The sequence below is a fragment of the Billgrantia bachuensis genome, assembly GCF_011742165.1.
Classification (GTDB): Bacteria; Pseudomonadota; Gammaproteobacteria; order Pseudomonadales; family Halomonadaceae; genus Halomonas; species Halomonas bachuensis.
Genome location: NZ_JAAQTO010000049.1, coordinates 1 through 55,648 on the forward strand (window position 1 = coordinate 1; position 55,648 = coordinate 55,648).

The following is a 55,648-nucleotide window of genomic DNA, read 5'->3' on the forward strand; positions in this document are numbered from 1 at the left end:
CAGGTCCCCGTGCAGTGCGCCATGGGGCAGCTCGGAGGCAGCGCCGAAGACGCCCTGGTAGATTTCCACTTCGTCCTTCATCAGGGCTTGATCCTCGGGCGAGAGGTAGCCCAGTACTCTGTGGTGCATGGCCACGAGCCAGTTGAGATCGCGTGGGTTGGGGCGATGGCCGGGAAAATGCTGGGATACCGCGTGCATGCGCCCCAGCGCGTCACCCAAAGCCTGACACTGCGTCAGGCTGGGCGCCATGGGGTGGCGTCCGGGCAGCCGGGGAAACAGCAGCGAGGGCTTGCCGGCCAGGCTGTGCAGGGCGATGCCCTCGCGATCGTGCACCGGTCCCGGCACCGGCAGGCGATGCTCGTCGAGATAGTCGAGCAGTTCGACGAAGAACGGCAGCTCCTCGTGCTCGCCCTGCTCGAACAGCGTCAGCACCAGCTCGCGGCGGTCGGTAGTGACGAAGAAGGTGGTGTTCTCGGTGCCCCCGGCGACTCCCTCCAGGGAGACCAGGTTGCCGACGTCGAAACGCCTGAGAAACTCCGCGACCTGTGCGTCGCTCAACGGGGTGAATACGGCCATGTGTCTCTCGCCCAGGTTGCCAAGCCGCCTATTGTAGCGTCTTGGCACTTCGATGCACGTCTGCTGGACACGTTCCGGCGTTCACCAGCGATCAATCCCGGTGCGATGGCTAGAAGCGAATCAGTACCCACTGGGGCACGGCGACGCGGTCGCCCTCCTCGCGCTCGAAGTTACCGTCGCCGTCGTGGTCGACCAGGAAATAGCTGGCGCCTTGGCGCGGGCGGACCTCGATGGCATACAGCTGGCCGTTGACGCGGTACTCGTGAATGGTGCGATCTTCCTCCTGGCGGATGGTGATGTCGGGCTCGACATCGGCGGAGGATTGGGCCAAGGCGGGCGCGGCCGCCGCCAGGCCGAGGCCGAGGGAAAGCAGTGCTACTGCCAGGAAACGAGGAGAAACGTTCATGATGCCTCCCAAGTGCGCATGCGACGATCGCTGCCGCTGACTCCAGTGTATGACGTTGGACAGCGTGATCCCAACGATGGCGGCAAAAGCGGCGTGCAATGCGTATCATGGCTGATCAGAATCACATTTTCCTGCACAGACCCAACGGATGCCGATACATGGCCGACACGCCCATCGTTCTCGTCGACGGTTCCTCCTATCTCTACCGCGCCTTCCACGCCTTGCCGCCGCTGACTACCTCCACGGGCCAGCCCACCGGCGCCATCAAGGGCGTGCTCAACATGCTCAAGCGGCTGATCAAGGACTATCCCGACAGCCCCATGGCGGTGGTGTTCGACGCCAAGGGCAAGACCTTCCGCGACGAGCTTTTCGAGGAGTACAAGGCGCAGCGCCCGCCGATGCCCGACGACCTGCGTAGCCAGGTGGAACCGCTCTACGCCTGCGTACGCGCGCTGGGATTGCCGCTGCTGTGCGTCGAGGGCGTCGAGGCCGACGACGTCATCGGCACGCTGGCCCGGCTCGCCACCGAGGCCGGGCGCGATGCGGTGATTTCCACCGGTGACAAGGACATGGCGCAACTGGTCAATGGCCACATCACCCTGGTCAATACCATGAAGGACGAGACTCTGGACGTTGCCGGCGTCAAGGACAAGTTCGGCCTGCCGCCGGAGCTGATCATCGACTTCCTGGCGCTGATGGGCGACAAGGTGGACAACATTCCCGGGGTACCGGGAGTGGGCGAGAAGACCGCGCTGGGCCTGCTGCAGGGTGTGGGCGGAGGGCTGGATGCCATCTATGCCGATCTGGACAAGGTCAGGACGCTCGACTTCCGCGGCGCCAAGACCTTGTCCAAGAAGCTCGACGAGCACCGCGAGATGGCCTACCTCTCGTACCAGTTGGCCACCATCAAGACCGACTGCGAACTGCCGGTGGGGCTCGACGACCTCGACATCGCTCATCCCGACCGCGAGGCGCTCAAGCGGCTCTATACCGAACTCGAATTCAAGGCCTGGCTCTCCGAGCTGCTGGCCGGCAAGGACGAGGGGGTCGACGACGTCGAGCGTGGCGCAGGGGTGGCGGGGGCGGCAGCGGCGGGCAATCTCGACCCCGACGCACCGCCGGCCAGCGTGGCGGCGTGCCAGAACCACCTGATCCTGACCCAGGCCGAACTCGACGAGTGGCTGGCCCGACTCGATGCCTGCGAGGCCTTCTGCTTCGACCTCGAGACCAACAGCCTCAACTACATGGACGCCGAAATCGTCGGCGTGGGGCTGGCGCTGAATCCCGGCGAGGCGGCTTATGTGCCGCTCGCCCATGATTATATCGACGTGCCCGACCAGCTCGACCGGGCCGGCGTGCTGGCGTCACTGAAGCCGCTGCTGGAAGATCCCTGTCGCGGCAAGATCGGCCAGAATCTGAAATATGACATCTCGGTGCTGGCCAACTACGACATTCAGGTGCGCGGGCCGCTGACCGATACCATGCTCGAATCCTACGTGCTCAACTCCACCGCCACCCGTCACGACATGGACTCGCTGGCGCTGAAGTACCTCGGCCAGAAGACGGTGAGCTTCGAGGAGATCGCCGGCAAGGGCGCCAAGCAGCTCACCTTCAACCAGATCGACTTCGAGCAGGCCGTGCCCTACGCCTGCGAGGACGTCGACATCACCCTGCGGCTGCACTGCGAACTGCGTCCGCGCATCGAGGCGGAAGGTCGCCTGGCCGAAGTGCTCGACACCATCGAGCGCCCGCTGATCCCGGTGCTGTCGCGCATCGAACGCACCGGAGTGGCGATCGACGCCGCGCGGCTGCACGCCCAGAGCCAGGAGCTCGAGGGGCGCATCCAGGAACTCGAGACGCGCGCCTTCGAGCTGGCCGGGCGCGAGTTCAATCTCGGTTCGCCCAAGCAGCTCGGTGAAATCCTGTTCGACGAGCAGAAGATTCCGGTGATCAAGAAGACGCCCAAGGGCGCGCCCTCCACCGCCGAGGCAGTGCTCGAGGAGCTGGCGCTGGACTACCCACTGCCCAAGGTGATCATGGAGCATCGCGGCCTGGCCAAGCTCAAGTCGACCTATACCGACAAGCTGCCGCGGCTGGTCAACAAGCGCACCGGGAGACTGCACACCAGCTACCACCAGGCGGTCGCCGCCACCGGGCGCCTGTCGTCGTCCGACCCCAACCTGCAGAACATTCCCATCCGTACCGAGGAGGGGCGCAGGATACGCCAGGCGTTCATTGCCCGGCCCGGCTATCGCATCGTCGCCGCCGACTACTCGCAGATCGAGCTGCGCATCATGGCCCACCTCTCCGGGGACCAGGGGCTGCTCTCGGCCTTCGCCGAGGGGCGCGACATCCACACCGCCACCGCCGCCGAAGTCTTCGGCGTGGCGCTGGAGAAGGTCTCGGGCGAGCAGCGGCGCAGTGCCAAGGCGATCAACTTCGGGCTGATCTACGGCATGAGCGCCTGGGGTCTGGGCAAACAGCTGCGCATCGAGCGCAGCCAGGCGCAGACCTACATCGACCGCTACTTCGACCGCTACCCGGGAGTCGCCCGCTACATGGACCGCATCCGCGCCCAGGCCGCCGAGGACGGCTTCGTCGAGACCGTCTTCGGCCGCCGGCTCTACCTGCCCGAGATTCGCGCCCAGAACCACGCCCGGCGCCAGGCCGCCGAGCGCACCGCGATCAACGCGCCGATGCAGGGCACCGCGGCGGACATCATCAAGCGCGCCATGATCGAGGTCGATGGCTGGCTGCAGGGCAGCGGCTTCGACGCCTGCATGGTGATGCAGGTCCACGACGAGCTGGTGTTCGAGGTCGGCGAGAGCCAGGTGGACGAATTCATCGGCGAGGTGAAGTCGCGCATGCAGGCCGCCGCCGAGCTCAGCGTGCCGCTGATCGTCGAGGCCGAGAGTGGCGTCAACTGGGACGAGGCGCACTAGCGGGCGCTAGAAGGGGATCATCAGGATGACGCCCGACACCAGCGCGAACAGCAGCACGCCCTGGCGCAGGCGCCTGGCGTCTATGCGGTGGTGTGTCACGCGACTGGCGACGCTACCGAGGACCAGCGGCGGCAGCAGGTAGAGCGCCCAGAGCAACTGGTCGAGGTGAAACTTGCCCGCTGCGGCCAGAATGATCAGCGAGATGATCTCGCCGACCAGGAAGCAGCAGGCAATGGTCGAGCGCAGTTCCGGCCCGGGGCGATGCTGGTAGAGCAGCGCCAGGGGCGGGCCGCCGACACCGGTGGCGGTCTCGGTGATGCCGGTGATGACGCCGACGGTAGCGCAAGCGCTACGCTGCGGTCGGAACACCGGGGCGAACAGGGCGGCGAGCACGGCGATGACCGTCGAGGCGCCGACCACCTGGTTGAGACCGTCGGCGCTCAGGATGACCAGGATCCACAGGCCTAGGAAGGTGCCGGGCAGGCGACCCAGGCTGATCCAGCCGACACCCTTCCAGTCGATTGCCTCGCGCTCGCGCAGGCCGACATAAAGATTGAGCGGCAACATCAGGATCAGCAGGGCGATAGGCAGCAGGTCCGGGCGCAGAAAGCCCAGCACAGGAGCGACGATCAGCGCGAAGCCGATACCGATCGCGCCCTGTACGAAGGCGGCGATACCGGTGGCGGCGGCAATGATGACGAAGACGGCGATCTCGTTCATGACGCGCGAGCCGCTCCCGCGGTCATCCCGACGCCGATTTCCTGATTTCCATTGACCATTGCCCGGTGCGCCGCCGACGGCGGGTGCACTCGGTAGATCGGTGCGCGTTCCACTGCGGCGCCGGCCGCCTCGCGCACCTCGCGCAGCAGCGCGCGAGCATCCCAGTCCACCGGCCAGCCCTGCCACAGGCGCAGCCGGCCGTTGGTGAACACGGCGTCTATCTGGTCGCGATTGGCGTAGCGCACCAATTCCCACGGACGATCCCAGGAGGGTGTCATCTCCGGCACGTCGAGGTCGACGAGCAGGAAGTCGGCGGCCAGGCCCGGGGCGACCTCGCCGGTCAGCCCCTTGAGTCCCGCCGCATCGGCGCTGGCACGGGTGGCGTGATCGAGCCACAGCCAGCCGCCACCACAGGACGAATCCCCGGTCGCCAGACCGACGGTCAGGCGCTGGCTGGTCTCGGCGGCATCCATCAGGCGGAAAGCGTCGCTGCGCGTGCCGTCGGTGCCCAGGCCGAAGCGGATGCCCAGCGCGGCCATCTGCAGTGCCGGCGCAACGGCGTTGCCCTTCCACGAGCTGGCAACCGGATTGAAGGCCACTGCGGTACCGGTATCGCGCAGCAGGTTGAGCTCCGCTGGCGTGACCAGGGTGGCGTGGGCGACCAGCGTTTGCGGCCCCAGCGCACCCACCATGTGCAGATGCTCCAGTGGGCGTTGACGCCGCGCGATCAGCGAGCGCTCCACCGCCTGGAGGTGCTCGTTGACGTGGGTCTGGAAGATGGCGCTACCCTCGGCGCAGAGTGCGGCCGCGTCGCGCAGCATGTCATCGCTGGCCACCTCGGGAATCGATACTGCCAGCGAAGGCGCAACCAGCGCATGCCCGGCCCAGCGGGCCAAATGTCTCTCGGCCTCGCGACGGATCACAGCACCGTCCTTGATCGTGTCCTTGCCGCCCAGGTCGTTGCAGATGAAGCCCAGCACGCAGCGCAGGCCGGTCTCCTCGGCGGCCTGGGCGATGCTGCCGATCTCCGCCGAGGCGCGGGTGCCGGCGTCCACCGCGGTGGTGAAACCGCCGCGCAGCGCCTCCAGCGCGGCGAGCTTGGCCGAGAGGTGCAGCAACCTTTCGTCGAGGCTGGCCTCGAGCGGGACCCAGATGCGCTTGAAGATCTCGGAGGGCTCGCCGAACACCAGCGACTTTCCCAGCGACTGGGTCAGATGATGGTGGGTGTCGATAAAGCCGGGCATGAGCAGCTTGCCCGGCAGCTCGATCGGCGTCAGTTCGGGGTGGCGGGCAAGCACTGCTGCCCGCTCGCCGATCTCGGCGAACTTGCCGTCCGCGACGAGAACCGCCTGGCCCTTGGCGCAGCCGCTCCCGAGCAGTACCTCCTCGGGGAGCAGCAGAAGGGCGTCGGCATCGAAAGTCTCGGGGACAAGCTTCCCCTGGCCCACGGTGTCGCGGGCCTGTGACTGGCTGTACATGAGGTTTCCTTGCTTACTTGCTTTTGAGGGGATCGCTGGACAGTTCGGCCCCTTGGGTCGCCGGCGCGTCAGCACGGGAATGGCCAAGGTGGTGAAACAGGATGTTGACCAGCACCGCAGTCAGCGTGCCCATGGCCAGGCCGTTGCCGAGGATGATCTGAAGATGCTGCGGAAAGGCGCTGTAGAAGCCGGGCACGACGATGGGAATCAGGCCCATGGCCAGCGCCGCGGCCAGTGTGAACATGTTGCCGTGCTCGTTGAAATCAACCTTGCGCAGGATGTTGATGCCCATCACGCCGATGATCGCGAACACGATCACCGCGGTACCGGCGACCACTGCGGTGGGCAGGGTGGCGGCCAGCCGGCCGAGCGGGGCGAGCAGTGCCAGGACCACCAGAATGATACCGGCCGCTACGGTCACGTAGCGCGAACGCACGCCGGTGGCTCGGACGATGCCGATGTTCTCGCCGCTGGTGATGATCAGCGAGGTACCGAAACAGCCGCCGATCAGGGAACCCAGTGCATCGGCGCGAATGTTGCGCGGCACCAGGGCGCGCGGATCGCCCTTCTTCTCGACGATCTCGGCGGTGGCCATGGTCTGGCCGGTGGCTTCGGTCATCGACACCACGCTGAAGATGATCAGCGGCAGCGAGGCGAAGATGTCGAACTTGGGCATGCCGAAGGGGAACAGCGACGGAAAGGCAACTACCGGGCCGGAGAACACGCTGTCGAAGCTCATCACGCCGAGCAGCGTGGCCACCACTGCGCCGGCGATCAGTCCCAGCATCACGGCGATGCGCTGCAGCACGCCGGTGAACACGCGGGCGAAGAGCACAATGCAGCCCATGGTCAGCAGCGCCAGGGCGATGCTGGTCAAATTGGCGAAATCCGGCGAATCCGGCTTGCCGGTGATCAGCCCGCCGAAGATTCGCACCAGGTTGACCGCGACCAACAGCAGCATGGTGCCGATCACGATAGGCGGAAAGAATCTCAGCACCTTGGTGAAGAACGGCAAGGCGAGAAAGTAGAACAGCCCGGTGAGGATGACCGCACCGGTGGCCGTTTGAATGTCGGTGGCCTGGGCGATGGCCAGGAAGATCACGATCGGCGCACCGCCCGGCACCTGAACGAAAGGCAGGCGCGCGCCGATACCGAAGGGGCCGAAGGACTGCAGCAGCGTGCCCAGGCCGCAGGCCAGGAAGGTTGCGCTCATCAACGCCACCATGACGTCGCTGCCGAAGCCCATCGCCTGGCCTACCAGGAACACGGCGGTGATCGGCGCAGCGGCCATCACCAGTACGTGTTGGAAGCCGTAGAGCATCATCGAGTGCAAGGGCAGTTTTTCGTCGACGGGCTCGACCGCGGACGTATTAGGCTCGGTGGGATCGTGTGTCGTTCTCATGGCTAGCTTCCTCTGTAATTGTTGTCGCTGCTCTACGCAAGCTAGCGCCGCTCGACTGTCCCGGTCCATAATAAAGTTTCGCTCATTCTGTTGCCGAAAAGGCAACGATTTGTCTCGCTCTGGATGACAAGCCATGCAGTTACTGCTGACCTCCCTGCGCTATTTCGAGGAAGTCGCCCGCCAGGGGTCGCTGCGCAAGGCGGCGGAACGGCTGCACGTCGCCGCTTCGGCGATCAATCGACAGATTCTCAAGCTCGAGGACGAACTCGGCGTACCGCTGTTCGAGCGTTTGCCGCGTGGGCTACGGCTGTCGCCTGCCGGAGAGCTGATGCTCTACCAGATTCGTCAGTGGCAGCGCGACGAGCGCCAGATGCTGGAGACCTTGGGCGACATTCGAGGTACCGGCTGTGCCGAGGTTCGCATCGCCACTATCGAGTCGCTGACCGATCAGGTGTTACCGACCGTGTTGGGCGGCTTCAGAGAGCGATTTCCCAGGGTGCGTTTCGTGCTGACCACTGGCCTGACCGAGACGATCCTGGAGCAGGTCGCCACCGGCGAGGCCGATATCGGCATCTGCATGAACCCGCCGGTGACACGGCGGATTCGCTTCGAACAGGCGGTCGAGCTGGGCTTCGGTGCGGTGGTGGCGCCATCGCATCCGCTGGCCGAGAAGGAGACGGTACGCTTGCGTGACTGTCGTCACTACCCGGCGATTCTGCCCAGCGCCGAGATGTTCCACGGCTCGACCCTGGAGCGAACGCTAGCCAATTCGGATATCGACCTCGCACCACTGGCCGGCTGCAATCGAATCCTGACGATCAAGTCGCTGGCGCGGGCAGGGTTGGGAGTCGCCTTCCTCAACAAGCTCGATATCGCCCGCGAACTGGAGCATGGCGAGCTGGTGTTCAAGCCGCTGCAGGATCGAAACATCGCCAAGGCCCGGCTGGTGCTGTGCAGCGCTGCAGAGCGCTCGCTGCCGTTGGCGGTGGCGGTACTGGCACAGGAGTTGAGCGAGGCGCTGCTGGGAATCGAGCCCAAGGATGATGGCGCTGTTTCAAGCGCGAAGGGGAAGGTGTAAACGCAAACGCCCGCGGCCATGGCCGCGGGCGTTTGCTCATGCCGGGTTAGGCTTAGCGCCAGCCGACGCGATCGAAGATGCGGATCGCTTCCGGATTGTTCTCGCCCAGGATGCTGACGTTGAGGCCATCCTTTTTGAACTCGCCCCAGGACTCCAGGGTCTCGCTCATCTTCACGCCCTCGACCACGGGGAACTCGTAGTTGCCGGCGGCGAAGATCTCCTGGGCCTCGTCGGAAGCCAGGAACTCGAGGAAGCGAACCGCGTTCTCGCGGTTGGGGGCGCCTTCGACCACGCCGGCGCCACCGACATTGACGTGAGTGCCGCGCTCGTCCTGGTTGGGGAACAGGATACCGACCTTCTCGGCCACTTCGCGGTCGGCGGCTTCTTCGGATTCGAGCAGGCGCACGTAGTAGTAGTGGTTGCCCACGGCCAGGTCGCACTCACCGGCTGCCACTGCCTTGATCTGATCGGTGTCGCCGCCTTCGGGATCGCGCGCCATGTTGTTGACGATGCCCTGGGCCCACTCTTCGGCTCCTTCCTCACCGTGGTGCTCGATCATCGAGGCCAGCAGCGACTGGTTGTAGATGTTGCTTGAGGAGCGGATACACACCTCGCCTTCCCAGCGCGGATCGGTCAGATCCTCGTAGGAGATGATCTCGCTGGGATCGACGTTCTCGGGGTTGTAGAAGATTGCACGCACGCGCTGGCTGAAGCCGAACCACTTGCCCTCGGGGTGGCGCATGGCTTCCGGCAGACGCTCGGCGAGCACGTCGGACTCGACGCTTTGGAAGATGCCATCCTGCTCGGCACGCCACAGGCGACCGGCATCCACGGTGATCAGTACGTCGGCGGGGCTGGCCACGCCTTCGCGCTGGATGCGCTCGATCAGCTGGTCGGAGTCGCCCTCGAGGAGGTTGACCTCGATGCCGGTCTCCTCGGTAAAGGCCTGGTAGAGCTTTTCGTCGGAGTCGTAGTGGCGGGCCGAGTAGAGGTTGATTTCCTCGGCGACGGCGGTGGAAGCCAGCGCGGAGCTTGCCAGTACGGCGGCAAGCGGAGCGACGAGACGATGACGGTGGGTCATGATGGTTGCACCTCGAGAGCCTGACGTAACAGGTTTTTGTTGAAGTAATGATAATACGTTGCATTACGCTGAGCGCTATTGAAGCGCTTTGTGAACAAGCCGTCAAGCCTCTCGCCCGACGCCTTGGCGTGCGGGTTACGGCGAAGCTGACCGGGAGCAGGACAATGCGAAAAAACTGCCAAATGCGAGTTAATTCCAAACGTATTTGCTGGACATTTCGGGTAGGATGGAGGTAGCCATTTCCCCTTCGGATCATGTCGCCCGTTCTATGACTAGCCAATCCCAGCCAATGGAAGTCGGACACGCTCCCTACCGTCAGACCACGGCATTGACCATGGAGGGGGTACATCACACCTTCGACAGTCTGGCTGCTGTGCGAGGTGTCGAGCTGGATGTGGCGCCTGGCGAGGTCGTCTGCCTGCTGGGGCCGTCGGGCTGCGGCAAGACAACCCTGCTGCGTATCGCGGCGGGGCTCGAGGTGCTGCAGCAGGGGCGAGTGACTCTCAACGGCGGCGAGATCGCCGTACCCAAGGGGCGCCACGTGCCGCCGGAGAAGCGCAACGTCGGCCTGGCGTTTCAGGATTCGGCGCTGTTTCCGCATCTCACGGTGATCGAGAACGTCACCTTCGGGTTGAAGGGCGAGCCACCGCGGCAGCGCCGCGAGCGGGCCCTGACCCTGCTCGAACAGCTCGGCATGGCCGCCTATGCCGAATCCTACCCGCACATGCTTTCCGGTGGGCAGCAGCAACGCGTTGCGCTGGCCCGCGCCCTGGCCCCGGCCCCGCAGCTGATGCTGCTCGACGAGCCCTTTTCCAGCCTTGACGCGCGCCTGCGCGACCGCATCCGCGACGATACCCTGCATGTGCTCAAGAAGGTCGGCGCCGCCACTCTGCTGGTGACCCACGATCCCGAAGAAGCCATGTTCATGGCCGACCGTATCGCCCTGATGCGCGACGGGCGCATCGTGCAGATGGGCACGCCCAGGGAACTCTACTGTGCGCCCTGCGATCCCTTCGTCGTGGCGTTCTTCGGCGAGGTGAACGAGCTGAGCGGTATAGTGCGGAGCGGCCGTGTGCAGACGCCGGTAGGGCCGGTGGAGGCCGGCTGGCTACCCGAAGGGAGCCAGGCACTGGTAATGATCCGTCCCGAGGCGCTGCGCATCACCGAGCATTTCGAGCCGACGCCGGAGCACCGCTACAGCCATGTGGTCATGGCCAAGCTGCTGGGGCGCAGCAGCCTGCTGCACATCTGTGCCCACGGCGAGGATGGCAGCGAAGCCCACCTGCATGCCAGGATGCCCGGCGTCTTCCTGCCCGCCGAAGGGCAGCGAGTGGATATCCACCTCGACCTCTCCCAGGTCTTCGTCTTCCCTCAATGACTGCCTGAGCCGGGGCGCGAGCGGCGCATGGCCATGCTCAGCAGGATCACCGGAACGATGCCGACGGCGACGATGGCCAGTGATGCCGTCGAGGCCTCGGCGAGGCGTTCGTCCGAGGCCAAGCTGTAGGCCCTGACCGCCAGGGTATCAAAATTGAAGGGGCGCAGGATGATGGTCGCAGGCAGTTCCTTCATCACATCGACGAAGACCAAGATGCCCGCAGCGATCAGGCTGCCGCGCATGATCGGCGTGTGCACGCGCTTGAGCGTGCCGGCCGGCGTCTGGCCCAGGGTGCGCGAGGCGGCGTCCATGCTCGGCGTCACCTTGCCCAGGCTAGCCTCCACGGTATTGAACGACACCGCCAGGAAACGCACCACATAGGCGTACACCAGGATGAACGCCGAGCCGCTGAAGATCAGCCCGACGATCTTGCCGTAGTGGGCGTGAAGCCAGGTGTTGATGGTATTGTCGAGCCAGGCGAAGGGAATCAGGATACCTACCGCGATCACCGAGCCGGGAATCGCATAGCCCATCGCAGCGATCCGCGTGGCGATGCGCGTCAGCGGACTATCGTGAAGACGTACTCCATAGCTCAGGATGACCGCCAGGCCCACCGCAATCGCCGCGGCGATGACGGCCAGCATCAGGCTGTTCCAGGCGAAGTCGAGAAAGCGGGTGCCGAACAGGGCGTCGCCCTTGGCAACGGCCATCTGCAACAGCAGTCCACTGGGAATCAGAAAGCCGATCAGCACCGGCAGGGCGCAGGCCGTGAAGGCTGCAGCCGCCCGCCAGCCGTGCAGTCGATACTCGGGCAACTGCTGGTAGCGATTGGTGGTATGAAAATACTGACGCTTGCCGCGCGACCAGCGCTCCAGCAGTACCAGTGCGATGACGAACAGCAGCAGGCAGGCGGCGAGCTGGGCAGCAGCGACCTGCTCTCCCAGGCCGAACCAGGTGCGGTAGATGCCGGTAGTGAAGGTGTCGACGCCGAAGAACTGTACCGCGCCGAACTCGTTGAGGGTCTCCATCAATACCAGCGAGACGCCGCCGACGATGGCCGGGCGTGCCAGTGGTACGGCCACGCTGGCGAACAGGTTCCACGGACCGCGGCCCAGCGTGCGGCCAACGTCGAGCACGCATACCGACTGCTCCAGGAACGCTGCTCGGGCCAGCAGATAGACGTAGGGATACAGCACCAGGGTAATCAGCGTGGCGGCACCGCCCAGCGAGCGGATATCGGGAAAGAAGTAGTCACCGCGCCCCCAGTCGAAGAGTTCGCGCAGCCAGCTCTGCAAGGGGCCGGCGTATTGCAGGAAGTCAGTATAGGCGTAGGCGATCACATAGGTGGGCACGGCCAGCGGCAGCAGCAGCGCCCACTCGAAGAGTCGCCGCCCCGGGAAGCGGCACATCACTACCAGCCAGGCGGAACCGGTGCCGATCACCATGCTGCCGAGCCCCACCGTGACGGCGAGATAGAAGGTATTCCCCAGGTAACGACCCAGCACCGTGCTGGCCAAGTGCTGCCAGACACCCTGTGTCGGCATCACGATATGCGCCAGGACCACGATGACCGGCAGGGCGACGACGAGCGCTACGACCAGCATCAGCAGGGTCCAGGGGCTCAGGCGGCGAGACAGGGAGGAAAGGCCGGTGGTGGCGGATCGGAACAAGCGGGAACTCCTTCACTGGCCGGCGCAGGCAGCGTGGTAATGCGAGGCGGTAACGGCGGAAAATGATACCAGTTGCCGCGTTCGGCTGCAGCTTGCGCCAACTGACCGGCATCAAGGAAAAGCGCCCGCATCTTGCGATACGGGCGCCAAAGCCGGAGTGGACGGTAAGCTAGTAACCGAGCATGAGCGAGGGCAGGCCCGTCACCAGCACGGGGAAGAAGGCCATCAGCAGGCAGGCCAGCGCGATCAGCGCACAGAAGGGAATCACCGCCTTGTAGAGGTCGATGATCTCGACCCCTTTCGGTGCTACCCCCTTGAGGTAGAACAGCGCATAGCCGAACGGCGGTGTGAGGAAGGAGGTCTGCAGTACCACGGCCACCATCACCACGAACCACAGCATGTCGACCCCCATGTCGGCGACGATCGGCAGCATGATCGGGAAGCTGAGCAGCACGATACCGGTCCAGTCGAGGAACATGCCCAGGATGAAGACAAGGAACAGCATCAGGATCAAGGCGCCGATTGTACCGCCGGGCATGGCCATGACCAGCTCGCTGATCACCGTCATGCCGCCGCCGCGGGAGAACACCCCGGTGAAGGCGGTCGCCCCGACCAGCACCAGCATTACCATGGTGGTGGTCTTGCTGGCATCGATCAGGGTGCGAAAGCAGGTGGAGAGCTTGCGGTCGCCGAAGATCATGAACAGCACGAAGGCGATGCCCACCCCGATGGCCGAGGCCTCGGTGGCGGTGGCAATGCCGGTGAACAGCGCGCCCAGTACGCCGAGGATCAGGGCCATCGGCGGCAGTACGTACTTGGCCAGCATCAGCAGTAGCTCACCGGTGCTGGTTTCGGCGCGTTCCTCGGCGGGCACCGGCGGGCCATAGGCGGGCTTGAGATAACAGATCACCAGCACATAGAGGGCATACATGGCACCCAGCAGCAGCCCCGGCACCAGCGCACCGGCGAACAGAGCGCCCACCGAGACCGGTGAATAGCTGGCCATCAGGATCAGCATGATGCTCGGCGGGATCAGGATGCCGAGGCAGCCACTGGCCATGATCACGCCGGTGCTGAGTTCCTTGTTGTAGCCGTACTTGAGCATCGGCACCAGCGCGATCATGCCCATCACCGCGATGGAGGCGCCAACGATACCGGTGGTGGCGGCAAGCAGTACCGAGACGATGACCACGGTGAGCGCCAGGCCGCCGCGCAGATTGGCCAGCAGCAGGCGCATCGCCTCGAACATCTTCTCGGTGACGCCCGAGTCGTTGAGGAAGCGCGCCATCAGCACGAACAGCGGAATGGCCACCAGGACGTAATTGTCCATGGCGTTGCCGTAGATATTGTTGATGATGGTGCCGAGCACGCGAGGGCCGGGGCCCAGGTAGGCGCCGATGACGGCCACGCCGCCCAGCACGAAGGCCAGCGGATGGCCCATGAACAGCCCGACGAGCAAGCCGCCGAACATCACCAGAGTCAGCATTTCCGGGCTCATGCGGCTTCCTCTCGCAACTGCTGGATGGCGCGGATCACGATGGCGATGGCCTGCAGCAGGATCAGCACTGCGGCCACCACGATCACACCCTTCACCGGATAGACGGGAATCGAGACGATGCCATAGGTGGTTTCACCGCGACTGAATGAACGCATGAAGAAACTCCAGCCCAGGCTCAGCAGCATCCAGATGAAGGGTACGAAGAAGATCAAATAGCCAAGCAGCTCGAGTGCTGCCTGCTTCCTGCGCGAGAGCAGGCGCTTGAGCACATCGACCTCGACGTGGGCATGATGGCGCAGGGCGTAGGCGGCCATCAGCATGAAGTGGGCGCCGAACAGCATCTTGGTGATGTCGAAGGCCCAATCACTAGGTCGCCCGGTGAACAGGCGCAGGGCGATGTCGTAGAGCACCACCAGGGTAACGATGGCGATCAGCGGCGCGATAATCCGCCCGAACCCCTCGTTCAGCGTATCGATCGCCTTGGCAATCGCATTCATGGAACAAGTCTCCGAAGTCGAAACGAATACCGCCCCGGCGCAAACGGCCGGGGCGGGTAGGGCAGCCTCACATGCAGGCTTCGATCTCTTCCAGAGACGGCAGGTTGTCGAAGCTTCGGCTCATGTTGTAGGGCACCGAGACATCCCGCCAGTTGGCGTAGTGCTGCAGGTAGCTGACCATGGAGTGGTAGACCTTGGCATGCATGGGGTCTTCACAGGCACCTTCCACGATCACTTCGTTGGCGACTTCCTGGATGCGGGCCATATCCTCGTCACCATAGGTGGAGATCTCCACCCCGGCTTCCTGGAACTTGACGGTGCCCTCGGTCGACTCACGCTCGGACCAGGCGAGCGACCAGGCCAGGGTGGCATCGGCGGCGATCTTCAGCTTCTCCTGAGTCTCCTCGGAGAGGGCGTCCCAGGCGTCCTTGTTGATCATCACGCCGAATACGCTGGCGGACTGGTGCCAGCCGGGCGTTGCCCAGTATTCGACCACCTCGGCGAAGCCGGCGTTGTAGTCCACCCCGGGAGTCGAGAACTCGGCGCCGTCCACCACGCCGCGCTCCACCGCCTGGTAGATCTCACCGCCGGAGAGGGTGACCTGGGAGCCGCCCAGGCGCTCGAGTACCCGGCCCTGGTCGCGACCGGAGAGACGCAGGCGCTTGCCGTCCAGATCGGCCAAGCTCTCGATGGGGGTGCGCCCCATGAAACCCGACTCGTTGTTGGTAATGCCGTAGGGCAGGTAGACCATGTTGTACTGGCCGTAGACTTCCTGGTAGAGCTCGAAGCCGCCCCACTGCTGGATCCAGTTGAGATAGTCCAAGCCGTTGAACAGGCTCGGTGTGGCGGCCAGGGGGGAAAACGCCGAACTGCGCCCCGCCCAGTAGCCGGGCCAGTCGCCTGCGGCCTCGATGCTGCCGGTCTCGGTGGCGTCGAACACTTCGGTGCCGGGCATCAACGTGCCGCCGGCGCGAAACTCGATCTGCAGCTCGTCGCCAGCGAGCTTGTTGACCAGCTCCGCCCAGTGGCGGTCGATCTCGATCAGGTCCAGATTGTCCGGCCAGGTCGTGGTCATGGTCCACTGTTCCTGAGCCTGGGCGGTGGAGGCGAAGGCTGCCAGGGCGATACCGGCAGCCAGTCCGGAAAGTGCGAATTTCGACTTCATCTTCATCTCGTGCTCCCTTGTGGGTCTTGTTGTAGTGCCGCAATAGAAGAGCCAAGTGCCGAGGAGGTATACCCGAAAGTACCCTCGGCCGCTGGGATCACCAAGCGACCGTTCGGCAAACATCGTCAAGCTAGCATGCTGGCACGGCCGGAATCGATAGCTTGCTTTGGCTAGGGTAGCGGCTCGGGCCCGAGCGCGCCGGTCATCAGGCACGTTTAATTAAGAAATGCGACAAGTAAATGTGCCTGTATTGAAAGGCAAATCGACAACAAAACGGCAAGAAGGGAGGAGTGCGAGGCCAAGGGGGGGCGATAGACCAAAGTCTGACCAGATGGGCATGAAAGCCGGAAAGCGCCCGGCCGGCCGGGCGCCTCGCAGTGCCGTGGCTTCAGCGCCCGCTGTAGAATGAATTTTCAGTCGGCGCAGCAATGTCGCAGAGGGAGGGTGCGTGAGTGTATCGGCAGAGCAACGAATACTGAATTGGTCTGACCAAATGGGGCTGAGCGGCTGGCGTGGTCTGATATGGCTGGCCGGGGTTGCCGAGGTATCCCGGCACCAGGCTATCGCCTTGTGGCACGCGCATGACTGGCGGATGCCTTGCTGGGTGTCGCCGACGTCGCCTGGGGCAGCATACGATGAGGCTTGGCTGCCGCCCGCCAAGGCCGGGATGCGCCTGGGGGGCGAGCACGATCTGATCGTGTTCGATGCCGCCTCCCCAAGGGCCGACTTCGATGCGGATGCCTTCGGTGCACTCAGCGGCACCCTGCGTGCCGGTGGCCTGCTGGTACTGCTGACGCCGACGCTTGATGCGGCTGCCAGCCGCTACATGGCCCGCCTGTGTCGGCGGCTGTCGCAGGCCGACGGCGTGGTGCGCTGGCCAGCGGGCGCACCTCCCCAACTGCCCGAGCTTGGCGGCGCATGGCCCCGCTGGGGCCGTATCAGTGATGATCCGGACTGCCTGACGTCCGACCAGGCCGAGGCCGTGAGACGCCTGGTCGGCCTGCGTCGTCGCCGCCCGCTGGTACTCACTGCCGACCGCGGTCGCGGCAAGAGCGCGGCGCTCGGTATTGCCTGCGCGCGCCTGCTGGAGGCGGGCCAGGAGCGAATCTGGGTAACGGCGCCGCGCCCCGAGGCGGTCGCGGCACTGTTCGAGCGCCTGGAAGTGCTGTGCCGGCTTGGCCGGCGTGAAGGCAATCGCTTCGTCGACGCCCGGGGCGGGCGCGTGGCGTTCATTGCTCCCGACGAGCTGAGCGCCAGGATCGAGCGCGGCGAAGCCGGCGGCCCGGGCAGCTGGCTGCTGGTGGATGAGGCCGCCGCCCTTCCCGCGGCCATGCTGGGGCAGTGGCTGGCGGCCTTTCCGCGCATCGCCTTCGCCACTACCGTGCACGGCTACGAGGGCTCCGGGCGCGGTTTCGCCCTGCGTTTTCGCGAACGGCTCGAGCGGCAGACCCCCGACTGGCGTGAATATCACCTGGCAGTGCCGGTGCGCTGGGCCGAGGGCGACCCACTCGAACGGCTGGTCAGCGACTTGCTGCTGCTGGATGCCGAACCGCCCCCGCCCATGGCCGCAGCGACACTGGAGACAGTGCGCTGGCAGCGCCCGGCACTTGCCGTCGATGAGGTCGCCCTGGGCGAGATCTTCGGCCTGCTGGTGCAGGCACACTACCGCACCACGCCGGCCGACCTGCAGCGGCTGCTCGACGAAGCGGGGCTCCACATCACGACCCTGACCGATGGCGCCCATGTCCAGGCCGTTGCGGTGTGTGCCGACGAAGGGGGCTTCGAACCCGAGTTGTCCGAGCGGGTGGCACGGGGCGAGCGCCGCCTGCCCGGTCATCTGCTGGCGCAATCGCTGGCTGCCCATGCCGGGTCCCGCGAGGCGCTGACGGCACGCCTGCGTCGCGTGCAGCGCATTGCGGTGAATCCGCAACATCGCCGCCGGGGGCTGGGGCGACGGCTGCTGGAGCATGAGCGCGAGGCCGCCCGCGAGGCCGGCATCGACCTGCTGGGAGCCAGCTTCGGCGCCGAGCCGGGACTGCTGTCATTCTGGCAGTCACTGGGCTTTCGCGCCGTGCGGCTGGGCCTGTCGCGGGAGACCTCCACCGGTGAGTACGCCGTCATGGTCGTTGCCCCGCTCTCACCTTGGGGGGAGGCGCTGGCCGAGACCTTGACGGAACGCTTCCAAAGGCTGTTGCCCGCCCTGCTGGCCTTCGAGCTTGCCGAGCTCGACCCCCAGGTGGCGCTGGCGCTGCTGGCCGAAGGGACGCCCGGCCCCTTGAGCGATGGCGAGCGCAGCGATATCTTCGATGTGGCCCATGGCCATCGTGAACCCGCCTTGGTGCGCCCTGCCCTGCAGGAGCTGGTGCAGCGTGCGGCAGCGGCGGGATGTCGCGATGGCGAGCTGGCCTGGCTGGCCGCCTGGGCTTTCCAGGGCCGCGACACGGCCTGGCTGGCGGCCCGGTCCGGTGCCAAGGGTAGGCGTCAGGTCATGGATCGTCTGCGCAGTGTCGTGGCCCGCTTTCACGATAGCGACCCGACCATGTCCTGAGCGGGCTTTTCCCGGCGCCAGCGGCCGGGTAAGGTAGCCCGGTTATCCCCAAGCAGACGGATCATGAACGAACATCTCGAGCAACTCACGCCGCAGCCGCTGTGGCGCCACTTCCGCACCCTGTGCAACACGCCGCGGCCTTCGGGACACGAGGCCGAGCTGGTGGCCATTCTCGAGCAGTGGGCCGAGCGGCACGGGCTTGCCCACGACCGCGACGACTTCGGCAACCTGTGCATTCGCAAGCCGGCCACACCCGGACGCGAGGCCGCCCTAGGCGTCATTCTGCAGGGACATCTCGACATGGTGGCCCAGGCCAACGCCGACCATCCCCACGACTTTACCCGCGACCCGATCGAGACCTACGTGGACGATGGCTGGCTGCGGGCCCGGCACACCACCCTGGGGGCCGACAATGGCCTCGGCGTGGCGGCGGCGCTGGCAATCCTGGAGGACGAAGAGCTGGTTCACGGCCCGCTGGAGGCACTGTTCACCCTCGAGGAGGAATCCTCGATGGGCGGCGCATTGCACTTGGCCGAGAACTGGCTCGAGGGAGGCGTGCTGCTCAACCTGGACTCGGAAGACCGCGGCGAAGTGTTCATCGGCTGTGCCGGCGGTGCTGACGTCGTGGTCGAGGCCCAACTGCCCACGGCGAAGCCGAATTCCGACGAAGTTGTCGTGCAGCTCTCCCTGACTGGGCTGGTCGGAGGTCACTCGGGCATCGACATCCATCGCGGCCGCGGCAATGCCAACCGCCTGCTGATCCGGGTGCTGCGGGCGCTGGAAGCTTACGACATCCGCCTGGTCAGCTATCGTGGCGGCACCCTGCGCAACGCCATCCCGCGCGAGGCTTTTGCCACCCTGATGCTGCCCGCCGATGAGGTCAAGGCCGCCCAGAGCCGCGTGGCGGCGCTGGAGCAGGTGCTGCGCGGTGAGCTGGCCGGGGTCGAGGAGAACCTGACGCTGACCATGACGCCGCTAGAGGCTTCGCCCGACCAGGCGCTCAATGCCCACGCCAGCCACATGCTGCTGGCGGCACTCAACGTGGCGCCCTACGGCGTGGAGCGCATGAGCAGCACGGTACCCGGTGTGGTGGAAACCTCCAACAACCTTGGCGTGGTGAGCCTCGACGCGGGCCGCTTCCACCTCTGCGCCCTGGTGCGCTCGCTGCGGGATAGCGCGGTGGAGGCCATTGCCGACCGCTTCCGCGGCCTGTTCGACCTCATCGGCGCACGGACCCGGGTCGAGAATGCCTATCCCGGCTGGACGCCGGCGCCCGACAGCGCCTTGCTGGCGCGTTTTCGTCGCCTGCACCGTCGGCACGTGGGCAGCGAGCCGGCGGTCAAGGTGATCCACGCGGGTCTGGAGTGCGGCATCTTGGCCGGCAAGTACCCCGACCTCGAGATGATCTCGTTTGGCCCGTCGATTCGCGGGGCGCATTCACCCGACGAGCGGGTCGAGCTGAGTTCGGTGGAGGAGTTCTGGGAGTTGCTGCGTGCGCTGGTCGAAGATCTGGCCAGCGACGCGGCGTAACGAGACGTCATGACCTCTTGAGTACGCCGCTCGCCTGGGCGAGCGGCGGTAGGCATGCGGCTCAGGCGTGCTGGCGGCTGTGCTTGCCCTCGGCGATCTCCTCGATCAGCTTGCTGCAGAAGGCCTCGAGATCGTCGGGCTTGCGGCTGGTGACCAGCCCGCTGTCGACCACGACCTCCTGGTCGACCCATTCGGCTCCGGCGTTGCGCAGGTCCTGCTCCACGGAAGGGTAGGAGGTCATGCGGCGACCCTTGACCACGCCGGCATTGATCAGCAGCCAGGGGCCATGGCAGATCGCCGCGACCGGCTTTTGCGCCTCGAAGAAGTGCCGGGTAAATGCCAACGCTTGCTCGTTCTGGCGCAGCGCGTCGGGGTTGAACAGGCCGCCGGGCAATTCCAGCGCATCGTAGTCGTCGGCGTTGGCCTGCTCGAGGCGGTGGTCGACGTCGTAGTTGGGGCCCCAGTCGGTTTTCGCCCAGGCACGGATGCTGTCCTTGTCCGGTGCGATCACATGGACCGTGGCCCCCTCGCGCTCGAGAGCCGCCTTGGGTTCGCTGAGCTCCGATTCCTCGAACCCGTCGGTGGCCAGGATGGCGACGGTCTTGCCTTTCAGCTTCTCGCTCATGAGTTACCTCCTTGCAAGCAGTGTTGCTGGCTTCCTCCGCCAGCGTGGTTGGCGAGTCGCGTCTGAGTACACTTGAAGGGTTGTAGCGGATGGCATCGAGGACAAGGGGGAGAATGTTGCGAATCGTCAAGCCGGTTATCGGCGTGTGGTCATGAGGCACAGGGAGCCGAGCGCTGCCCGGCTCCGCCAGGCTGACGCTCAGCCCAGGTAGGCGTTGAGCATCCAGACGGTCTTTTCCTGCTCGCGAATATAGTCGCCGGCCTGGGCGGCGGTGCCCTCGTCGTCGGCGTCCGAGGCGGCGGAAAGCAGGTCGCGCTGCAGCTCGATCAGGGTCTGGTAGCCCTTGAGTATGCCACGCACGCAGGCCTCGCCGTCGTACACGTCCTTGTCCTCGCGGATCTGGGCCATCGAGACATAGTCGCTATAGGCGTGTACCGGCTTGTGCCCCAGGGTCAGGATGCGCTCGGCCACTTCGTCGACCTTGGTCAACAGGTCGGTATAAAACTCTTCGAACTTGGCGTGCAGCTCGAAGAACTGCGGACCCTTCACGTTCCAGTGATAGCCGCGCACGTTCATGTAGAAGACCTGATAGTTCGCCAGCAGGATGTTGAGCTTCTCGGCGAGCTGATTGGCGCTGCCTTGATGCAGGCCGATGGCATTGGTGTCGCTCATATGCGTTCTCCTTGTCGCGTGCGAATGTGTTGCAGCCAAGTCTAGAGCCTCGATGGACGCCGCTTAAGCAATATCTGTCCATGGTTGCGATAGACTAGATGCATGATGGTTCGGCCATGGTCGCTGTCAAGGCGCTGCGCGCGTGTCGCGCCCACAGAGCGAGCGCTCGGGAACCCTTGGGCTTTCCGGGACTCTCAAGGCATCAGAGCGACCTTGCTAGGTGGACCGGGCTGAGTAGATTGCGGCCAATGACACAGGAGAACCTCCATGCGTCTGTGGTGGATAATGCCCGGCCTGGCCTTGCTGGCCGGCTGCCAGACGACGCCGTCGGCACTGCCCTCGGCAGAGCCGCGGCCCGCAGCCGAGTGCCGCTGGGAAACCGGCGGCATCGAATCCCGCGAGTGGGTGCGCCGAGCCCTCGATGCGCTGGAGTCGGAAGATTTCGTCGTGCGCGATACCGAGCTGGCGCTGGGGGTGGTCAGCGCCGAACGCACCCGGACCATTCCGGGCTACGGCGATCGCTACGACAGCTGGGAGCGGACCGGTTTCTTCGGCGGATTCGGCCTGGGTGGCGGCCGTGGCGTGTCCTCCGGCGTGATGATCGGCTTCGGCGGAGCCGGCGGCAGCATTACCCAGGATGCCACTCAGCTCGAACGTGTCTCGGTCGTTGCCGACGAGGGCTGGGTGCGTGCCAGCCGCGACATCCAGGTGATCGACTGGCGGGGCGAGCTGCGCGAAACGCGGAGTGGCAGCGATACCGCCTTCTGCAGTTCGCTGCGCCAGGCCATGCAGGCCGCCCCAGCGAGGGAGGAGCCCTGATGCGTGGTCTTGTCATTGCGCTGTTGCTCGTCGTGCTAGCGGGCTGTGCCACCACCATGCAGCCACCGGAGCCACGCGAACTGACGCTGGCGGCGGCACCCGAAGCGACCCTGCAGGAAGTCGTCGGTCTGTTGATGGAGGAGGGCTATGTGATTCGCCATGCCGATGCCGAGTTGGGGCGCGTCGAGGCGGTGCTGGCGCGCTGGCCGGGCTATCGGGTTCGGGCCGAGGTGACTGCCGAAGGCCAAGGCGCCCGGGCATCGCTGACGGCGACCCGGGGCGGCAGGCCGCTGCCGCCACACCTGCTCGACCCGTTGCTGGCCGAGCTGCAGCGCCGGCTGGGGCTGGCACCGCGATGATTTTCAACCCGTTTGCATGAGCCCGATTGCCACATGAAACCTTTGCGTCAACTCTGCCACGCAGGAACGAGACGAGCCTGGCTGGTGGGTCTGCTTGCCCTGCTGTTGCCCGGCGTTGCCCTGGCCCACCCGCATGGCTGGATCGACATTCGCGTGCGCCTGGTAGTCGACGAGGAGGGGCGAGTCGAAGCGCTGCATCAGGCCTGGCGCATGGATCCCTTCTACAGCCTGGTGCTCATCGAGGAGCTGAGCCGGACCGAAGGCGGGCTGGAAGCGGGCCTCGACCGCCTGGGAGGCGAGATTCGCGGCAACCTGGCACCGTTCGATTTCTTCACCGAGGTGCGCGTGGGGGATGACGAGCTGAGCCTTGGCGACGTGACCGAGTACACCGTGATGGAGCGCGACGGACGGGTTGAGTTCATTTTCCTCCTGCCGCTCGCCGAGCCCCAGCCGCTAAGCGAGCAGACGCTGCAGTACCAGGTCTTCGATCCCACCTATTATCTGGAGGTTGTCCACGAGGCGGAGGACGACACGCCAAACGAAGATGCGCTGACGGTCGGCGGCGAGCTGAGTTGCACCACCCGCATCCTGCCCGCCGATCCCGATCCCGAACTGGTGGCGGAAGCCGCCATGCTCGATATCAACGATCAAGCCGAGCCCGGCATGGGGCGGCATTTCGCCGAGACCGGAGTCGTGGCATGCGAGTGATGGCCAGGATGATCGCAGGAACACCTGCCAGGGCGTGGTGGGTCGGATTGGGGCTGCTGGCCCTTGCCGCGCTGGCGCTGCTCTTCTTCGGCCTGGGCGGGCTGCAGGGCTTGACCCTGCAACTGGTCGCCTGGCAGCGCGACTTTCATCGTGCCCTGACCATGGCCATCACCGAATTTTCCGGAACGCCCTCGCCAGCTGCCTGGGCGACGCTGCTGGGCATCAGCTTCGGTTATGGTGTGTTCCATGCCGCCGGCCCCGGGCATGGCAAGGCGGTGCTGACGACGTATCTGCTCTCGCAAGGCGGTGCGGTGCGTCGGGCATTGGGGCTCTCTTTCGCCGCCTCGCTGCTGCAGGGGCTGGTGGCCATCGGCCTGGTCGTGGTGCTGGTGCATGGCCTGGGTTGGGTCACTCGCCAGGCGATGGGGAGCGTCGCCTGGGTCGAGCAGGCCAGCTTCCTGATGGTGACGCTGCTGGGCGGATGGCTATGCCTGAGAGCGATTCGCCAACTGCGGCGCCCGGCCGGGGCGCCCGCGCATGCTCATCACCGTCACTCCCATGACCATGACCATGACCATGCCTGCTGTGGCGGCCATCACCACGTCGACCCGCATCAGGCTGCCGACTGGCGTACCGCGCTGGCCACGGTGGTCGCTATCGGTATTCGCCCTTGCAGCGGCGGTGTGCTGCTGCTGGGAGCGGCCACCCTGCTGGGCCAGTTTGCCGCCGGGGTGGCAGCGGTCATGGTGATGGCGTTGGGTACCGCACTGACCGTCTCCGGCCTGGCGCTGGCCAGCGTCATGGCGCGTGGCTGGGCCGAACGACAGTTGGAGAAGCAGAATGGCATGCAGCGGCTGGGGCGCCTGCTGAGCTGGGCTGCCTTGGGCGGCGGGCTTGCCATCATGACGCTGGGTATCTCGCTCTCCATCACCGGTGTGGCCCAGCCCACCTCGGGGCCCCTGTTAGGGGAACCGCCGGCCCGCACTGGCCCGGCAGAGCCGGCGTCATCGTCAAGCGGGCATCCTCTGGGAGGTTGAGCGGGAAGCTCACAGCCGCTGCTTGAGACCATCCAGTCGCGCCAGAAGGTGATCGCGCATGCTGGCCAGACCATCCAGGTCGTAGGGCTGCGGCTGACCCTGTCCCCATACGGGCCCCGGCCAGGCGTCATCACCGCGCAGGCGGGCGACGATGTGAACGTGCAGCTGAGCCACCACGTTGCCCAGGTTGGCGATATTGATCTTGTCGGCCTGGGTCAGGGCCTTGAGCATGTACCCCACCTCGCTGGCCTCACGCCATAACTGCTGCCGGTCCGCCTCGTTCAGGTCGAATACTTCGCTGACCTCGGCGCGCCGAGGAATCAGGATCAGCCAGGGAAAACGGGTATCGTCCATCAGGCGCAGCTGACATAGTGGCAGCTCCGCTACCGGATAGCTGTCCCTGACCAGGCGTTCATCCAGCTGTACTGACGACATGTTCCCTCTCCCTGACGGCGACGATGCAATCCATCATGACACAGGCCGGCGGGAAGCGCCTGGCACGAGAAACAAGCGAAGAGAATCGACTGCAGCTAAAGTGAGAGAGTAACCCTGTACGCAAACGAGGAGGGGATCATGAAGCGAACCGTGGCGACGTTGTTGGCGGCGCTTATGGCGCTATCGCTGCTGAGTGGCTGCAATACCATGCGCGGCATGGGTGAGGATATCGAACAGGGCGGCGAGGCGATCCAGCGGCAGTCGTCGTCGTAACCTTATATTAGCGGTTATGCAAAGCGGCAGAGGGCTGTTACGCTTAAGTGGCCATTGCTTCAGGCAAGGAATGGATTTCCCGATATTTTTTCAAGGAGATATGACCATGAAGAGAGCAATTGCCCTGAGTTTCGCCCTGCTGATGGCCGCCGGTGCCCTGGCGGGTTGCAATACGATGGAAGGTGCCGGCGAGGACGTCGAGCGCGGCGGTCAGGCCGTGCAGGACGCCGCCGAGTAACACCTACGGTCCGGCCTGGCAGCGCACGGGAGATCTGGCAGTCTTCCCGTGTGCTGCCTGAGTCAGCTTTTCCCTGCTTTCTCTCAACTTTAGCGAGATCTTGTGCATGGTAAGCCCCCAGCGGTTGTGCTTGATAGCTGTCGGCCTGATGTTACTGACAGGTTGTAATTCCATGTCGAATGCCAACAACGCCCCACATGATCCCGCCCCCAAGCCGCCCCGGGTCAGCGAGGGTGGAGAGGACGCCTGCGGTGCGCAGCGCGTTCAGGATCGAGTCGGTCGACGCTACGACGAGGCGCTAGGCGAATCGATCCGCCGTGAGAGCGGTGCCGCCACGCTGCGGGTCATACGTCCGGGGCACGCCTATACCATGGAGTACCGGGGCGACCGGATCAACGTCCATATCGACGACAGCGATACCGTCACCGACATCGGCTGCGGTTGAATTCCTGTTTCTCTACTCCGCATTCTGCCCATGCTCTGCCTGGGTACGACGCTCGGCCTCTTCGGCCTGCTTGCGCAACTTCTTGCGCAGCGCCGCCTTGTCGAAACGCAGCTTCTGCAGTGATGTCGACAGCGCCAGCGGCGGTACCCGCGCAGGTTTGCCATCCGCATCCACCGCCACCATGGTTAGGTAGCAGCTGTTGGTATGGCGGATCAACTTGCGCTGGATTTCCTCGGCCACCACCTTGATGCCGATCTCCATCGAGGAGCGTCCCACGTGGTTGACGCAGGCCAGGAAGGTGACCAGCTCGCCGACGTGAATCGGCTGCTTGAACAACACCTGGTCGACGGAAAGGGTCACGACGTAGTGGCCCGAGTAACGGCTGGCGCAGGCGTAAGCCACCTCATCGAGCTTCTTGAGAATAGCGCCGCCGTGCACCTTGCCGCTGAAGTTGGCCATGTCGGGGGTCATCAGCACGGTCATGATCAATTCGTGCTGGCCGGGCAGGGCATGTTCGTCCATCAAAGCGTTTCCATTGTCGGATTTGCTACAGCATAACGTCTTCGTCGTGGCGAAGGGATGGCGTCGGTCCTCGGGTCTTAGGCGAAGCGGCACGCCTCGGCGCCTGAGCAGTTGGCCCCGGCCTGCCGGGGCGCTCTTCGGTACGATTGATGCTCAGAACCAGGTCAGGCCCACCGAGATGATTACCCCGGTGATGATCAGCTGGATCAGGCAGTAGCCCATGATGTCCTTGGCCTTCAGGCCGGCGATGGCGAGCACCGGCAGCGCCCAGAACGGCTGCAGCAGGTTGGTCCAGGCGTCGCCCCAGGCGACGGCCATGGCCACGCGCGAGACGTCCACGCCGAGCGCCTCGGCCGCCGGCAGCATGACCGGTGCCTGTACCGCCCACTGCCCGCCGCCGGAGGGCACGAACAGATTGACGATGCCGGCGCTGATGAACGACCAGAACGGCAGCGACGTCTCGGTGGCGAAGGAGATCAGCCCCTCGGACATGGTTTCCGCCAGTCCCGATTGCACCATGATGGCCATGATGCCGGCATAGAAGGGGAACTGGATGACGATGCCGGCGCCGCCCTTGATCGCCTCGTTGAGGCTCTCCAGCAGGCTGCGCGGGGTGCGATGCAGCACGATGGCTAGAAACAGGAACATGAAGTTGACGATGTTGAGGTTCAGGCCACCGCCGCGCAGCACGAAGTGGTCGAGCAGGAAGATTACCCCGGGTATGCCGACCAGCCAGGCGAGGGTGATGCTGTTCTCCAGGCGCTCGGCTGGGCGAGTAATGCGTACTCGCGTGGCGGAACCGTCGTCGAGCAGATTGGGGTCGACATAGACGCTGTCCTTGTCGTCGGGCAGCATGGCCCGGTTGACCAACGGAATGGCGACGAACAGGTAGGCCACCAGTGCCAGGTTGAAGAAGGCGAAGATGGTCGAGCCGGTGCCGATCACGCCGATTTGATCGGCGGTGAAGTGTCCCTCGGTGGCGATGGTCAGAGGGATGGAGCCGGCCAGGCCCCCGTGCCAGACTACGAAACCGGAGTAGGCGCTGGCCACCAGCAGGCGATAATCGACCCGCACCAGGCGCGCCAGCTCCTTGGCGAACAGCGCACCCACCACCAGGCCGAAGCCCCAGTTGATCCAGCTGGCCGCCAACGACACCAGCGTCACCAACAGGATGGCGTGGCCGGCATTCCGGGCCAGGCCGGCGAGCCGCTGCAGCAGACGCTTGACCGGCGGCGAGCTGGCCAGCATGAAGCCGGTCACCAGAATCAGCAGCATCTGCATGGAAAACGTCAGCAGATTCCAGAAGCCATCGCCCCAGAACCGCATCACGGCCAGAGGTGTCTGGCGCTCCACGCCGATGGCAGCGGCAGCGGCGATGATCGTCAACAGCAGCACGAAGATGAACGGATCCGGCAGGTAACGATCGACCAGCCGGACGGCGGGTCTTGAAAGGAATCTGAGCATGGCAGTCGCTTCTTCTGGTTGTCCTGAGTGCGTTTAGGAAAAGTAGCGCAAACGTATCGCCTTGCCCTAACGATCCGATGTGGCGCGGTTTCAACGGCTAGTGCGGAACGGTCGTGACGCTACGCCGGTATCTCCATGTCGCCAGTGGCTGCGTCGATGGTGCCAATAGTAGCCAACCAGCACCAGCGAGCGCACCACGGTGAAGGAGAGAAACGCCAGCCACAGGGCATGGTTCTCGTAGCCGGGGGCGGCAAGCGCCCGCGTCAACCACCATATGGGCAGATAGGCGGCCAGGGCGATGAAAATGCTGTTGCGCATCTCGCGAATTGCGGTGGCACCGATGAACACGCCGTCGAACAGATAGCTCCACACCGCAATCAACGGCATGGCCACCATCCAGGGCAGGTAGTCGCCGGCCGTTTCCCGCACTTCCGGCAGGCCGGTCAGCAGGGCGATGAGATGATGGCCGCCCAGGGCGAAGGCGAGCGCCGCGATAGCGGCCGTGGTCAGCGAGAACCCGGCGGCAGCGCGCACGGCAGAACCGAACTCTTCCCAGCGCTGCCGGCCCACGGCGCGTCCGGTGGTCGCCTCGGCGGCATGGGCGAAGCCATCCAGGGCGTAGCTGATCAGCATGATGAACTGCATCAATACGGCATTGGCGGCCAGTATGGTATCGCCCTGTGCCGCTCCCCGCGAGGTGAAGAAGGCCATGGCGAACAGCAGCCCCAAGGTGCGCAGGAAGAGATTGGCATTGACCTGGAACAGCTCGCCGTAAGCGCGCAAGCGGAACAGCCGCTCGCGCAGGAAGCGGCCCTGCAGCAGCTTCAACTGGCGGGCGACCAGCCAGGCGCCGAAGGCCAGCGCGGTATAGTCGGCGATCACCGTGGCCCAGGCCACGCCGTCGCTGGTCATGCCGAGCCCGACCACGAACAGCAGGTCGAGGGCGATGTTGACGCTGTTGGTCAGCACCAGGATGGCCAGCGTCACGCGCGAGTTCTGCTGGCCCAGGAACCAGCCGAGGATGGCGTAGTTGGCCAGCACCGCCGGTGCCGAAAGGATGCGAATCTGGGCATATTCGGCGGCCAGCCGGGTGGCGACCTCGCTGCCGTCGAGCAGCCATAGGCCAAGGCTTATCAGCGGGTTGGAAAACAGGATCAGCAGCGCCCCGATGCCCATGGCCAGCAGTAGCGACTGGCCCAGCAGGTTGCGCACCTCGCTGTCGCTCTCGCGGCCCACCGCCTGGGAGGTCAGTCCGGTGGTGCCCATGCGCAAAAAACCGAAGCCCCAGTAGAGGAAACTGAACAGGGTGGCGCCCAGCGTCACGCCGGCCAGGTAGCGTGAATCCGGCAGGTGGCCGACCACCGCAGTATCCACCAGGCCGAGCAGCGGCACGGTGACATTGGAGAGAATGATCGGCCAGGCCAGGGTCCAGATGCGTCGGCGGGCGGAATGGAGAGTCTCGGTGAGCTCGGTCACGCGCTATCTCGGCAATGAGGGTAAACCGCTACGGCACGCGGAAGCGCGGCCCAGTGCTGTCACTCAGCGTGACGTCGACTCAAGCCGCAGTGATCAGCCGGTACTTGGCCATCAACTCGTCGCGGCTCTCGCGGCGCTCGGGATCGAGCGGAATGCAGTCGACCGGACACACCTGCTGGCACTGCGGCTCGTCATAGTGACCGACGCACTCGGTACAGCGGCTGGGATCGATGATGTAGATCTCCTCGCCCGCCGAGATGGCGTCGTTGGGGCATTCGGGCTCGCAGACGTCGCAGTTGATGCACTCGTCGGTGATCATCAGGGCCATGGGTTACCTCGCGATCGGGCAGGCCGCGTCCGGCCGTGCCCTGGATAAAGCGTCTCGGAAATCACCGAGTAATACGGTCAGGTATTATAATGCTTGCGCAGCGTTTCGGCGACCCTGGGATGCACCAGCCGGGATACGTCGCCGCCCAGCTTGGCGATCTCGCGCACGATGGTGGAAGAGATGTAGGAATTCTCTACCGCCGGCGTGAGGAATACGCTTTCGAGCTCGGGCGCCTGGGCGCGGTACATGTTGGCCAGCTGCAGTTCGTATTCGAAGTCGGAAACCGCGCGCAGGCCGCGCAGGATGATGCGGGCCTGCTGGTCGGTCATCAGATCGGTAAGCAATCCGGAAAAACCGATCACCTCGACGTTGTCGAGCCCCGCCGAGACCTCGCGGGCCAGGGCGATGCGAGTGTCGAGATCCAGCGCCGGATTCTTGCCGGGGCTGGCCGAGATCGCCACCACGACCTTGTCGAACAGCAGCGAGGCGCGCTCGATCAGGTCGAAATGCCCGTGGGTGATGGGATCGAAAGTGCCGGGGTAGACCGCGATTTTCATGGCGCTCCGCTCACGTTTGCAGGCTCAGGAAGGGCTAGGGTAATCACCCGCGACCGAGCCGACAATGCCGTCTGGACGGGTGTCAGTCGTCCAGCTTGCCGAAGGGGTTATCCACCGCCAGTGATACCGGGCGTGAATAGCCGGGAATGCTGATACTAGTGGCACTGACGTCGAGTTCCGGCCCTTCCAGCACCCCTTCACCGAAGCGGTAGCGCGCCTGGTAGTGCCCGCCATCGGCCTGGGCCAGGTAGGCCTGGCTGACCTGGCGGGTTACTTCGCGTCGCTCGCGCCAGGCCGCAACTGCGGCTTCGCCATGGCGTTTCACCAGCAGGCGCTCGGTCACGGCGGGCGACAACACCACACCCGTGGCGTTGTTGCCGCCGAAGCCCTTGGCATTGATGAAGGCGGCATCGGCAGCGAAGGGCACCGATGTGTCCGAGAAGCGCAGCCGCTCGGCATGGACATCGGCGGCTACCGCGTCCAGGGTGGGAATGCCCGGCAGTATGCCATGGGCAAAGCTGCCCAGCGCGCTGGTCAGCTGGTCGCCGGCGGCGCTGCCCTGGGAGTGGCCGACGAAGGCCTTCACCGCCACGACCGGCCAATGCTCGATGCCGTTGGCCCGGGCGACCAGGTCGAAGACGTGGGATTCCGTCACACGGTTCTTGGGCGTGCTGGTACCGTGGGCATGCAGGAAGGTGCGCTCGCGCAGCGCCTCTTCGCCCAGCATATCGCGTACCAATGAGGCCGCCTTGCCCAGGGTGATGTAGTTGCCGATACCGGGCGCGGAGATGGAGCGCTTCCAGCCGTCGGCGTTGACGAACACGCCCGGCACGCTGCCGAGGATCTCGGCGCCGAGCTCCAGCGCCAGGGCATCGTCGAGCAGCAGCACGAACTGGCTGGCCTCGGCGATGGTGAAGCCGCAGTTGCGCGCGAAGGGGCGGCAGGCGCGCTGATAGTCGGCATCGGTGAGCAGTTCCAGGGCGTCCAGCGCCTTGAGGCTGTCATCGTCGGCCAGCGCGCCCATGGCGCGAAAGCCCTCGATGATCTCGGGCGTTACCGGGGCGTCGGAAGTGCCCACCATCACCGCGCGGCGCTGGCCGCTGCGGATGTCTTCGACGCCCAGGCGCAGGTTGTAGAGAAAGCTGGCGCAGGCGCCGAGCACGGCGCCGGTGCCCCCGACGCTGCCGAGTACGTAGGCGTTGAGGAAGTCGGCGGGCATCTGCCCGTAGCCCAGCGGCATCTGCTTGGAGGTGGCGCGGTTGCCCGAAACGAAGCTCTTGAGCAGCCCGCCCCAGCCTTCGTCATCGAGCTGACCGATGGAGTTGCCGGCATAGACGGCGATGTCGTCGGGGTCGAGGCGATCGCGCAGGGTCTCCCACTCCAGGCCGCAACTGGCCAGGCAGTCGCTGGCCGCGAAAATCGACATCGACAGGCCGCGGGGGTGATGAACGCTGCGATAGTAGCGGCTGGGGTCGAAACCGCTGGGTAGCTGACCGGCGGCTCGCACCTGGGCCGGCCGGGTCTCCGGCAGCAGCACCTCGAGCTCACCCGGTGGTACCGTGACCTCCAGGGTGTGGCGGTCCAGCTCACGGACCTGCCAGGTCGGCGGCAGCCGTTCGGGCAGTTGGCGGCGGCGAATGCTGAAGGTCAGTTCCGACCCCAGGCCCAGACCGGCGCGCCGATTGGCCGGCAGTCCGTCGTCATTGAAGCGGGGATCCTCGATGCGCCGGATCAGGGTGTGGTCGAGCACCTGCGCGCGGCAGTTCTCGGCCAGCCGGCTGGCGGCGATGGGATTTCCGGCGGCATCGTACCAGGCGCCTTCCCGGCAGCTGCCCAGCCCCATCAGCGCGGCCAGGCCAAGCAGCAGGGCTTGTTGCTCGGCTTCAGGAAGGGCGTCGATCACGGTGCGACGAAATGCTTGATGGCCTGAGGTACGACCGGCAGCGTTGACGCCGCCCATGCCGACGATCACAGGTAAGTGTGACAAGCCGCTTTCCTCGTTATGCTGTTCGTGCGAGTCGGTAATATAGATAAGGGAGACGATCATAGCACCCGCCTCGGGACGCCGTCATGGGCGTGCGGCGCAAGTTCTGGACGACAGGTATAAAACAAACGTTTGAAATGAGGCGCGAAAAGCGCTATGCTGACGATGCTGTTTGAGTCATACGAGTGGGTATGTGGGCGCTCCCGATCTTGGGTGCGCCTTTTTTTTGCTCCTCGCCTGTTGCGCCATGGCTGCTAGAATGGCCAGTTCGTCAGCTACCGAACCGCTTCCGCCATGCATGCCACCTCCCGTGCCATCGCGACCAACCAGCTCGGCCCGCACAAGGATGTTGCGCGTAGAGTCGAGCGCGCCCTGGTCCACCCCCTGCGCAAGCCCGTGGCCGAGCACACCCGTGAGGCGTTCGAGCGTGCCCGCGCCTGGTACGAGCGCGAAGGCGGGCGCCGCCCGCTGATCCTCGATGCCGGTTGTGGCGTGGGGCTGTCGACGCGGCAACTGGCCGAACGTTTCGACGATCATTTGGTCATCGGCGTGGATCGCAGTGCCGACCGGCTCTCGCGGGAGCATGGCGAGGTGGGAAGCAATGCCATGCTGGTGCGTGCCGACCTGGTGGACTTCTGGCGCCTGGCGCTGGCCGCCGGTTGGCAGCCGGCGCGGCACTATCTGCTCTACCCCAACCCCTATCCCAAGTCGGCGCACCTCAAGCAGCGCTGGCATGGTCACCCGGTGCTGCCGGTGATTCTGGCGCTTGGCGGTCGGCTGGAGCTGCGCTCCAACTGGCAACTCTACGTGGAGGAGTTCGCCCAGGCATTGAAGCAGGTCACCGCCGTGGCCGCTGCGGTGGAACCCTTCGTTCCCGGCGAGCGCTACCTGACGCCTTTTGAACGCAAGTACCACCTCAGCGGTCAGTCTCTCTGGCGTCTGGTGGCGGACTTGCCCCACGCGCCGCAGCTGGTCCCCGATGGGGTAGAGGAGGTCGATTGATGGCGTTCGTCTATCTGGCATTGGCGATCGTGGCGGAAGTCGTCGCCACGAGTGCGCTCAAGGCCACCGATGGCTTTACCCGCCTAGTCCCCAGCCTGGTGGTAGTGGTCGGCTATACGATCGCCTTCTTCATGCTGTCGCTCGTGCTGCGTACCATCCCGGTCGGCATCGCCTATGCAATCTGGGCCGGCCTGGGTATCGTGCTGGTGGCCCTGGTCGGGGTCGTGGTGTATGGCCAACGACCCGACCTGCCGGCGGTGCTGGGTATCGGCCTGATCATCGCCGGCGTGGTGGTGATCCAGCTCTTTTCACGTATTTCTGCCCATTGATTCGGCTTCGTTGAGTTCTGGATGGATCGTATCGTCATGATGTCTCGTACCGCTGTCAGGCTGCGTAGCCTGGCCCTGCTTTGTGGACTATGGCTCCCCCTGGCTGCTTCCGGGGCAGGTTTTCCGGAGCTGGGGAAAATGCTCGAGAAGGGTTTCCTGATCAGCGCCGAGGCCCGACTGCTGGGGGATGGTGGACGTTCCGGTGAGGTGCTGGGCGCCATCGAACCGGGACTTCAGCTGTCGCCGGCCTCGGTGTCCAAGGCCTACCTGGCGGCGGCGGCACTAGATCGCTGGGGGCCCCAGCATCGCTTCACCACGCGACTGGTCAGCGCCGCCGAACTCGGTGCCGACGGCGTGTTGCGCGGTGATCTGATCCTCGATGGCGGCGGCGACCCTGCGCTTGCCAGCGAGGGCCTGTGGCGATTGACCCAGCGACTGCATCAGGCCGGCGTGCGCGAGGTCGAGGGGCGCCTGGTGGTCAGCCAATGGCGCTTCGGGCCGGTGGAGTGCATCACTACCGATCGTTGTCAGGCGCAGTCGCGCGCCGCCAACAGCTACAGTGCGCTGCTCTCCTCGGCCGGGGTCAACCATGGCAACTGGTGCGTCAACGTGGCGCCGGGCTCCGCGGCCGGAGAGCCCGCACGGGTCTTCAGCTGCGATAGCCAGACCCTGATAGTGGGCATCGATAATCAGCTCGAGACGCGCCCACCCGGCAGCGCTACCGAGTTCAGCGCCGAGCGCGTCACCCGGGAAGACGGGGATGTCATGCTACTGCGTGGCCACATTGCGCTCGATGCGGCGCCTCGCGATGTCTACCGTGCCAGTGGCGACCCCGCGCGCCAAACGGCGCGTACCCTTTCGGCCATGCTAGAGCAGGCGGGAATCGCCATCGGCAATGGTTTCGTCACCAGCATCGAGCCACCTTCCGCTTCCGCCCGCACCCTGGCAGAAGTGGAGGGCAGGACGATGCAGGAGCTGTTGCTGCACATCATGAACTACTCCAACAACTTCATGGCCGACGTGCTGGCGCTCAATCTTGTCGATACGCCACGGGCGACCCTGCTCCAGGCGGGGGAGGCGATCCAGGACTACGTGGCCGGGCTGCCGGACCATGGCCCGGTGATCATGCTCAGCGGCAGTGGCCTGACCACCGAAAACCGCACCTCGGCACAGGGTGCCAACGCGTTGCTGGAAAGCATGTTCCACCGGACCTCGCTGTTCCCCAGTTTCGTTGCCAGCTTCCAGTCGCCGGTCAATGGCGTGTCGCGTTTCATTCGCCGTGGCTCGCCGCTGGTCCAGGATCACATCATGCTCAAGACCGGCACCCTCAACCAGCCCCACGCGGTGCGCGCCGCCAGCGGTTACTTCCGCACCCGCTCGGGGCGCTGGGGCGTGTTCACGGTGTTGGTCAACGGCACCGCATCCACGCCTTGGCTCAACTGGGCCCAGGTGCTGGACCCCCTGTCCCGGGACCTGGAGCGCATGATCGCGGCGCACTGAGGCCTACCCGCAAGTTAAGGATAGCGAGACGATGAAACCAGCGCGTACCGGATGGCGGCACCTCTTCGATGCCACGGGCTATTCGCTCAAGGGGCTCAAGTTCGCCTTTCGCCACGAGACGGCGTTTCGGCAGGAACTGGCCCTGTGCGTGGTCATGCTGCCGCTGGCCTGGTGGGTTGGCTCCGGGCCGGTGGAGTGGATCCTGCTGGTGGGCAGCTGCCTGCTGGTACTCACCGTGGAGCTGATCAACAGTGCCATCGAGAGTGTGGTGGACCGCATCGGCACCGAGCACCACGAGCTGTCGGGGCGCGCCAAGGACATCGGTTCGGCGGCGGTAATGATCGCGCTGGTAGCCGCCGGCCTCACCTGGGGGCTGCTCGTCTGGCAGAAATTCTTCGGCTGAATTCCGCAACGCCATGCTTCAGGGGTGCCCCAGCGTCAGCGCCTTCGATATGCTGAGGGTAACCCAGCTGCGACAAGGCCCGTTGCCATGCCCTTACCCGACGACTTCCTGCCCGCCGACACTCTTCCCCCCGCACTCGTCCCTGCACTGGAAAAGGCCTGGCAACGTCTCGGCGAAAGCCTGGCACGGGGCGACAGCGTCGCCGAGATGACCGGCCAGGAGTCCCCGTCGGAGAACTGGCTGGGCCTCGATCCCGAGCGTCGGCGTCAGCTGGCACGCGTCATCGCCATCTCCGACTTTGCGGCCGATACCCTGGTGCGCTACCCCGACTGGCTGCAGCACCTCGATACCAGCGGCGAGCTGGATGAAGCGCCTGGTGCCGATACGCTCGCGGCCTGGCTGGCCGAGCGCCTGGAGAGCGTCGACGATGAAGCGGCCCTGCACGCGGCGCTGCGCCGCTTTCGCCGGGCGCGCATGCTGGGCATCGTCTGGCGCGACCTGACTCGGCCGGCGGGGATCGACATGTGGGCGACGGCCGCCTCGGTGTCGCGGCTGGCCGAGGTGTGTCTCGAGGGGGCGCTGGGCTGGCTCGAGGCACACCTCGAACCGCGCTGGGGGCACCCGGCGCCGCGCGCCGACGGCAGCGAGCAGCGCCTGGTGGTGCTGGGCATGGGCAAGCTCGGTGCCGGCGAGCTCAACCTCTCCTCGGATATCGACCTGATCTTCGCCTACCCCGAGAAGGGCGAGACCGAGGGCGGGCGCAAGTCGCTCGAGCATCAGGAGTACTTCACCAAGCTGGGGCAGCGGTTGATCGCCGCGCTGGACGCAGTGACCGCCGACGGTTTCGCCTTTCGCGTCGACATGCGCCTGCGCCCATTGGGCGAAGGCGGTCCGCTGGTCGGCAATTTCAGCTCGCTGGCGGCCTATTACCAGGACCAGGGCCGCGAGTGGGAGCGTTATGCCCTGCTCAAGGCGCGGCCGGTGGCCGGAGACTTGGGGGCCGGGAGCGAGCTGCTCGGCAACCTGCGTCCCTTCGTCTATCGCAAGTATCTCGACTTCGGCGCTATCGAGTCGCTGCGCGAAATGAAGGCGCTGATCAATCGTGAGGTCAAACGCCGCGGCATGCAGGCCAACATCAAGCTCGGTCCCGGCGGTATCCGCGAAGTGGAGTTCGTGGTGCAGGCCTTCCAGCTCATCCGCGGCGGTCGCGATACCGAGCTGCAGGTCACTTCGCTGCGCACCGCGCTGGCCCGCCTGCCCGCGCTTGGCCTGTTGCCTCAGTCTGTCGTCGACGAACTCGAACCCGACTACGTCTTCCTGCGCGATCTCGAACACGTGCTGCAGGCGTTGGAGGATCGCCAGACCCAGAGCTTGCCCGACGACGACCTCGACCGTGAGCGCGTCGCCCAGGCGCTGGGCATGGAGGACTGGCCGGCGGTCGTGGCGCGACTCGAGGAGGTGCGCGGCCGGGTGCGCCATCACTTCGACGCAGTGATCGCCGACCCGGAAGAAGAGGTCGAGGAGGCGAGCGAAGCCCCTGGGGAGGGGGCCCGATCGCTCGAGGAGTGGCGTGCGCTCTGGTGCGGCGAGCTCGAGCCCGAGGAGGCGCAAGCATTGCTCGCCGAGGCAGGCTTCGACCAGGCCGAGCTGGCACTGCGACGCCTCACGACCCTGCGCCAGTCGCGCCAGGTTCAGTCCATGCAGCGCATCGGCTACGACCGCCTCGAAGCGCTGATGCCGCTGCTGCTGGATGCCGTGGCCGCCAGCGACGCCCCCGACACGGCGCTAGAACGGGTGTTGCCGCTGGTCGAGTCGGTACTGCGGCGCACCGCCTACCTGGCACTGCTGCGCGAGAATCCCGAGGCGCTGAGCCACCTGATGGGGCTGTGCGGCGGTAGCCCGTGGATTGCCGAGCAGCTGGCCCGCTACCCGATTCTGCTCGACGAGCTGCTGACGCCGGATACGCTCTACACTCCGGCCGACAAGGCGCGCCTGGCCGATGAGTTGCGCCAGGCCCTGGGGCGCATCCCCGAGGATGACGAGGAGGCTCAGCTCGAGGCGCTGCGCGTGTTCAAGCATGCCCACGTGCTGCGCGTCGCCGCCTCGGATATCGCCGGCACCCGGCACCTGATGAAGGTCAGCGACTACCTCACCTACATTGCCGAAGTGCTGCTGGAGAAGGTGCTGGCCATGGCCTGGCGCCACCTGGTTCGCAAGCACGGCTATCCGCTGCGGCGCGATGGCAACCGGGCCGGTAGCGAGCCCGAATTCCTGATCGTCGGCTACGGCAAGCTGGGCGGCATCGAGCTGGGCTACGGCTCGGACCTCGACCTGGTCTTCATTCACGATGCCGATTCCCAGGGCGAGACCGACGGCGCGCGGCCCATCGACACGCCGGTATTCTTCACCCGGCTGGGCCAGCGCATCATCCATCTGCTCACCGCGGTGACCCCGGCCGGTACCCTCTACGAGGTGGACATGCGCCTGCGCCCCTCGGGCAACGCCGGGCTGCTGGCCACCACGCTCGAGGCCTTCGGTGAATACCAGCGCCGCGAAGCCTGGACCTGGGAGCATCAAGCGCTGGTGCGTGCCCGCGTAGTGGCCGGCCATCCTCGGCTGGCGGAGGGGTTCGATGCGGTGCGTCGCGAGATTCTCGGGCGCGAGCGCGAATGCCGGGCGCTGCGCGAGGAGGTGGTTAAGATGCGCCAGAAGATGCGCGACCATCTGGGCGGCAAGGCCGGGGAGGGCGAGTTCGACCTCAAGCACGATCCCGGCGGCATGATCGACATCGAGTTCCTGTGCCAGTTCGCGGTGCTCACCATGGGCCACGACACCCCCGAACTGCTGCAGTGGAGCGACAACATGCGCATCCTCGAGACCCTGGAGAGCACCGGCCGCCTACCCGCCGAGGAGTGCCAACGCCTGCGCGACGCCTACCTGGCCCTGCGTAGCGCCGCCCACCGCGCCTCGCTGACCCGTCAGCCCGCCCGCGGTCGCGACGCCGATTTTCACGCCCACCGCCAGGCGGTGATCAACGCCTGGCAGAGGCTGCTGGAGCCGCTGGCATGAGTTTCATCCGCCCGATTCCGTTTTCACGAGAGAGTTAGCAATGAACAAGGTACTGATCCTGCACGGCCCCAATCTCAACTTGTTGGGCACCCGCCAGCCCGAGATCTACGGCAGCGAGACCCTGAACGACATCAACAATGCGTTGTACGAGAAGGCTGCCGTCAATGGCTGGGACATCAAGGCGTTGCAGAGCAACCATGAAGGCGTGCTGATCGACGCCATCCACGCCGCGCGTGACGATGGTACTGCGGCGATCGTCATCAACCCCGCCGCCTACACCCACACCTCGGTGGCTATTCTCGATGCGCTCAACGCCTTCGAGGGCAAGGTGATCGAGGTGCATCTCTCCAACGTGCACAAGCGCGAGAGTTTCCGTCACCACTCCTACGTCTCGCTGCGTGCTGATGGCGTGATCGCAGGCCTCGGCAGCCAGGGTTACCTGGCCGCGCTGGACGCCGTGATACGCGCCGCCGAGCGTGCCTGAGCCTGGTGCCCGCTGTCGTACCCCACGGCAGCGGGCTTTCACAACGACCCCCTTAGAGTAACGAGTCGATCAGCTCGCTATTGACGAGTAGCGTCTCGTGGGTGATAGGCGTCTTGGCCGCAATTGTCGTTATCGGAGTCTCTTCTGCGTTGCCTCCGCCAGGCAAGAGTGCCCCGGGACTCTGTGGCCGCTCTATACCTGGCTGGTAGGTAGCAGCCCAGAAGCAGCCATCAACCAGAGACCCAGGCTCAGGGTGGCGAAAGCGGCCAGGGTGGCGACCATCAGCGCGGCGGCGCTGATACCGGCCATGCCGTAGCGATGGCCGAGCAGCGGGTAGATACTGACCATCGGGGCGCAGGCGAACAGCAGGGCGCCAGCCACCATGCCTGGGTCTGCCTGCGGCATCAGCAGGAACACTCCGAGCACGGCCAGCGGATGGAAGATCAGCTTGCCGACGACGATCTGGCCCACGTCTTTGAACATGCCGCGGACGCGAAGTCCGAACAGGGTGCCCCCAATCACGAACAGCGCCGCCGGGCCGGCGGCGCTGGCCAGCATATCGACGACCTGAGCCAGGGGGCGCGGCAGGGGCGTCTCCGTCACGGCCAGCAGCAGGCCTAGCGTGATACCGACCAGCACCGGATTGCGAACCAGGCGCAGGAATGTCTTGCGAGCTACCGTGGCGATGCCGGCGCCGCTCTGTCGACCTGCCTCTGCCAGGATCAGTGCTGCCGGTATGACCAGCAGGTTCTCGATCATCATGTTCAGGGCCATGAAGATGGCTGCCGGAGAGCTACCGATCACCATGGCGGCGACGGGATAGCCGATGAAGCCGCTGTTGGAAGCGGACATGCCCAGGGCATGCATGGCGCCTTCGCTGAGTGGCTTGTGCTGTATTGCCAGCGTCAGCAGCAGGCCCAGGCTGAATATGGCAACTGAGCCAAGGCCGTAGGCCAGCAGGTACTGCGTCTGGAGTACCTCGTCGAGAGGGTTCTGCGTCAGGGCTCGAATTACCAGCGCAGGCAGGGCGAAGTAGAGCACGAAGGTGGCCACGCCCTGTATCTGTTCCCGGTTGACCAGCCGAGTCGCCATGGCCAGATAGCCGGTACCGATCAGTAGGAAGATCGGCGTGGTGATGGCGAGAATTTCTAGCATGCGGCCTCCGTGCCAAGGCAACCACGACCGGGCCAAGGGCGGCCCTGGACGGTCTTACCTGAAAGGAAAAGCGTCGAGAGCGTGCGGAGTTGTTTTGCCCTTCAACTGACAGTGGCGCGTATATCGCGAGCCTTCTGCTGGAGTAGCGGCAGGTACTCCTTCATCAGGGTATCCAGATCCACCCGGGCGGCATTGGTGCTGATGTTGATGGCGCCGAGCAGTTTGCCGTTGGCATCGAAGGCCGGCACCGCGAGAGAGCGCAGCCCCGAGTCCAGCTCCTGGTCGGCGATGGCGTAGCCCTGCTGACGCACCTTGAGGATGCACTTCTTGAGCGCGGCCTTGTCGGTCACGGTCTTGTCGGTGTAGCGCTCTAGCGTGACCCGCTCCAGGAAGGCATCCAGCTCGGCATCGGGAAGCTGGGCCAGCAACGCGCGCCCCATCGAGGTGTGGGCGGCGGGCAGACGGGTGCCGACGGAGAGGGTGATCGCCATCAGCCGATGGCGAGCCGAGGAGCGCGCCACATAGGTGACCTCGTCGCCGTCGAGCACGCCCAGAGAAGAGGATTCGCCGCTCTCGGCGGTGATGTCCTCCAGCACTTGTTGGATCACGCTACGATAGTTGTTGGCGGAGAGAAACGCGTAGCCGAGCTGCAGCACCCGCGGGGCCAGCTCGAAGTTACGGCCCTGCTTGCGCACGTAGCCCAGGGCATGCAGCGTCAGCAGGAAGCGCCGGGCGCGAGCACGGTTCATGCCGGTACGGCTGGCGACCTCGCTCAGCGTCATGCGTGAGTGCGTCTCGTCGAAGGCCAGGATGACCTCCAGGCCGCTGGCCAGTGCAGTGACGAAGTCCCGGTCGTCGGGGCTGAGAACCTCTTCCTCTTGTGCCATTTTTGTTCCGTCGTCTTGAGGAAACACTGCCCAAATGCCTGCGCTAGCGAATCACTGCGTTGCGCGGTGCTCGGAATCCTCACCTAATACCCCATAGGCTCCGGTTCCTGTGCTCCGTGCGCCTTGTGCTTCATCTCGCTCGTCGATTTGTTCAGCGCTTCCTCGGATGGTTTGCTCTTTAGAAGCCTTTCAATCTAGCATAATGTTCGAATTGCGAACATGTGTGCGACTATGGGCTAAGCTAAGTCCTGAGCCTAGGTCTTGAGACTGAGTATGAGCCAGCCCTTCCTGAGGAGAGCATGATATGCCTGACGCCCTGCTTCGGCATCCCTTCATGAGCCAAACGGCATTGGCTGAGTGTCATGACGAGGCCATGGTCCAGGCAATGCTCGCGTTCGAGCTGGCGCTGGCCGAAGTGCAGGAGGCGCACGGCGCACTGCCTCAGGGGTCGAGTGCGCAAATGCGCTGTTGCCTGGAAAGTCACACCTTCGACTCGGCGGCGATCGCTTCCGGTATTGCCAGCGGCGGCAATGCGGCCATCCCCTTCGTCAAGCAGGCACGCGCGGCGCTTCCGGACGAACTCAAGAGATACTTTCACATGGGCGCGACCAGCCAGGACGTCATCGACTCGGCGCTGATGCTGCTGCTCAAGCCGCGCCTGGCCGCACTGGATGCGTTGCTGGTGCGCTGTCGTGCCGCCGCGGTCGAGTTGATGAAGCGCCATGAGCAGACGGTCATGGTGGGGCGCACCCTGATGCAGCAGGCGCTGCCGATCACCTTCGGCGTCAAGGTGGCGCACTGGGCCATCGGCCTGGAGCAGGCGCGCCGCCGCCTGGCGCAGGCCGAGCTGCCGGTGCAGTTCGGTGGCGCCGTAGGCGTGCACTCCGGTTGGGACGAGCAGGGCCTCGATTTCATGGACGCTGTCGCTCAGAAGCTCGGCCTGGCAACGCCGGTGCTCCCTTGGCACACCGACCGCCAGCCGATCCATGCCCTCGGAACGGCGCTGGACGCCACAGCCGGAGTGGCCGAAAAACTGGCGCTGGATATTTCGCTACTGACCCAGACCGAGGTGGGCGAGGTAGCCGAGCCCTCCGCCCCGGGCATGGGCGAATCCTCTTCCATGCCGCACAAGCGCAACCCGGTACGCTGCGCCATGATCCGCGGCGCCGCCCGGCAGGTGCATGGTTACACCACGGTGCTGCTCAATGCCGCCGCCCAACCGCTGGAGCGAGGGCTGGGCGAGTGGCACGCCGAGTGGTCGCCGCTGGTCGACAGCGCCCTGCTGCTGGAAGGCGCACTGGAGCAAGCCGCCACGCTGCTCGAAGGGATCGAGGTGAACCCCGAGGCGATGCACCGCAACCTGGCAGCTACCGGCGGCGGCATCATGGCCGAACCGGTATCGCGCCTGCTGGCGCCGGTGCTGGGCCAGGACGCTGCCAAGCGGATCAGCGCCGAAGCCGCCGAAACGGCGCGCTTCCAGGGTATTCCCTATACCGAGGCGCTCGAAGCGCATGCCGAAATCGCCCAGGCCCATGGGCAGCTCGACGCCGAGGCGCTGCGCCAGGCGACGGATCCAGCCTTATACCTTGGTAGCAGCCAGGCACAGGTGCAGCGCGCCATTGCCTGGCTCCAGCAGGAATGATTCGCTGAAAAATCACTATTTTGCATGTCCCGAGCAAGGGGAGGCCTGGCCTCCCCTAGTGCTTTTGCGTCTCTGGTGAGGTTTGACGATCAGGTGGCATAGGGGTAACTTGTTCGCATCACAAAACAAAGTTCGCTATTCGAACTTATTTGAGAAGACCCGCCAGGAGGACGACCATGGCCGAGTTCCTGAGCCTGCATGACGCGGTAGCACGCTTCGTCGAAGACGGCGCCACCGTGGCCATGGAGGGCTTCACCCATCTGATTCCTTTCGCCGCCGGTCACGAAGTGATCCGCCAGCGCAAGCGTGACCTCACCCTGATCCGCATGACGCCGGACCTGGTCTACGACCAGATGATCGGTGCCGGCTGCGCCAAGAAAGTGATCTTCTCCTGGGGCGGCAACCCCGGCGTGGGTTCACTGCATCGCCTGCGCGACGCGGTGGAGAAGGGCTGGCCGCACAAGGTCGAGATTCTTGAGCACAGCCACGCTGCCATGGCCTGCGCCTTCGAAGCCGGGGCCACCGGATTGCCGCTGGCCGTGCTGCGCGGTTACGTCGGCAGCGAGCTGCCCAGCGTCAACGATCAGATCAAGTTCATCGAGTGCCCCTTCACCGGCGAGCGCCTGGCCGCGGTGCCCTCGGTGCGCCCGGACGTCTCCATCGTTCACGCGCAGAAGGCCGACCGCGCCGGCAACGTGTTGGTCGAAGGCATTATCGGCGTGCAGAAGGAAGCCGTGCTGGCAGCCAGGAAGAGCATCGTCACCGTCGAGGAGATCGTCGACGACCTGCGCACCGAGCCGGACTACCACCCCAACGCCTGCATCATCCCCGGCTGGGCGGTCAGCGCCGTCGCCGTGGCCGAGAAGGGCTCGCTGCCCTCCTATGCCCACGGCTACTACCCGCGCAACAACGCCTTCTACAAGGAGTGGGACGCCATCGCCCGTGACCGCGACACCTTTACCCGGTGGATCGAAGAGAACGTCATGAATGCAGGGGGGAACGCCTGATGAGCCTCGACTACACCTCAGCGGAAATGATGAGCGTCACCGCCGCGCGCGCGCTCGAAAACGGTATGACCTGCTTCGTCGGCATCGGCCTGCCCAGCGAGGCCGCCAACCTGGCGCGCCTGACCCACGCCCCCGAGGTGGTGCTGATCTATGAATCCGGCACCCTGCAGACCAAGCCCGAAGTGCTGCCGCTCTCCATCGGCGACGGCGAACTGTGCGAGTCGGCGCTGACCACCGTCTCGGTGCCCGAGATGTTCCGCTACTGGCTGCAGGGCGGCAAGGTCAGCGTGGGCTTCCTGGGTACCGCCCAGATCGACCGCTTCGCCAACCTCAACACCACGCTGATCGGCGACTACCATGATCCCAAGGTACGCCTGCCGGGCGGCGGCGGGGCGCCGGAGATCGCCACCAACGCCGGCGAAGTCTTCATCACCCTGAAGCACTCCAAGCGCGCCTTCGTCAAGGACGTCGACTTCATCACCACCCTGGGCTTCGGCCGTGATGGCAAGGGCCGCGACGGCGTGCCCAACATCGGCAAGGGCCCGACCCGGGTCATCACCGACCTGTGCGTGATGAAGCCCGACCCCGAGACCAAGGAACTGGTGGTCGTCTCGCTGCACCCGAACGTGACCCGAGAGGACGTGATCGAGGCCACCGGCTGGGAGATCCGCTTCGCCGACACGCTCGAGACCACGCCCGAGCCCAGCGCCAACGAACTCGAAATCCTGCGCGAGTTGAAGGCGAGGACCGAGCGCAAGCACGCGGGCGAGTAAATTCGCTCAAAAACGGTCTGCATTCGTCACGTTCTACAGCGAATTTCAGGAGATTTTTATGACCGACGTCTTTCTCTGCCATCCGCGGCGCACCGCCATCGGCCGCTTCGGCGGCACCCTGGCCAGCGTGCGCCCCGACGACTTCGCCGCCACCATCTTCAAGGCGGTGCTGAATGATGCGCCGGATCTCGACCCGGCCGCCATCGACGAGGTCTTCATGGGCTGTGCCAACCAGGCCGGAGAGGACAACCGCAACGTGGCGCGCATGTCGGCGCTGCTGGCGGGCCTGCCCACTTCGGTGCCCGGCACCACCATGAACCGCCTGTGCGGCTCCGGCATGGATGCGGTAGGTACCGCCTTCCGCGCCATCAAGGCCGGCGAGATGGAGCTGGCCCTGGCCGGCGGCGTGGAGTCCATGTCCCGCGCACCCTACGTGCTGGGCAAGGCCGACAGCGCCTTCTCCCGCGGCCAGAAGATCGAGGACACCACCATCGGCTGGCGCTTCGTCAATCCGCTGATGAAGAAGGCCCACGGCATCGACTCCATGCCGGAGACCGCCGAGAACGTCGCCGAGCAGTTCAAGATCTCGCGTGAGGACCAGGACGCCTTCGCCCTGCGCTCCCAGCAGAAGGCCGCCGCCGCCCAGAAAGCGGGCCGCTTCGCCATCGAGATCACGCCGATCGAGATCCCCCGGCGCAAGCAGGAGCCGCTGGTGTTCGACACCGATGAGCACCCGCGCGAGACCACCCTGGAGAAGCTGGCCGGGCTGCCGACGCCGTTCCGCGAGGGCGGCAGCATCACCGCCGGCAACGCCTCGGGCGTCAACGACGGCGCCGCCGCCATGCTGGTGGCGAGCCGGGCCGCGGTGGAGCAACATGGGCTCAAGCCCATGGCCCGCATCATCGGCATGGCCACGGCCGGCGTCGAGCCGCGCATCATGGGCTACGGCCCGGTACCGGCGGTACGCAAGCTGCTCGAGCGCACCGGCGTGACCATGGACGAGATCGACATCTTCGAGTTCAACGAGGCCTTCGCCGCCCAGGCACTCGCCTGCACGCGGGACCTGGGGCTCGCCGACGACGACCCGCGGGTCAACCCCAACGGCGGCGCCATCGCCCTGGGCCACCCGCTGGGCATGTCCGGCGCCCGCCTGCTGCTGACTGCGGCCCATGAGCTGCAGCGCACCGACAAGCGCTATGCGCTGTGCACCATGTGCGTGGGCGTGGGGCAGGGTATCGCCACGCTGATCGAAAGAGCGTAAGAAAAGAAGAGGGAAGAGAGAAGAGGGAAGAATCAGTGTTTTTCCAGGTGCGAAGCACCCGGTCTTCCGTCTTACAGCTATTTTCCATCAGGCGCCGAGTCATGATTCGACGCCTGAGGATGGGAGAGTGTTCATGGCATTTCTAACCATCGACGGCCGCAGCGTCGCCTATCGCCTGCTCGGCCCCGAGGCGCTGCCGCTGGTGGTGCTGGCGCACCCGCTGGGCATGAGCCAGGCGGTGTGGGACGACCTGCTGCCGGCGCTGCTGCCGCGCTACCGCGTGCTGACCTGGGACCTGCCCGGCCACGGTGCCAGCCAGGCCTGGCCGGCCGAGGGCGGCGAGATCACCCCGGCGGCGCTGGCCCGTGAGGCGCTAGCGCTGGTCGAGCATGCCGGCGCGTCACGCTTCCACTTTGTCGGCACTTCCATCGGCGGCGTGGTCGGTCAGCAACTGATCGCTGAACACGCCGAGCGGCTCTACACCGTCACTCTGACCAACACCGGCGCGGTGATCGGCAACCAGGAGCTGTGGACCACCCGCGCCGGCCGCATTCGCCAGGAAGGCCTGGCGGCCATGGCCGAGGAGATCGTGCCGCGCTGGTTCGCGCCGGCCTGCTTCGAGGTCGAACCGGCACTCCAGGCCGGCTGGTGCACCCAGATGGGCCGCGGCGACGACGAATCCTACGCCCGCCTGTGCGAGATGCTCGGCCGCACCGACTTCCGCGGCAAGCTAAAGGGGCCGCTCGCCGAGCATCCGGGCATCGGCGTGCACCTGCTCGGCGGTAGCGCCGACGTGGCCACCCCGCCGGAGACCCTGCAGGCCCTGGCCGCCGAGTGTGGCGGGGCGCCGCTGGAGATTCTCGAAGGCTTCGCTCATGTGCCCTCGGTCGAAGACCCCGCCGCCACGGCCAAGCGGCTGCTGCTGTGGATGGCTGCCGATCGCGAAGACGTCGGCGAGCATGGCGTGAGCTACGCCGAGGGTCTCGAGACCCGCAAGCAGGTGCTCGGCGAGGAGCACGTGGCCCGCTCCACCGAGAACGCCAACAGCCTCGACGCGCCATTCCAGCAGATGATCACCCGGCTGGCCTGGGGCGAGCTGTGGAGCAACGACGACCTCACCCGGCGCGAGCGTAGCCTGATCACCACCGGCATCCTCGCCGCCCTGGGCCGCGAGGAGCTCACGCTGCACCTCAAGACCGCCAAGCGCATCGGACTCAGTGAAGCCGAGCTGCGCCAGGTGCTGATGCACGTGGCCGTCTACGCCGGCGTGCCGGCGGCGAACCATGCGTTTGCGTTGGCCAAGGAGCTGGGTTGGGGCGAGGAGAAGGGCTGACGATAGCTAGGCGTAGGCGTGTTTATATAGGCTCAAGTAGCGCTCTTTCGAGGGGATCAGATGTTCCCGGCACAGCCGGGCGAGCCGCTCCCGATCCTGGCTGCGGATAGCGTCGATCATGGCCTGGTGTTCGCGCTGGGCCTGCGCCAAGGAGTCCTTGTCGGCGATGGCAATGAAGCGAATGCCGTGGGCTTTCTGGGCGAACTCGTTGATGGTCTCGTAGAGGTACGGGTTGCCGGCGGCCTTGAACAGGGTGCGGTGGAAGGCGATGTTGAGCCGGAAGACCCGACGAAGGTCGAGGGCATCGACGGCTTCGCTGTAGCGCCGGTGGATGTCCTCCAGCTCCGCTAGCCACTCGGACGGTGCGGGCAGGGGCAGGGCCTCGACCGCCGCGAGTTCGAGAATTTCCCGCATGGCATAGAGATGCTCGACCTCCTCCGGAGGGTAGCTCTTGACGAAGGCGCCGCGGTTCTTGACGCGCTCGACCAGACCGATGCTCTCCAACTGGAAGAGTGCCTGACGGACCACGTGGCGCTTGCAGTCGAAGCGCTCCATCATCGCCTCCTCGATCAGCCGCTCCTTGGGATGCAGGCGGCCGAGCACGATGTCTTCCTCCACGGCTGCCACGATGTCGTCGACGCCAACCACCGGCGTGGCTTCGGCGTGACGCGACTCGAGGGATACTGCAGTTCGGCTCATGTTCGCTTCCCCAGCGGTCATCGACAGGGTGGAGGAGTGCAGCCGGTACCGGGACCGCTGCTCTCCCATGAGTGTACCAAAGGGCGCCTTCAGGCTTCATGGATTCGGGGTACCCTGCAGCGGGGTGCCGGGCGGCAGGCGCGGAAGTCGCAACCCTCCTCGGCCTGCAGGATCTGCTCCATGAACAGCCGCCGGTAGCCCAGCAGGGGCTCGTCGGGAGCATTGGCCCGGAACGCCTGGCGACGGGCCTCGAGCTCGGCGTCGCCCACCTCCAGGCCGAGGCGGTTGGCGCGCACGTCCAGGGCGATGATGTCGCCGTCGCGGACCAGGCCCAGGGGGCCGCCCTCGGCAGACTCGGGCGAGATGTGCAGCACGATGGTGCCCGCGGCGGTGCCGCTCATGCGGCCATCGGAGATCCGCACCATGTCCTTGACGCCCTGGGCGGCGAGCTTCTTCGGGATCGGGATATAGCCCGCCTCGGGCATGCCGGGCGCCCCCTTGGGCCCGATGTTCTGCAGCACCAGGACGTCGTCGGCCCGCACGTCGAGGTCCGGGTCGTCGATGCGCCTGGCCAGGTCCTCCAGGCCGGTGAACACCACGGCGCGTCCACGGTGCGTCATCAGCTCGGGGGAGGCGGCCGACTGCTTGATGATGGCGCCGGCGGGAGCGAGGTTGCCGCGCAGCACGGCGATGCCGCCCTGGGCATAGACCGGTTTCTCGCGCGGGCGAACCACTTTCTGGTCGATGAGATGCACGGCGGCGTCGATGTTCTCGCCCAGGGTCCGGCCGTTGACTGTCATGGCATCCAGGTGCAGCAGCGGCGCCAGCTCGCGCAACAGGGTAGGCAGGCCGCCGGCGCGGTGCAGGTCCTCCATGTAGCCCTCCCCGGAGGGCTTGAGGTCGACGAGGACCGGCGTTTCCTGGCTCATGCGGTCGAAGGCCTCGAGATCGATATCGATGCCCAGCCGCCCGGCGATGGCGGTGAGGTGGATCAGGGCATTGGTGGAGCCACCCAGGGCGAGCAGCACGCGCAGCGCGTTCTCGAAGGCCTCGGGGGTCAGGATCTGCTCCGGGGTGACGCCGGCGCGGGCGAGCTGCACGGCCTGGGTGCCGGACTGCTCGGCGATGCGCTGCCGATCGGCATACACCGCCGGGGCGGTGGCGCTGTTGGGCAGCATGATGCCCAGCGTCTCGGCCAGGCAGGCCATGGTGCTCGCCGTGCCCATCACCGAGCAGGTGCCAACGGTGGGTACCAGCTTGTCGTTGACCTCGTTGATCTCCTCGTCGTCGATGTCCTTGCCCCGATAGGCGGCCCAGTAGCGCCGGCAATCGGTACAGGCGCCGACCCGCGCGCCGCGGTGGGAGCCCGATAGCATGGGGCCGGTGACGACCTGCACGGTGGGGATGCCGGCGCTGGCGGCGGCCATCAACTGGGCAGGCACGGTCTTGTCGCAGCCGCCGATCAGCACCACGGCATCCATGGGCTGGGCGCGGATCATCTCCTCGGTGTCCAGCGCCATGAGGTTGCGCAGGTACATGCTGGTGGGATGGGCGAAGGATTCGTGGAGGGTGATGGTGGGGAAGTCCACCGGCAGCCCACCGGCGAGCATCACCCCGCGCTTCACGCTCTCCACCAGGCCCGGCACATTGCCGTGACATGCGTTGTAGCCGCTGTAGGTGTTGGCGATGCCAATCACCGGGCGCGAGAGGGCGTCGTCGGTGTAACCCATGCCCTTGATAAAGGCCTTACGCAGGAACAGCGAGAAGGCCGAATCCCCATAGTTGGTCAAGCGGTTGGACATGCCATGGGGGGAGGCGTCCCAACCCTGTGGCTGGGCCTGCCCTTTGCCGTTGTTGTCGTTGTGGAAGTCCTGACTCATAGCGGTTTCCTCGTGTCGTTCGCGGCGTGAACTGGCCGTCCGTTCGCACGGCCCATGAGCGCTAGGCTAGGCGTTATCAATTTGGTTGACAAGATTATTGACAATCTTGTTGGCAACCTACTACGTTGGATCGGGCAAGCGCGTCTTGCACGCCAACGTGCAGCACAACGACAAACAGCACTCGAGGAAACCACCATGCAAAAACGTGGAGCTTTCGCCGCTACCCTGCTATCCACCTTCTTACTGTCCGGAGCCGCCCAGGCGGAGTACTCGGCAGGAGACGAACTGAAGGTCCTGCAGGGCTTCAAGGCCGGTGGGGGCAGCGACGCCCTGGCCCAGCTGACCCAGCCGTTCCTCCGGGAATCTCTGGGTATCGAGTTCGTCAATGAGTACCTGCCGGGAGCGACCGGGGGGATCGCCTGGACCCGCCTGGCCAAGCAGTCGCCTAACGATGGCAGCGTCATCAGCATCACCAACACTCCGATGCTGATGACCAACTACATCATGAACGACGCCATCAACTACTCGATCGACGAGCTGACCCCGATCGCCAACGTGGTGACCGATCCCGGCATCATCGTGGTGCCCGAGGACAGCCCCTACCAGACGGTGGAGGACTTCTTCGCCGCGGCCGAGGAGCGCCCCGGCCAGATCACGGTGGGCAATTCCGGGGTCGGTGGAGATGACTTCTTCTCCACGATCATGATCGAGAAGGCCACCGGTCTGACCTTCCAGAAGGTGCCCTTCCAGGGAGACGGTCCCTCGGCCACGGCGGCCATGGGAGGCAAGATCGATGCTAGCTTCAACAATCTGGGCAACGTCTACGGACATATACAGTCAGGCAGCCTGCGTCCCCTGGCGGTGTTCACCCGCGAGCGCCTGGAGGTGCTGCCCGAGTTGCCGACCCTGGTGGAGAAGGACATCGACGTGGTAGCCGGTTCCTCGCGTGGCTACAGCGCGCCGGCGGGCATCCCGGAAGAGGCGCGCCAGGAGCTGATCGCCGCCTTCGAGGGCCTCAAGGACAACGAGGAGTTCCAGCGGACCGCCCAGGAGCGTGCCATGAACCTCGACATCCTGACCGGCGATGACTACGGCCAGATGATGCAGGACATGGAAGTGCAGTTCGCGGCGATCTGGGACGAGATCAAGGATGAGGTCAACGAATAAAGCGTGCAGGCGCCTGTCCGCGACGAGAGACAAGGGGGAACACATGAACGTTAGTCGTCTGACCCTGGGGGTATTCGCCATCGGCGTGGCTGTTACCTTCTACGTCACAGCCCTGGGTTATCCCGATAAGGCAGCGAACATGCCCTTGATCTATTCGATCGTCGTGGCCCTGTTCGGCGCGGCGATTATCGGCCAGGAATGCCTGGGCCCGATTCGTCGCCGCCGAATGATGGCCGGAACCGATACGCCAGCATCGCCCTCTGACAATTCGCCTTCCGAGCAGGAGGTGTCAGCCACGGCATCTGCTGGTCAGCGCAAACGATGGAAGGCCATGCTGGTCTTCCTGCTGGCCGCTTTCTACGTCTACAGCATCTCGCTGCTGGGCTACCTGCTGGCCACCGTGGCCTTCATGGTGGTGGCCCTGGCGCTGATCGGTCACGTCTCAAGGCGCTTCGCCCTGCTGGGCATTGCGGTGTTGGTGGCAGTGGTGTGCCTGGTGTTCATCGGCTTCCTCGGGCTTCCCGTGCCGCTGCTGCCGCCCATCCTCTCCTGACTCCGGCGCCCCGTCGCGCCTGGCCCTGCTGGCGTCGCCGCCACTCTCGGGCCGGGCGAAACGGAGGCTGCCCGGAACCGGCTCCTGGAGCTTAGTCATATGGAAAACCTCGTTCTGGTGGGCCTGACCAACGTCATCACGTTCACCAATATCGCCCTGATTCTGGGCGGGACCCTGCTAGGGTTGTTCGTCGGGGCCATGCCGGGGCTCTCGGCGACCATGGCCCTGGCGCTACTCTTGCCACTGACCTTCGGCATGGATCCCGCCACGGGGCTCAGCATGCTGGCATCCCTCTATGTGGGGGCCTCCTATGGCGGCTCCATCGCCGCCATCCTGCTGCGAACCCCCGGCACGCCCTCGGCCGCCGCCACGGTGCTCGACGGCTTTCCGCTGTCGCAGCAGGGGCAGGCCGGCAAGGCCCTGGGGATCTCGCTGTTCGCTTCCTTCGTCGGTGGCCTGCTGAGCGGCATCGCGCTGTTGACGGCGGCGCCGCTGCTGGGGGTGCTGGTGCTCAAGTTCGGCCCCGTCGAGCTGTTCGCCATCGCCGTGCTGGGCATCACCATCATCGGCTCGCTGTCGCAGGGCTCGGTGGTGAGCGGTCTGCTGTCGGGTGCCCTGGGGCTGCTGGTCAGCACGGTGGGCATGGACCTTATCACCGGCACGCCGCGCATGACCTTCGGTAACATCAACCTGTTCTCGGGGATCGAGTTCACCGTGGCGCTGATCGGGCTGTTCTCGATCCCCCAGGCGCTGGTGCTGATCGAGAACGCCCACGGCTCCCAGAAGGTGGCGAGCAAGATCACCGACAGGCTGATGCCGCGCCTCGCCGAGATCCGGCGCCTGCTGCCCAATATCTTCCGCTCCGGCGGGATCGGCATCGTCACCGGCCTGATCCCGGGCACCGGCGGTGATACCGCGAGCTGGTTCGCCTACAACGAGGCCAAGCGCTTCGCCCGCGACAAGAGTCGCTTCGGCAAGGGCGACATCGCCGGGGTGGCGGCCCCCGAGGCGGCCAACAATGCGGTAGTGGGTGGTGCCCTGATTCCCACCATCGCCTTGGGCATTCCCGGCAGTTCCTCCACCGCCATCCTGCTCGGCGCCTTGATGGTGCAGGGCATCCTGCCAGGGCCGAACCTGCTGACCGATTACGGCGATGTGACTTACACCCTGATCTGGGCGGTGATCTTCGCCAACGTCGGACTGTTGCTGGTGGGCCTGCTGTTCACCCGGCTGTGCGTCAGCGTCACCAAAGTGCCCGACAGTTTCGTGGCCTGCGCGATCATCACGCTCTGTGTGATCGGCGCCTTCGCCATCAACAACAGCTTGTTCGAGGTGGGGCTGATGCTCGGCTTCGGGCTGTTCGGCTACTGGATGAACAAGGCGGGCGTCTCGCCGGCCCCCATGGTGATCGGGCTGATCCTGGGGCCGGTCATGGAGACCAGCTTTCAGCAGTCGATGCTGATCGGGCAGGGTAGCCTGGGCATCTTCCTGACGAGCCCGATCGCCGTGGTGCTGCTGTGCATCGCCGCCTTCTCGGTGCTGCAGGCCACCCCACTCTTCCGCTGGCTGCGCGGAGCCCTGCGCGCACGTACGCAAGCCCAGTGACCCCCAACCATCATCACGAGGACTTCATCATGACAACAATCACTGAGGTATGTGCCAGGACGGTCAGCGTGCCGCTGGATAACCCCACAAGTTTCTCCAACCGCCAGGTGCACAAGCGCGACTATGTGCTCGTCGAGGTGGCCGGCGACGACGGCCATGTCGGCATCGGCTTCTGCTACGGTGGCAACAACGCCGGGGCCCTGGTGGCGCATGCTGTGCGGGATCTGCTGCGGCCGGTGCTGGTGGGGGGGGATGCCCATGCCACCGAGGCCCTGTGGCAGGCCATGTATCAGGAGTCGCTGCTGCACGGTCGCTGCGGCGCGGTGATGCGCGCCATCAGCATCCTCGATACCGCCCTCTGGGACCGCAACGCCCGGGCGGCGGGCCTGCCGCTCTATAAGTACCTGGGCGCCAGCGATACCCAGAGCGTGCCGGCCTATGCCAGTGGTGGCTACTACCTGGATGGCAAGACGCCTGAGATGCTGGGCGAGGAGATGGCCGGCTACGTCGCCCAGGGCTTCACCGCGGTGAAGATGAAGGTGGGGCGCGAGGACCTGGCCGGGGAAGAGGCGCGGCTGGCGGCGGTGCGGGAGGCCGTGGGTTCCGCCGTCCAGGTCATGCTGGATGCCAACAACGCCTGGCGGGACCTGCCGTCGGCGCTGGCCTTCATGCGCATGGCCGAGCCCTACCACCCGTTCTGGATCGAGGAGCCCTTCAGCCCGGACGACATCGACAACCACCGGCGCCTCGCGCAGCGCACCCCGGTGCCGGTGGCCACCGGGGAGATCGAGGCCGGACGCTGGCGCTTCCGCGAACTGCTGGAGAAGGAAGGCGCCATGATCCTGCAGACCGATGCCGCGGTGTGCGGCGGGATCACCGAGTTCCGGCGAATCGCCGCCACCGCGGCGAGCTTCGGCGTGGAGGTCTACCCGCACTGGTTCCACGACCTGCACATCCATCTCGCTGCCTCGGCGCCCAACGTGCACATGGTGGAATTCTTCGCCGACGACCAGGTGCTCAACTTCCGGCGGCTGGTCGATACCCAGCTGGAATTCGCCGACGGCCGGCTGCGGCTGCCCACCACGCCGGGCCTCGGGTTCGGCTTCGATGCGGCGGCGCTGGAGCGCTATGCCATCGAGCCCTGGCACTGAAGGGCCCTGACCCGATTAAGGAGAACGTCATGTCCCAAGCGCATGGAGACGTCTGGTCTCCGGTGATCACCCCCTTCGGCGCCGATCTGGCGCCGGAACCCCGGCGCTTCGTGTCCCACTGTCGATGGCTGGCCTCCCACGGCGTCGGGCTCGCGGTGTTCGGCACCAACTCCGAGGCCAACTCCATGACGGTGGCCGAGAAGCAGGGCCTGCTGGGCGCCCTGGTGGAGGGCGATGTCGATCCCGCCCGCCTGATGCCCGGCACCGGGCACTGTGCGATCGGCGACAGCGTGGCCCTGACCCGCGAGGCGGTGGCGGCGGGCTGTGCGGGTGTGCTGATGCTGCCGCCGTTCTACTACAAGGGCGTCAGCGACGAGGGGCTGTTTCGCTACTACAGCGAGGTGATCGAGCGGGTGGGGGATTCGCGGCTGCGGGTCTATCTCTACCACATTCCGCCCGTCGCCCAGGTGCCGTTGTCGCTGGCATTGGTTGAACGCCTGCGCAGCGCCTTTCCCGACACCATCGCCGGTATCAAGGACAGCGGTGGCGACTGGGCGCATACCCAGGCGTTGATCGAGCGCTTCGGCGGTGACGGTTTTGCCGTCTATGCCGGTAGCGAGCGGTTCCTGCTCGACACCCTGCGGGCAGGCGGCGCCGGCTGCATCAGCGCTACCGCCAACGTCAACCCAGCGGCCATCGCCGGCCTGGCCGCGAACTGGCAGGCCGACGACGCCGACGAGCGTCAGCAAGGGCTCAACACCCTGCGTGACCTATTCGAGCGGTATCCTCTGATTCCCGCCATGAAGGCCGCCACGGCGCACTTCTCCGCGGCGGCCGACTGGCGTCGCGTGCGTCCCCCACTGGTCGAGCTGGACGAGAAGCGTGCCGGTAGTCTGTTCGCCGCGCTCGAGGCGATGGGCTTCCGCATGGCGGGACTGGGGGAGGCAGACCATGGGTGAGGCCTGGCGTATCGTCGCCGTGCGGCGGCTCAGCGAGGCACAGCTGGCAAGGCTGTCACGGATCGCCGAGGTCGAGTACTTCGAGGACCTCACCGACGACAATCGCGAAGAATTCCTCGCGGCCCTGTCGCGGGCCCATGGCCTGATCGGCGGGAAGCTGGAACTCGACGAGGCGATGCTGGCCGAGGCCCCGGCGCTGCGTGTGGTGTCGACCATCTCGGTGGGCTACGACCACCTGCCGCTGGCGGCCATGAATCGGCGCGGCATCCTGCTGTGCCACACGCCGGACGTGCTGACCGAGTCCACCGCGGACACGGCCTTCGCGCTGATCATGGCCACTCAGCGCCGCCTGGTGGAGCTGGCCAACCTGGTGCGCGAGGGGCGGTGGCAGGCGCACATCGGTCGCGAGCACTTCGGGGTCGACGTGCATGGCAAGACGCTGGGCATCGTGGGGGCGGGGCGGATCGGTGCGGCGATCGCGCGGCGCGGTGCGTTGGGCTTCGGCATGCCGGTCTTGTATACGGCGTCCACGCCGAAGCCCGAGTTGGAAGCCAGCCTGGGCGCCCAGCGTCGCGAGCTGGACACCCTGCTGGCGGAGGCGGACATCGTCTGCCTGAGCGTGCCCTACAACGCCGATACCCACCACCTGATCGACGCCGCGGCCCTGGCGCGGATGAAGTCGTCCGCCGCGCTGGTCAACGTGGCGCGGGGCCGGGTTGTCGATGAGCCGGCATTGATCGATGCCCTGCAGCGCGGTGTCATCCGCGCGGCGGGGCTCGATGTCTTCGCCGAGGAGCCCATGCCAGGGGATTCGCCCCTGGCGAGCATGGCCAATGTGGTGGCTACGCCACATATCGGCTCGGCGACTCACGAGACCC

The 55,648-nt window shown here is 65.7% G+C and carries 52 protein-coding genes (1 of these 52 cut by a window edge); 29 read left to right on the plus strand and 23 right to left on the minus strand.

The genetic code is table 11. The annotated features are described in order from the left end of the window. Positions 1-576, minus strand: a 576-nt coding sequence (locus tag HBJ55_RS16830; protein ID WP_167117589.1) for a phosphotransferase, incomplete at its 3' end; no start/stop codon positions are given. 109 nt (positions 577-685) lie between these two features. After that, a complete protein-coding gene (locus HBJ55_RS16835) occupies positions 686-982 on the minus strand; it encodes a DUF2782 domain-containing protein (RefSeq protein ID WP_167117592.1) in 297 nt (98 codons plus the stop codon). 158 nt (positions 983-1,140) lie between these two features. Here HBJ55_RS16835 and polA point away from each other — a divergent pair, with 158 nt between their 5' ends. Next, the gene (polA, locus tag HBJ55_RS16840; RefSeq protein ID WP_167117595.1) at positions 1,141-3,924 is read left to right on the plus strand and encodes a DNA polymerase I; all 2,784 of its coding nucleotides are present in this window, start codon (positions 1,141-1,143) and stop codon (positions 3,922-3,924) included. A 6-nt stretch (positions 3,925-3,930) separates the two neighbouring features. Here the strand turns inward: polA and HBJ55_RS16845 are convergent, their stop codons facing one another. Genes HBJ55_RS16845 through HBJ55_RS16855 form a run of 3 tightly spaced genes read right to left on the minus strand, consistent with a single transcriptional unit; the run spans position 3,931 to position 7,524 of the window. Further along, complete coding sequence (locus HBJ55_RS16845) at positions 3,931-4,644, minus strand: sulfite exporter TauE/SafE family protein (protein WP_167117598.1); 714 nt, start codon at positions 4,642-4,644, stop codon at positions 3,931-3,933. Continuing rightward, positions 4,641-6,122 carry an amidohydrolase family protein gene (locus tag HBJ55_RS16850; protein ID WP_167117601.1) on the minus strand — a complete coding sequence of 494 codons (1,482 nt, stop codon included), beginning with the start codon at positions 6,120-6,122 and terminating at the stop codon, positions 4,641-4,643. The genes HBJ55_RS16845 and HBJ55_RS16850 overlap by 4 nt, the downstream gene beginning before the upstream one ends. Before the next feature lie 13 nt (positions 6,123-6,135). Next, positions 6,136-7,524, minus strand: a complete 1,389-nt coding sequence (locus tag HBJ55_RS16855) for a uracil-xanthine permease family protein (protein WP_167117603.1) — start codon at positions 7,522-7,524, stop codon at positions 6,136-6,138. A 133-nt stretch (positions 7,525-7,657) separates the two neighbouring features. On the opposite strand from HBJ55_RS16855, the gene HBJ55_RS16860 reads away from it, so the two are divergent. Then, the gene (locus tag HBJ55_RS16860; RefSeq protein WP_167117606.1) at positions 7,658-8,602 is read left to right on the plus strand and encodes a LysR family transcriptional regulator; all 945 of its coding nucleotides are present in this window, start codon (positions 7,658-7,660) and stop codon (positions 8,600-8,602) included. A gap of 52 nt (positions 8,603-8,654) precedes the next feature. Here the strand turns inward: HBJ55_RS16860 and HBJ55_RS16865 are convergent, their stop codons facing one another. Beyond that, positions 8,655-9,683, minus strand: coding sequence for a Fe(3+) ABC transporter substrate-binding protein (locus tag HBJ55_RS16865; protein ID WP_167117609.1), 1,029 nt, complete (start codon positions 9,681-9,683; stop codon positions 8,655-8,657). 334 nt (positions 9,684-10,017) lie between these two features. Here HBJ55_RS16865 and HBJ55_RS16870 point away from each other — a divergent pair, with 334 nt between their 5' ends. After that, positions 10,018-11,061 (plus strand): ABC transporter ATP-binding protein, encoded by a 1,044-nt coding sequence (locus HBJ55_RS16870; RefSeq protein WP_479688611.1) that lies wholly within the window; start codon positions 10,018-10,020, stop codon positions 11,059-11,061. Here HBJ55_RS16870 and HBJ55_RS16875 read toward each other — a convergent pair. The 4 genes from HBJ55_RS16875 to dctP all read right to left on the minus strand — a co-directional run bounded on the left by HBJ55_RS16875 (position 11,055) and on the right by dctP (position 15,897). Beyond that, the gene (locus tag HBJ55_RS16875) at positions 11,055-12,731 is read right to left on the minus strand and encodes an ABC transporter permease (RefSeq protein ID WP_167117612.1); all 1,677 of its coding nucleotides are present in this window, start codon (positions 12,729-12,731) and stop codon (positions 11,055-11,057) included. The two genes, HBJ55_RS16870 and HBJ55_RS16875, sit on opposite strands and share 7 nt — an antisense overlap. Before the next feature lie 169 nt (positions 12,732-12,900). After that, complete coding sequence (locus HBJ55_RS16880; protein ID WP_167117615.1) at positions 12,901-14,229, minus strand: TRAP transporter large permease; 1,329 nt, start codon at positions 14,227-14,229, stop codon at positions 12,901-12,903. Then, complete coding sequence (locus tag HBJ55_RS16885; protein WP_167117618.1) at positions 14,226-14,726, minus strand: TRAP transporter small permease subunit; 501 nt, start codon at positions 14,724-14,726, stop codon at positions 14,226-14,228. The genes HBJ55_RS16880 and HBJ55_RS16885 overlap by 4 nt, the downstream gene beginning before the upstream one ends. 67 nt (positions 14,727-14,793) lie before the next feature. Next, positions 14,794-15,897, minus strand: coding sequence for a TRAP transporter substrate-binding protein DctP (gene dctP, locus HBJ55_RS16890; RefSeq protein WP_167117621.1), 1,104 nt, complete (start codon positions 15,895-15,897; stop codon positions 14,794-14,796). 442 nt (positions 15,898-16,339) lie between these two features. Here dctP and HBJ55_RS16895 point away from each other — a divergent pair, with 442 nt between their 5' ends. Both HBJ55_RS16895 and HBJ55_RS16900 read left to right on the plus strand, forming a co-directional pair. Beyond that, complete coding sequence (locus tag HBJ55_RS16895) at positions 16,340-18,439, plus strand: tRNA(Met) cytidine acetyltransferase TmcA (protein WP_479688610.1); 2,100 nt, start codon at positions 16,340-16,342, stop codon at positions 18,437-18,439. Positions 18,440-18,502: 63 nt separating this feature from the next. Then, positions 18,503-19,969, plus strand: a complete 1,467-nt coding sequence (locus HBJ55_RS16900) for an aminoacyl-histidine dipeptidase (protein ID WP_167117624.1) — start codon at positions 18,503-18,505, stop codon at positions 19,967-19,969. Between the two features lie 61 nt (positions 19,970-20,030). Here HBJ55_RS16900 and HBJ55_RS16905 read toward each other — a convergent pair whose 3' ends face one another. Beyond that, the gene (locus tag HBJ55_RS16905) at positions 20,031-20,594 is read right to left on the minus strand and encodes a type 1 glutamine amidotransferase domain-containing protein (protein ID WP_167117627.1); all 564 of its coding nucleotides are present in this window, start codon (positions 20,592-20,594) and stop codon (positions 20,031-20,033) included. Between the two features lie 198 nt (positions 20,595-20,792). Continuing rightward, a complete protein-coding gene (locus tag HBJ55_RS16910) occupies positions 20,793-21,266 on the minus strand; it encodes a Dps family protein (protein WP_167117630.1) in 474 nt (157 codons plus the stop codon). A gap of 267 nt (positions 21,267-21,533) precedes the next feature. Here HBJ55_RS16910 and HBJ55_RS16915 point away from each other — a divergent pair, with 267 nt between their 5' ends. From HBJ55_RS16915 to HBJ55_RS16930, 4 genes are read left to right on the plus strand one after another with little or no spacing between them, the layout of a single operon-like run. Further along, positions 21,534-22,085, plus strand: a complete 552-nt coding sequence (locus HBJ55_RS16915) for a hypothetical protein (RefSeq protein ID WP_167117633.1) — start codon at positions 21,534-21,536, stop codon at positions 22,083-22,085. After that, positions 22,085-22,444 (plus strand): hypothetical protein, encoded by a 360-nt coding sequence (locus HBJ55_RS16920; RefSeq protein ID WP_167117636.1) that lies wholly within the window; start codon positions 22,085-22,087, stop codon positions 22,442-22,444. Before HBJ55_RS16915 ends, HBJ55_RS16920 begins: the two co-directional genes overlap by 1 nt. A 33-nt stretch (positions 22,445-22,477) precedes the next feature. After that, positions 22,478-23,152: a DUF1007 family protein gene (locus HBJ55_RS16925; protein ID WP_167117639.1), complete on the plus strand. Its 675-nt coding sequence runs from the start codon at positions 22,478-22,480 to the stop codon at positions 23,150-23,152. Beyond that, positions 23,152-24,189, plus strand: a complete 1,038-nt coding sequence (locus HBJ55_RS16930) for a nickel/cobalt transporter (RefSeq protein ID WP_422674212.1) — start codon at positions 23,152-23,154, stop codon at positions 24,187-24,189. The genes HBJ55_RS16925 and HBJ55_RS16930 overlap by 1 nt, the downstream gene beginning before the upstream one ends. Before the next feature lie 9 nt (positions 24,190-24,198). Here HBJ55_RS16930 and HBJ55_RS16935 read toward each other — a convergent pair whose 3' ends face one another. Continuing rightward, positions 24,199-24,624 (minus strand): HIT domain-containing protein, encoded by a 426-nt coding sequence (locus HBJ55_RS16935; RefSeq protein WP_167117641.1) that lies wholly within the window; start codon positions 24,622-24,624, stop codon positions 24,199-24,201. 138 nt (positions 24,625-24,762) lie between these two features. Here HBJ55_RS16935 and HBJ55_RS16940 point away from each other — a divergent pair, with 138 nt between their 5' ends. The 3 genes from HBJ55_RS16940 to HBJ55_RS16950 all read left to right on the plus strand — a co-directional run bounded on the left by HBJ55_RS16940 (position 24,763) and on the right by HBJ55_RS16950 (position 25,580). Continuing rightward, positions 24,763-24,897 (plus strand): entericidin A/B family lipoprotein, encoded by a 135-nt coding sequence (locus HBJ55_RS16940; RefSeq protein ID WP_167117644.1) that lies wholly within the window; start codon positions 24,763-24,765, stop codon positions 24,895-24,897. Positions 24,898-25,003: 106 nt separating this feature from the next. Next, complete coding sequence (locus HBJ55_RS16945; protein ID WP_167117647.1) at positions 25,004-25,135, plus strand: entericidin A/B family lipoprotein; 132 nt, start codon at positions 25,004-25,006, stop codon at positions 25,133-25,135. Positions 25,136-25,307: 172 nt separating this feature from the next. Further along, a complete protein-coding gene (locus tag HBJ55_RS16950) occupies positions 25,308-25,580 on the plus strand; it encodes an I78 family peptidase inhibitor (RefSeq protein WP_167117650.1) in 273 nt (90 codons plus the stop codon). A gap of 12 nt (positions 25,581-25,592) precedes the next feature. Here the strand turns inward: HBJ55_RS16950 and HBJ55_RS16955 are convergent, their stop codons facing one another. The 6 genes from HBJ55_RS16955 to HBJ55_RS16980 all read right to left on the minus strand — a co-directional run bounded on the left by HBJ55_RS16955 (position 25,593) and on the right by HBJ55_RS16980 (position 31,887). Then, positions 25,593-26,102: an acyl-CoA thioesterase gene (locus HBJ55_RS16955; protein WP_167117653.1), complete on the minus strand. Its 510-nt coding sequence runs from the start codon at positions 26,100-26,102 to the stop codon at positions 25,593-25,595. Between the two features lie 153 nt (positions 26,103-26,255). Beyond that, the gene (locus HBJ55_RS16960; RefSeq protein ID WP_167117656.1) at positions 26,256-27,566 is read right to left on the minus strand and encodes a short-chain fatty acid transporter; all 1,311 of its coding nucleotides are present in this window, start codon (positions 27,564-27,566) and stop codon (positions 26,256-26,258) included. Positions 27,567-27,656: 90 nt separating this feature from the next. Next, positions 27,657-29,042 carry an MATE family efflux transporter gene (locus HBJ55_RS16965; protein WP_167117659.1) on the minus strand — a complete coding sequence of 462 codons (1,386 nt, stop codon included), beginning with the start codon at positions 29,040-29,042 and terminating at the stop codon, positions 27,657-27,659. Positions 29,043-29,121: 79 nt separating this feature from the next. Next, a complete protein-coding gene (locus HBJ55_RS16970; protein WP_167117662.1) occupies positions 29,122-29,370 on the minus strand; it encodes a YfhL family 4Fe-4S dicluster ferredoxin in 249 nt (82 codons plus the stop codon). Positions 29,371-29,447: 77 nt separating this feature from the next. Continuing rightward, entirely contained in the window at positions 29,448-29,927 is a 480-nt protein-coding gene (gene coaD / locus HBJ55_RS16975; RefSeq protein ID WP_167117665.1) for a pantetheine-phosphate adenylyltransferase, read from the minus strand. 82 nt (positions 29,928-30,009) lie between these two features. Beyond that, complete coding sequence (locus HBJ55_RS16980) at positions 30,010-31,887, minus strand: beta-ketoacyl synthase (protein ID WP_167117938.1); 1,878 nt, start codon at positions 31,885-31,887, stop codon at positions 30,010-30,012. Between the two features lie 318 nt (positions 31,888-32,205). Here HBJ55_RS16980 and trmB point away from each other — a divergent pair, with 318 nt between their 5' ends. From trmB to aroQ, 6 genes are all read left to right on the plus strand, one after another. Then, positions 32,206-32,913 carry a tRNA (guanine(46)-N(7))-methyltransferase TrmB gene (trmB, locus tag HBJ55_RS16985; protein ID WP_167117668.1) on the plus strand — a complete coding sequence of 236 codons (708 nt, stop codon included), beginning with the start codon at positions 32,206-32,208 and terminating at the stop codon, positions 32,911-32,913. Next, the gene (locus HBJ55_RS16990) at positions 32,910-33,242 is read left to right on the plus strand and encodes a DMT family transporter (RefSeq protein ID WP_206022730.1); all 333 of its coding nucleotides are present in this window, start codon (positions 32,910-32,912) and stop codon (positions 33,240-33,242) included. The genes trmB and HBJ55_RS16990 overlap by 4 nt, the downstream gene beginning before the upstream one ends. 21 nt (positions 33,243-33,263) lie before the next feature. After that, positions 33,264-34,742 (plus strand): D-alanyl-D-alanine carboxypeptidase/D-alanyl-D-alanine endopeptidase, encoded by a 1,479-nt coding sequence (gene dacB, locus HBJ55_RS16995; RefSeq protein WP_240936168.1) that lies wholly within the window; start codon positions 33,264-33,266, stop codon positions 34,740-34,742. A gap of 31 nt (positions 34,743-34,773) precedes the next feature. Continuing rightward, positions 34,774-35,145 carry a diacylglycerol kinase gene (locus HBJ55_RS17000; RefSeq protein ID WP_167117674.1) on the plus strand — a complete coding sequence of 124 codons (372 nt, stop codon included), beginning with the start codon at positions 34,774-34,776 and terminating at the stop codon, positions 35,143-35,145. An 87-nt stretch (positions 35,146-35,232) separates the two neighbouring features. After that, positions 35,233-38,214 (plus strand): bifunctional [glutamate--ammonia ligase]-adenylyl-L-tyrosine phosphorylase/[glutamate--ammonia-ligase] adenylyltransferase, encoded by a 2,982-nt coding sequence (glnE, locus tag HBJ55_RS17005; protein ID WP_167117676.1) that lies wholly within the window; start codon positions 35,233-35,235, stop codon positions 38,212-38,214. Positions 38,215-38,254: 40 nt separating this feature from the next. Further along, on the plus strand, positions 38,255-38,698 hold the full coding sequence (gene aroQ, locus HBJ55_RS17010) for a type II 3-dehydroquinate dehydratase (protein ID WP_167117679.1): 444 nt from the start codon (positions 38,255-38,257) through the stop codon (positions 38,696-38,698). A gap of 192 nt (positions 38,699-38,890) precedes the next feature. On the opposite strand, the gene HBJ55_RS17015 is transcribed toward aroQ, so the two are convergent. Next, the gene (locus HBJ55_RS17015) at positions 38,891-39,853 is read right to left on the minus strand and encodes an AEC family transporter (RefSeq protein ID WP_167117682.1); all 963 of its coding nucleotides are present in this window, start codon (positions 39,851-39,853) and stop codon (positions 38,891-38,893) included. A gap of 101 nt (positions 39,854-39,954) precedes the next feature. Further along, the gene (locus HBJ55_RS17020; RefSeq protein ID WP_167117685.1) at positions 39,955-40,740 is read right to left on the minus strand and encodes an IclR family transcriptional regulator domain-containing protein; all 786 of its coding nucleotides are present in this window, start codon (positions 40,738-40,740) and stop codon (positions 39,955-39,957) included. Positions 40,741-41,044: 304 nt separating this feature from the next. Between HBJ55_RS17020 and HBJ55_RS17025 the strand changes: the two genes are divergently transcribed. The 5 genes from HBJ55_RS17025 to HBJ55_RS17045 all read left to right on the plus strand — a co-directional run bounded on the left by HBJ55_RS17025 (position 41,045) and on the right by HBJ55_RS17045 (position 46,756). Further along, positions 41,045-42,382, plus strand: a complete 1,338-nt coding sequence (locus HBJ55_RS17025; protein ID WP_167117688.1) for a class-II fumarase/aspartase family protein — start codon at positions 41,045-41,047, stop codon at positions 42,380-42,382. Positions 42,383-42,558: 176 nt separating this feature from the next. Beyond that, positions 42,559-43,389, plus strand: coding sequence for a CoA transferase subunit A (locus HBJ55_RS17030; RefSeq protein WP_167117690.1), 831 nt, complete (start codon positions 42,559-42,561; stop codon positions 43,387-43,389). Then, the gene (locus tag HBJ55_RS17035) at positions 43,389-44,162 is read left to right on the plus strand and encodes a CoA-transferase subunit beta (RefSeq protein WP_167117693.1); all 774 of its coding nucleotides are present in this window, start codon (positions 43,389-43,391) and stop codon (positions 44,160-44,162) included. Before HBJ55_RS17030 ends, HBJ55_RS17035 begins: the two co-directional genes overlap by 1 nt. Before the next feature lie 58 nt (positions 44,163-44,220). After that, a complete protein-coding gene (gene pcaF, locus HBJ55_RS17040) occupies positions 44,221-45,423 on the plus strand; it encodes a 3-oxoadipyl-CoA thiolase (protein WP_167117697.1) in 1,203 nt (400 codons plus the stop codon). Positions 45,424-45,556: 133 nt separating this feature from the next. Further along, positions 45,557-46,756 carry an alpha/beta fold hydrolase gene (locus HBJ55_RS17045; protein WP_167117700.1) on the plus strand — a complete coding sequence of 400 codons (1,200 nt, stop codon included), beginning with the start codon at positions 45,557-45,559 and terminating at the stop codon, positions 46,754-46,756. A 6-nt stretch (positions 46,757-46,762) separates the two neighbouring features. On the opposite strand, the gene HBJ55_RS17050 is transcribed toward HBJ55_RS17045, so the two are convergent. Together HBJ55_RS17050 and HBJ55_RS17055 are read right to left on the minus strand one after the other, a co-directional pair. Next, positions 46,763-47,455, minus strand: a complete 693-nt coding sequence (locus HBJ55_RS17050) for a GntR family transcriptional regulator (RefSeq protein ID WP_167117703.1) — start codon at positions 47,453-47,455, stop codon at positions 46,763-46,765. An 89-nt stretch (positions 47,456-47,544) separates the two neighbouring features. Next, entirely contained in the window at positions 47,545-49,335 is a 1,791-nt protein-coding gene (locus HBJ55_RS17055; protein WP_167117706.1) for an IlvD/Edd family dehydratase, read from the minus strand. Positions 49,336-49,530: 195 nt separating this feature from the next. Between HBJ55_RS17055 and HBJ55_RS17060 the strand changes: the two genes are divergently transcribed. From HBJ55_RS17060 to HBJ55_RS17085, 6 genes are all read left to right on the plus strand, one after another. Beyond that, entirely contained in the window at positions 49,531-50,502 is a 972-nt protein-coding gene (locus HBJ55_RS17060) for a tripartite tricarboxylate transporter substrate binding protein (protein WP_167117709.1), read from the plus strand. Between the two features lie 43 nt (positions 50,503-50,545). Then, on the plus strand, positions 50,546-51,055 hold the full coding sequence (locus HBJ55_RS17065) for a tripartite tricarboxylate transporter TctB family protein (RefSeq protein WP_167117712.1): 510 nt from the start codon (positions 50,546-50,548) through the stop codon (positions 51,053-51,055). 99 nt (positions 51,056-51,154) lie between these two features. Continuing rightward, positions 51,155-52,660, plus strand: a complete 1,506-nt coding sequence (locus HBJ55_RS17070) for a tripartite tricarboxylate transporter permease (RefSeq protein WP_167117715.1) — start codon at positions 51,155-51,157, stop codon at positions 52,658-52,660. A gap of 29 nt (positions 52,661-52,689) precedes the next feature. Beyond that, positions 52,690-53,811, plus strand: coding sequence for a mandelate racemase/muconate lactonizing enzyme family protein (locus tag HBJ55_RS17075; protein WP_167117718.1), 1,122 nt, complete (start codon positions 52,690-52,692; stop codon positions 53,809-53,811). Between the two features lie 29 nt (positions 53,812-53,840). Beyond that, positions 53,841-54,770, plus strand: a complete 930-nt coding sequence (locus HBJ55_RS17080; RefSeq protein ID WP_167117721.1) for a dihydrodipicolinate synthase family protein — start codon at positions 53,841-53,843, stop codon at positions 54,768-54,770. Beyond that, positions 54,763-55,648: the 5' portion of a 2-hydroxyacid dehydrogenase gene (locus tag HBJ55_RS17085; protein WP_167117724.1), read on the plus strand. The gene runs 125 nt beyond the window's last position; 886 of the gene's 1,011 nt are visible here — the first part of the coding sequence; its start codon is at positions 54,763-54,765; its stop codon lies beyond the right edge, outside the window. Before HBJ55_RS17080 ends, HBJ55_RS17085 begins: the two co-directional genes overlap by 8 nt.

What these genes read in the sequence shown, in the direction of transcription:
- HBJ55_RS17015 (WP_167117682.1), bottom strand. Translation starts at nt 39,853, where the DNA reads ATGCTAGAAATTCTCGCCATCACCACGCCGATCTTCCTACTGATCGGT.
- pcaF (WP_167117697.1), top strand. Translation starts at nt 44,221, where the DNA reads ATGACCGACGTCTTTCTCTGCCATCCGCGGCGCACCGCCATCGGCCGC.
- dacB (WP_240936168.1), top strand. Translation starts at nt 33,264, where the DNA reads ATGGATCGTATCGTCATGATGTCTCGTACCGCTGTCAGGCTGCGTAGC.
- HBJ55_RS17020 (WP_167117685.1), bottom strand. Translation starts at nt 40,740, where the DNA reads ATGGCACAAGAGGAAGAGGTTCTCAGCCCCGACGACCGGGACTTCGTC.
- HBJ55_RS16960 (WP_167117656.1), bottom strand. Translation starts at nt 27,566, where the DNA reads ATGCTCAGATTCCTTTCAAGACCCGCCGTCCGGCTGGTCGATCGTTAC.
- HBJ55_RS17060 (WP_167117709.1), top strand. Translation starts at nt 49,531, where the DNA reads ATGCAAAAACGTGGAGCTTTCGCCGCTACCCTGCTATCCACCTTCTTA.
- HBJ55_RS16940 (WP_167117644.1), top strand. Translation starts at nt 24,763, where the DNA reads ATGAAGCGAACCGTGGCGACGTTGTTGGCGGCGCTTATGGCGCTATCG.
- HBJ55_RS17025 (WP_167117688.1), top strand. Translation starts at nt 41,045, where the DNA reads ATGCCTGACGCCCTGCTTCGGCATCCCTTCATGAGCCAAACGGCATTG.
- HBJ55_RS17000 (WP_167117674.1), top strand. Translation starts at nt 34,774, where the DNA reads ATGAAACCAGCGCGTACCGGATGGCGGCACCTCTTCGATGCCACGGGC.
- HBJ55_RS17045 (WP_167117700.1), top strand. Translation starts at nt 45,557, where the DNA reads ATGGCATTTCTAACCATCGACGGCCGCAGCGTCGCCTATCGCCTGCTC.
- glnE (WP_167117676.1), top strand. Translation starts at nt 35,233, where the DNA reads ATGCCCTTACCCGACGACTTCCTGCCCGCCGACACTCTTCCCCCCGCA.
- trmB (WP_167117668.1), top strand. Translation starts at nt 32,206, where the DNA reads ATGCATGCCACCTCCCGTGCCATCGCGACCAACCAGCTCGGCCCGCAC.
- coaD (WP_167117665.1), bottom strand. Translation starts at nt 29,927, where the DNA reads ATGAAAATCGCGGTCTACCCCGGCACTTTCGATCCCATCACCCACGGG.
- HBJ55_RS16945 (WP_167117647.1), top strand. Translation starts at nt 25,004, where the DNA reads ATGAAGAGAGCAATTGCCCTGAGTTTCGCCCTGCTGATGGCCGCCGGT.
- HBJ55_RS17030 (WP_167117690.1), top strand. Translation starts at nt 42,559, where the DNA reads ATGGCCGAGTTCCTGAGCCTGCATGACGCGGTAGCACGCTTCGTCGAA.
- dctP (WP_167117621.1), bottom strand. Translation starts at nt 15,897, where the DNA reads ATGAAGATGAAGTCGAAATTCGCACTTTCCGGACTGGCTGCCGGTATC.
- HBJ55_RS16865 (WP_167117609.1), bottom strand. Translation starts at nt 9,683, where the DNA reads ATGACCCACCGTCATCGTCTCGTCGCTCCGCTTGCCGCCGTACTGGCA.
- HBJ55_RS16910 (WP_167117630.1), bottom strand. Translation starts at nt 21,266, where the DNA reads ATGAGCGACACCAATGCCATCGGCCTGCATCAAGGCAGCGCCAATCAG.
- HBJ55_RS16950 (WP_167117650.1), top strand. Translation starts at nt 25,308, where the DNA reads ATGTCGAATGCCAACAACGCCCCACATGATCCCGCCCCCAAGCCGCCC.
- HBJ55_RS17070 (WP_167117715.1), top strand. Translation starts at nt 51,155, where the DNA reads ATGGAAAACCTCGTTCTGGTGGGCCTGACCAACGTCATCACGTTCACC.
- HBJ55_RS16935 (WP_167117641.1), bottom strand. Translation starts at nt 24,624, where the DNA reads ATGTCGTCAGTACAGCTGGATGAACGCCTGGTCAGGGACAGCTATCCG.
- HBJ55_RS16860 (WP_167117606.1), top strand. Translation starts at nt 7,658, where the DNA reads ATGCAGTTACTGCTGACCTCCCTGCGCTATTTCGAGGAAGTCGCCCGC.
- HBJ55_RS17080 (WP_167117721.1), top strand. Translation starts at nt 53,841, where the DNA reads ATGTCCCAAGCGCATGGAGACGTCTGGTCTCCGGTGATCACCCCCTTC.
- aroQ (WP_167117679.1), top strand. Translation starts at nt 38,255, where the DNA reads ATGAACAAGGTACTGATCCTGCACGGCCCCAATCTCAACTTGTTGGGC.
- HBJ55_RS16900 (WP_167117624.1), top strand. Translation starts at nt 18,503, where the DNA reads ATGAACGAACATCTCGAGCAACTCACGCCGCAGCCGCTGTGGCGCCAC.
- HBJ55_RS16905 (WP_167117627.1), bottom strand. Translation starts at nt 20,594, where the DNA reads ATGAGCGAGAAGCTGAAAGGCAAGACCGTCGCCATCCTGGCCACCGAC.
- polA (WP_167117595.1), top strand. Translation starts at nt 1,141, where the DNA reads ATGGCCGACACGCCCATCGTTCTCGTCGACGGTTCCTCCTATCTCTAC.
- HBJ55_RS16845 (WP_167117598.1), bottom strand. Translation starts at nt 4,644, where the DNA reads ATGAACGAGATCGCCGTCTTCGTCATCATTGCCGCCGCCACCGGTATC.
- HBJ55_RS16930 (WP_422674212.1), top strand. Translation starts at nt 23,152, where the DNA reads ATGGCCAGGATGATCGCAGGAACACCTGCCAGGGCGTGGTGGGTCGGA.
- HBJ55_RS16920 (WP_167117636.1), top strand. Translation starts at nt 22,085, where the DNA reads ATGCGTGGTCTTGTCATTGCGCTGTTGCTCGTCGTGCTAGCGGGCTGT.
- HBJ55_RS16885 (WP_167117618.1), bottom strand. Translation starts at nt 14,726, where the DNA reads ATGAATGCGATTGCCAAGGCGATCGATACGCTGAACGAGGGGTTCGGG.
- HBJ55_RS17035 (WP_167117693.1), top strand. Translation starts at nt 43,389, where the DNA reads ATGAGCCTCGACTACACCTCAGCGGAAATGATGAGCGTCACCGCCGCG.
- HBJ55_RS17075 (WP_167117718.1), top strand. Translation starts at nt 52,690, where the DNA reads ATGACAACAATCACTGAGGTATGTGCCAGGACGGTCAGCGTGCCGCTG.
- HBJ55_RS16955 (WP_167117653.1), bottom strand. Translation starts at nt 26,102, where the DNA reads ATGGACGAACATGCCCTGCCCGGCCAGCACGAATTGATCATGACCGTG.
- HBJ55_RS16855 (WP_167117603.1), bottom strand. Translation starts at nt 7,524, where the DNA reads ATGAGAACGACACACGATCCCACCGAGCCTAATACGTCCGCGGTCGAG.
- HBJ55_RS16880 (WP_167117615.1), bottom strand. Translation starts at nt 14,229, where the DNA reads ATGAGCCCGGAAATGCTGACTCTGGTGATGTTCGGCGGCTTGCTCGTC.
- HBJ55_RS16970 (WP_167117662.1), bottom strand. Translation starts at nt 29,370, where the DNA reads ATGGCCCTGATGATCACCGACGAGTGCATCAACTGCGACGTCTGCGAG.
- HBJ55_RS16870 (WP_479688611.1), top strand. Translation starts at nt 10,018, where the DNA reads ATGGAGGGGGTACATCACACCTTCGACAGTCTGGCTGCTGTGCGAGGT.
- HBJ55_RS16915 (WP_167117633.1), top strand. Translation starts at nt 21,534, where the DNA reads ATGCGTCTGTGGTGGATAATGCCCGGCCTGGCCTTGCTGGCCGGCTGC.
- HBJ55_RS16980 (WP_167117938.1), bottom strand. Translation starts at nt 31,887, where the DNA reads ATGGGCGGCGTCAACGCTGCCGGTCGTACCTCAGGCCATCAAGCATTT.
- HBJ55_RS17065 (WP_167117712.1), top strand. Translation starts at nt 50,546, where the DNA reads ATGAACGTTAGTCGTCTGACCCTGGGGGTATTCGCCATCGGCGTGGCT.
- HBJ55_RS17050 (WP_167117703.1), bottom strand. Translation starts at nt 47,455, where the DNA reads ATGAGCCGAACTGCAGTATCCCTCGAGTCGCGTCACGCCGAAGCCACG.
- HBJ55_RS17055 (WP_167117706.1), bottom strand. Translation starts at nt 49,335, where the DNA reads ATGAGTCAGGACTTCCACAACGACAACAACGGCAAAGGGCAGGCCCAG.
- HBJ55_RS16925 (WP_167117639.1), top strand. Translation starts at nt 22,478, where the DNA reads ATGAAACCTTTGCGTCAACTCTGCCACGCAGGAACGAGACGAGCCTGG.
- HBJ55_RS16850 (WP_167117601.1), bottom strand. Translation starts at nt 6,122, where the DNA reads ATGTACAGCCAGTCACAGGCCCGCGACACCGTGGGCCAGGGGAAGCTT.
- HBJ55_RS16835 (WP_167117592.1), bottom strand. Translation starts at nt 982, where the DNA reads ATGAACGTTTCTCCTCGTTTCCTGGCAGTAGCACTGCTTTCCCTCGGC.